We start from the raw sequence: 57,218 nt of genomic DNA, 5'->3' as shown, positions 1-57,218 counted from the left end.
GCGAAGTGGAACCACCTGATCCCATCCCGAACTCAGTAGTGAAACGCTTTAGCGCCGATGGTAGTGTGGGGTCTCCCCATGTGAGAGTAGGTCATCGCCAAGCTTTTATACCGAACCCCTGATTGCGCTGCAGTCAGGGGTTTTTTTATGGTTATTGTTTTTACGATTGGCTAAACAGGCGGTGTTTTGCTCATTTTACCTGTTTGCTAACGCGCGCATTTTGCTTGGTAGATAAATAATGCCGGCAATGCCGGCATTGGTTTTTATTGATTACATTAGTTCGTTAGTTGATTTGGTTTTCTTTTCTTCATACCACAGGTCATGGTGTTGCTTGGCCCATGATTCATCCACATAGCCTGTCGTCATCCCTTCAAGAGCTCCTTCTGTGCCTGCCGTACCGATATAAATATGGCCGAATGACGCAGCAATTAGGATCAGTGAGCTAACGGCATGAATAATATTGCTCCACTGCATAACCTCGCGTGTTTGTCCAAACAGAGGGAAGTCGAGTATGAGGCCTGAAATACTTATAGTGACTCCGCCAAACGTTAACAACCAAAACCATACTTTTTCACCGCCGTTTAGAAAGCCTGCACTTGGGTGGGCATTACCGAATATTCCTCCTCCTTTAATAAACCAACGCAGATCGATGGCGTTGAAAAAGTTATGTTTCAGCCAACGAACTATCATGATTAGTAAAGCTAGCATGAAAAGTGGGCCTAAATAGTTATGCAGTATTTTGCATAAGGCAATATAGTTACCCCAAATGGAGTCTCCTAGGAGCCCTTTTAAGAAAAATTTACCATAGAGTAAGCTAAGGCCTGTTAATGCTAACGTCATAAAGAGGATAGCTACCGTCCAGTGATTTGCCCTATCAAGTTGGCTCCAGCGTTTTATTTTTTTATTTGTCCTGGGGTGATCTAGCTTCTTTTGCCCCACGATTAAATAAAAGATGAGTAATGTGCACAGGACACCTAAGAGCGCATAAGCGCCATAAGGTGATACCCATTTGTTACGTAGATGTCTCCAGTATTCCCCTTCAACATTGATAAGCACCCCTGCTTCAATTCCTTTAACTTGTGACGTTCCTTCGTTGCCGTCTTTAATTACTCGCCAATACTCGGCTCCAGAAAAACCGCTTACTTTAGCTTCAGAGGCTTTATCGGCAGCAAGAGCAACGTTGCTTGACGTTAGATATACCAAGCAAATAATAATGAGGTGACTCAGTGAAAGTCTCTTCATAACAATAACCTTGATTGAGCCACATGATGTGGCTTTATTGGGTTAAGCCTTTGGCTGCGTCGCATCGTATGCGAGTTCTTCTTCCATTGCCCAAGCGCCATCGTTATGGCCGCGATACACAACTCGTTCTCTAAAAATATCGGAAACGTCGTTTGCATCACCCGCTAATAGAGCTTTGGTAGAGCATAGTTCGGCACACATAGGTAACTTGCCTTCAGCAATCCTGTTTGCTCCATATTTGGCGTATTCTTCTGGGCTGTTATCTTCCTCTGGCCCTCCGGCGCAGAATGTACACTTATCCATTTTTCCACGCTCGCCAAACGCTGAGCTGCTGGGAAACTGTGGTGCGCCAAAAGGGCACGCGAAAAGGCAATAACCGCAACCAATGCAGATGTCTTTATTGTGTAAAACAATTCCATCATCGGTTTTATAAAAGCAGTCAGTAGGGCAAACAGCCATGCACGGAGCATCAGAGCAATGCATGCACGCGACAGAAATGGAGGTTTCGCCGGGTTCGCCATCATTAAGGGTCACGACGCGCCGACGGTTAACGCCCCATTCCACTTCGTTTTCGTTTTTGCACGCTGTTACACATCCGTTACATTCGATGCAGCGCTTGGAGTCACACAGGAACTTCATATTAGCCATGGTTAGATCTCCTTAGGCCGTTGCTTTTTCGATGCGACAGAGAGAAACTTTCGTTTCTTGCATCACGGTGACGGGGTCGTATCCATACGTCATGGCCGTATTAGCTGCTTCACCCGTAACATACGGTGCAGAGCCCTCAGGATACTTGCTGGTTAAGTCTTTCCCTTGGAATTGTCCCCCAAAGTGGAAAGGCAAGAAGGCTACGCCTTTATCAACACGCGGTGTAATGAGCGCTTTGATTTTTATACGCCCCCCTTCTGGCCCTATGAGCCATACATCGTCTCCATTTTTAAAGCCGAGTGTGTTGGCATCAGAAGGGTTTACCTCAACAAACATTTCTTGTTGAAGCTCTGCTAACCAAGGGTTAGAACGCGTTTCTTCACCGCCCCCTTCGTATTCCACTAAGCGTCCCGACGTTAAAATAATGGGAAAGTCAGTACTGACATCTTTAGCCTGTATTGACTTATAAAGTGTCGGCAATCGATAAATCGATTCGGCGTCATCAAATGTTGGATATTTTGAAACCAAATCCCGGCGGTTTGAGTACAGTGGCTCTCTGTGCAGTGGGACTTGGTCGGGGAAGGTCCATACTATAGCGCGAGCTTTCGCATTTCCGAATGGGGCACAACCATGTTTGATCGCTACCCGTTGGATACCTCCTGACATGTCTGTCTTCCAGTTTTTCCCGTCAGCTGCCAACTGTTCTTCCTGAGTGAGGTCACTCCACCAGCCCAGTTTTTTTAGCAGCTCTGCAGAGAACTCAGGGTATCCATCTTTAATTTCAGAACCTTTTGTAAAGGAGCCTTCAGCTAAAATGTTAGTCCCTTCGTGCTCTACACCGTAGCGAGCGCGGAAAGGTAAGCCGCCTTCTGCAACACTTTTACTGGTATCGTAGAGGATAGGGGTACCAGGGTGTCTCATCTCTGGTGTACCCCAGCAAGGCCACGGCATTCCGTAATACTCACCGTCGGCAGGGCCACCTTCTCCTTTTAGACTGGTTTCATTGAAAGTGTGCCAATTTTGTTGGTGTTCTTTTATGCGTTCTGGGCTTTGGCCGGTATAGCCTACGGTCCACATTCCTCGGTTAAATTCACGCGTAATATCCTCAATCAAAGGTTCTTCATTGCTGATGGAGATATTTTTGAATAGTTGCTTATCGAAACCCAGTTTCACTGCAAATTTATGCATGATGATGTGGTCAGGCTTAGACTCAAAGAGAGGTTCAATCACTTTATCTCGCCATTGTATGGAGCGATTCGATGCGGTTACTGAGCCGTAGGTTTCAAATTGTGTTGTTGCTGGGAGTAGGTAAACCCCATCCTTTTTATCATGCATGACGGCGGCATGAGTTGGATAAGGGTCGACGATGACCATCAGCTCCAGCTTTTCCATGGCGGTTTTCATTTCGACGCCACGAGTTTGCGAGTTGACAGCGTGTCCCCAATAAACCATCGCGCGAAGATTGTCATTCTGATCGATATTCTTCTTGTCCTCGAGCACACCATCAATCCAGCGGGAAACGGGAATCCCGGAATTGTTCATTGGCTTTAGCGTTCGATAAACGCTTTGATCAAAGCGACTTTTTACCCACTCAAAGTCAAGGTCCCAGACTTTTGACCAGTGCTTCCAGGCGCCGTCTGTTAGCCCATAGTAGCCAGGCAAGGTATGGGATAAAACGCCTAGGTCTGTTGCTCCTTGGACATTGTCATGGCCACGGAAGATGTTGGTGCCGCCGCCAGCTTTACCCATGTTTCCAAGTGCGAGCATTAAAATACAGTAAGCACGTGTGTTGTTATTGCCTGTGGTGTGTTGTGTTCCACCCATACACCAGATGACGGTTCCCGGTCGATTGTCGGCCAGAGATTTTGCGGCTTGGCGCATTTGTTCTTCTGGTACACCGGTTACGCTTTCAACTTCAGCCGGTGTCCAATTAGCGACCTCCGTGCGTATTTTGTCCATGCCGTATACGCGTTGGGCTATGAACTGTTTATCTTCCCAGCCGTTTTCAAAAATGTGCCACAGAAGGCCCCAAATAAAGGCGACATCACTACCGGGGCGTATGCGTATGTATTCATTTGCATGAGCGGCGGTGCGAGTAAAACGCGGGTCTACGCAGATGATATGCGCTTTGTTGCGTTCTTTAGCACGAAAGATATGTTGCAAAGAAACCGGATGGGCTTCAGCGGGGTTAGCTCCAATGAGGATAATCGATTTGCAATTATGAATATCATTAAAGGAGTTTGTCATGGCGCCATAGCCCCATGTATTAGCAACACCAGCAACGGTCGTTGAGTGACATATCCGTGCTTGGTGGTCGACATTGTTAGTGCCCCACAGCGCTGCAAACTTACGGAAAAGGTAGGCTTGTTCGTTGTTAAATTTTGCAGAACCTAACCAATAGACTGAGTCAGGTCCTGACTCTTCGCGTATGGCCTGCATTTTATCGCCAATTTCGTCAATGGCTTGTTCCCAAGTGACTTTTTGCCATTTGCCATCAACCAGCTTCATTGGGTATTTTAAACGCCGTTCGCCATGACCGTGCTCTCTCAGCGCCGCACCTTTTGCGCAATGCCCTCCAAGGTTAAAAGGGTGGTCGAAGGCAGGTTCTTGTCCTGTCCAAACGCCGTTTTGGACTTCTGCATAAACACCACAACCGACCGAACAGTGCGAGCATATCGTACGTTTTACATCCACAGGTGAGCTATGGACCGCAGATTTTGAAGCTTCCGCTTGCTGAATCATGCCAGGCGCTAAAAAGCTAGCGGCTGCTACACCGCCTGTGGCTAAACTTGTGTTGCGTAAAAAATGGCGGCGGGATAAACCTAAGCCGGATTGGGCTGTCGATGTGTCTTGGTCGCGTTTGGTTAGGCGCATAATGGTGGCTCCTGCTTGTTAATTACGAAGCGTCTTGAGAAAGCGGCGAACATGTTCGGTTTCTTGATAGCCCTTGGGTGATAACGGTTCTTTCGCTTCGTCTGTTTCATCTGTCTGATTCGCAGAAGTGTTATCAATTATTAGGGCTGTGCTAGCCGCAGTTGATGCCAGTCCAGCCGCTTTTAAAAAGCGACGACGCCCCGCATCCGGTTTTTCTTGGCTACTCATGCGAGTTCCCTCCGGTCATTTTTATTGTCGGTATTGAGTTGTGCAGGCGATAGCTGCTGAAAGTATGTTTTTTCTTGTTGGAAAAAAGTGTGCGCTAGTAGGCCAACGGGAGCATAAAAATAGGCATTATTGGCTGTTTGTAAATCGGTAAAAAATGCAAAAGCCCAAGGAAACAAGTGGCGCTGTAAAAACCTATATTGATGGCTATAGCTGTGGTCTTGGGAAACCATTAAGCTGAGGACTTCACACAAAACGGCAATATGATCTTCCGGTTCATATACCTCTTTTTGCCGTTCATACCCTAAGTGTTTGAGGTCCTCGCGTAAGGTTACGAGAGGGCGCTCCATTAATGAGCCCGTTAGATACCAGCACCCAAAGGGCATAAGCTCTCCACGGCCTACGCCAATGAATAGGTCTTGATACTCTTGGGCAACCGCTTCGGTTTTACTATGCTGAGCTGTTAGGGCTAGTGCTGACCAAGCTTTGAGCATGTCTGGGTTATCATCGCCATCCGGTTGTAGAGCTTGCAACCATGCCAATGCGTCTTGCGTAGGCGCGCTCCTCAAAAGAGAAGCGAGAAGTGCATAGATATCGCCGCGCAATTGATCGTATTCGGTTGTGGTGTGAGTATGGATTGGAATCATGTTCACTCATCAGTCCTCATAGCTCTAATTGCTTTTCTGGGTGTAGTGTTAAATCGTTATATATGTCGCGAACGCGACAATCAGCACACATTTTGAGTCGGTTGATCGCACTACCCTGAAATTGCTTATGCTCACTGAGCGATTTGATCATTTTTTCTACTGTACGCTTAGGTGCAAAAGGCGTCGCGCAGCTGATGCACTGAAAAGCCTCTTCGGCTATTAGTTCTTGAGGCTGGTCGGTAGCGTGTAATCGCAGTTGCGGGGTTAGCGTAATCACTTTTTCCGGGCAACTGCGCTCACATAATCCACATTGGACGCAGTTTTGCTCGGTAAAGTACAAGGCGGGGCTATCTTTACCTGCTGTTAGCGCGGATGTAGGACAAACGGCAACACAGGAAAGGCACAAGGTGCACTCTTGCTCTTGAATTGTGACTTTTCCAAATGGAGCCCCATGAGGTAGCGGTATGACAGGGTTTAAACACTGTTGGGGCTCTGTTGTTGAGGCCGCATCAGCTAAGTGGGCGATCGCATTAAATAAAGTTTCACGTTTGTCAGTTGTGAATGACGGGGCCGGAGCCATAGATGGCAATGAAGGCTGTAACGGTAACCGGTTTTCAAGCAATGTGATGTCGTCAACTAATTGCAGCCGATTAGGGTGTATTGCTAGTCCTGTCATTATGCGATGGGCTAAGGATATCTGTTCTTCAACAAGATTTTGCATGCTGCTTGGAATAGCGTCGGTGTTCAGTAAATAGAGTGTATTCACTCCCATGGCATACGATGCTAGCCATACTTCCAAACTAACGGAGGCCAGTTCTTCGACTTCGATAGGGATGATATGCCCTTTGATGGATGAAGCGTGCTTTAGTGTTAACTCTCGACCTTTATCATGATCATGAAACAGCAGACAAAAGTCTTCACCCCCCTCGGCAGAGTAAAGTGTGATGAGTCTTTGAATATAATCGAGCAGCTGTCCCCTTGGGGGCTGGGTATAAGTAATGGCTCCTGTGGGGCAGGCGCTTGAGCAGCCGCCAGCGCCATGACACAAATGAGGGTCGATTGAGACAATGTTCTGAATTGATGTAATAGCATCTGCTGGGCATACGTCTAAACAGCGTGTACAGCCTGTTTGCCCCCGTGCGCTGTGTGCGCACATGTCGTTGTTGATTTGGAAATACTTAGGCTTTTCAAAGTCGCCAATGTATTGAGGGAGTTGTTCGTAGAGAGAGGCTAACGTTGTTGTATTATTTGCGTGAAAATAGCCAGGCGGCAGTAGGTTTGTTGTCAGAATAGGGGATGCATTCAGGTCTAAGATCAGGTCAAAGTGTGGAAGCCCCAATGCTAACTTAGCCAATGGAATGCGGCTAATAGATGTCTCTTCTTGTGCCGTTATGCTGACGTCAACGTCAAATTGGCCAAGATAGCCTGTGACCGACAGCAGCTTGTTATAGAAGACGGTGTCGTTTTTGGTGCTTGCTATCAGTGATTCTATCGCCTCTGATTCGTCAGCGGTGTCGATATCGATTTGAGCCGCTTCAGTAACCAATAGTGTAGTACTTTGCATAGAAGACAGTTGTAGTGCCGCAATCCGAATTGCTTTTTCGGATCCCATTATCAACAGGTGGCCTTGCGTGCTGTAAGCAATGGTACTCGCAAGTAGGTTATGAGGCGGCGATAGTCGCGTTATGACCTCCTGTTTTGCTCTTTCATTACTGAGGTTTGGCATGTTTATTATTGTTGTCATAAAGCCCTCGGTGGTCAGGCTAATGGCTTTTATCCACGTACCTCAGTGCTCGCTGTAGGCCGTGCGCTTGTCATTGTTGTATATCTGAACCGTTTTTAAATTACTCGATGCAATTGATGAACCACTGATTAGGTCGCTAGGGTCCAATATATGCGGTCATTATCTGAGTGAAATTCTGGTTTTTTCGCTGTGTTGTATCATTCTGTCTTGTCTTGGGTGGGTGTATGGGTCACTTGGTCGCTTTCTGTTGATGAAGCATGAGAAGAGTGAATAGGCTCGGTGCTTTCTTCATCATTGCTGTCGTCTTGCAAAGCCGCAGTGAAGTCATCTTTTTGTTGATGAATCCATTGTCTGATTTGTCCAGCGGCAGCTTCAGCTAATGGGGTGATATTGCTAAAGTCCTGATCGTAGTCATTTAGCCCATCTCTCACGTGAAACTCTGGGAGGTTAAATAGCTTCCTTAGTGCTTGTTGTCGTAAAGCTTCGCTGACACCTTCTGAGAAAAACTGTTGGAAGTTTGAATGCTCATCCAGAGAGTCGATGGCTGGCATGTCCTCATCACTTAAACTATCTGCGGATATTTCGGCCGCCTTGTCAGGAAGGGGTGGAGTAACCTCCGAACTATCTTGATTGTCTAATAGTTGTTCAGTCTCGTTTGATTGTTCGTTTTGCTCTCGGTTTGCCTCGGTTTTACGCAGAGACCATCTTTTAAGAAATGAAGTATCAGTTTCCACTGCTGCGTCCTTTTCCTGATTTCTTTTTTTTGCGCCCACTATCAATCAATTCGCCTTCACGGCTGAGATAGGCTTCGATCCAGCAACATATAGCTACCGGCATTTCTGCGGATAAAACGTGGTGCTCGCCATCCATGTAGGATGAAGCTTCATCTTGGCTGGCGCTGATGTGGACAGGGATAAGCTGGTTATCAACGTCTGATTCATGGCATAAAACGAATAGGCAGGGGGCTTGTGAGTTAAGGTTGAATCGATAAGCGGTACGTTGATCAAGGTGAAGTTCAATGGTCAGGATATGATAATCGTCAGCGGTTAAGGGGCGAGGGAGCAAGTCGGCAATGCTCCAACGTATTGTGTCCCAGCGGCCTGATTGAACATTCTCTTTGTTGAGTTGAATGGATACAGGCCAGCGCGTCCCTGATTTTGTTGTGGGGGGCTGTTGATCTTTATCATCAGCGCTCGGAGCAGTCGTAGTAGCTGAAGTCACATAGGTTCTCCTTCGGGTTGTTGCGTAATCGCTTGGATCGATAAGCACAGGTACTGGAGATCATTGCAAAGCGTAGGCCACATAATGACGGTGCTCTTAGGGGTAAAAGGGAGGCTGGTTGGTGTAAAAAGACACGGTTGAGGATGAAGGTGGGACATTTTGTCTATTAATAGGTGTCACGGTGATGCGCTGCTAATTGTGATCAACAGTAGACGGTAGGGTATATAAACACCGGAATGAAACTTGCTCTGATCAAACCAATTAATTGAGAAGGTAGGTGACATGGAGCAACCCTTTGAATCAGTCATACGCAGTTACGCGCAGGCGTCGTTAACAGAGCAGGCTACTGTCATCGACGAGTTAGGCGGTGAAAGGACGATTCAAATCGCCTGTGAACGACCTTTAACCATTTATTTAAATAAACGTGAAATAGTTACGTTGATGACGTTGGGGGCTGACCCTGAAGCGTTAGTGGTGGGTTATTTAAAAAACCAAGGATTTATTGAGCGGGTTGAGGATTTAACCGCTGTACAAGTGGATTGGGATGTTGAGTCTGCGGCGGTAGTCACTCGTAAAGAGCCTGCTCATTTGGCATCTATGCTGGAAAAACGGACCGTTACTAGTGGCTGTGGCCAAGGGACTATGTTTGGAGACTTAATGGAGAAAATCGCCGATGTAGAACTACATGTAACGCCAGTAAAGCAGAGCATGGTTTATAGTTTGCTTCGTGCATTAAGTCAGCACAACGAAACATACAAAAACGCCGGCGCTGTTCATGCCTGTGCTGTGAGCGATGGCGATTATATTGTGTCCTTTGTTGAGGATGTGGGTCGACATAATGCGGTGGATACGTTGGCGGGTCGGCTGTGGTTGCAAGGAATTAGCCCCAACGGAAAAATCTTTTATACCACAGGCCGGTTGACGTCAGAAATGGTGATCAAAGTGGCACAAATGGGAATATCGGTTTTATTGTCACGCTCGGGGGTGACTCAAATGGGACTGGCGTTGGCAAGGGAAATGGGAATCACTTTATTGGCTCGCGCGAAAGGCCGTCACTTTCTGATCTTTCATGGTCGGGACACCGTCGATCTTGATTGCCTGCAAGAGGGCAAGGGGGTTCAGGGTGAATGAGCACGCTCATCCGTTTATGAACGTACGCCAGCTTTCGGAATACTTAGACGTTAATGAGAAAAAAGTGTATTCCATGGCCGCCGAGGGAAAGATTCCCGCAACGAAAGTGACCGGTAAATGGCTGTTTCCACGTGCCTTGATTGATCGCTGGTTATTGGATAATGCGCACAGAGGCTTGATGGCCGATCGATTGTTACTATCAGGAAGTGATGACCCTTTACTGCAAGCCACGGCTAACCGCTTAACGCAACAATTAAAGACGCAGGCGATGATTGGCTATACCGTCACCGGAACTAAGCTAGGCTTGGATCTGCTAGCTCAAGGTAGTTCTGACGCGACAGCGATTCACTGGGGACGAGCAGAGGAAAGCCGCGTTAGGCATCCTGCATTATTGCAGCAATATAGCGAATCTAAGCACTGGGTGTTAGTGCACTTATTTGAGCGCCAACATGGGTTGATGGTGCGGCCGCAGGATGTTGAGCGCTTTACTGATCCAAGACAAGCGCTGACCCCTGAAACTCGGTGGGTCGTTCGGCAAGAGGGCGCAGGGTCGCAGCGCTTTTTAGGAGAATGGCTTGCCGGGCAAGGGTTTCCATTGGCGCAGTTAACGCGTCAAATGACGGCATTCTCGGAAAGGGAGGTAGCCCGTTTAATTGCGAAAGGGGAAGCCGATATTGGCCCAGGCACCTTGAGCGCCGCACAAGAAATGGGATTAGTTTTGCTCGCTCAGGGAGCTGAGGCCTTTGACCTAGTGGTCACTCGGCCTGTGTATTTTCGAAAAATTGTGCAGCATATCTTTGAGTTTTTGCAGAGCCGAGAAGGTATTCAACTAGCCAGTAGTTTAGGGGGATACAATACCAGTCAATGCGGTAAGTTAATCTGGAGTGCTGATTAAGTGTCTCCCTTACCGGTAGCTCTGCGGTTGACTCGTTCGGCTTGACCTAATCCTGTGAGTAGCAAGCTAATATGGTCGGTATTCGTCGCTTGGTCGCTGTAATGGCTGGGTAAGTACAGGCTAAAGGTCGTGCCGCATGTTTCATCGATTAGGCTGGGTGAGTGAACGCGTAAGTCCCCCCCATGCCGAGTAACAATCCCTTTGCTCACCGACAGGCCCAAACCTGTGCCGCTTTCTTTAGTGGTGAAGAAAGGTTCGAATATTCGCTCTTTGACTGAGTCGGGTATGCCGCAGCCTAAATCGGACACATGAATCACGACACCCAATGGTGATGGTTCAGCTGCACGGTTTGTTGAGGTGGCTGCAGGCTCTTCTACCCAGTCTTCGGTACCAATGAAAACACTCCCTGTGCCTTTGATGGCATGCGCTGCATTGATAATGAGATTGACTAAAACCTGCTGTATTTGCTGTGTGTTAATCTCGACGAGCGACTCTGCTGCATAGTCAGTTTCTACGGTTACATTTTGCTTATCAAGTGCATGGCGCACAAGTAATAGTGTGTCGTTGCACACCTGATTGATGTTGCAGATTTGCTGGCTGTCGGTTTGGCTATCAGGCCGGCTGTATTGCAGGAGGTTATTAATCAGTGACCGGATACGATAAACCTGCTCAATGATCATATCTAGCTCTGCATTAATAGGTTTTGCCTGCTCACCCAAATCATCCAATATAAGATCCACTGAGCCCAAGATAACGGCTGCAGGGTTGTTGATCTCATGGGCAATTCCGGCGGTGAGCTCTCCAAGTACGGCCAGCTTCTCCTGATCGAGTAGTTGCTTACGGGTTGTTTTTAATAAGCGTATTCGATCTTTTAGAGCTTCCGTTCGACGTCTCAGTGACGTAGTGCGCTGGTCAACCTTTTGCTCTAATTCGTCGTTGGCTTTTATTATTTCTTGTTCGCGTTGGGCGAGTAAATCCAGCATTTTATCGAACTCATGAGCTAACTCAGTTAGCTCGTCCTGCCCCTCTAAGTGTCCAATTCTTTGCTGCATATTGCCTTGTTTTACAGCGTTAACGGCTTTGTTGAGTCGAGACAACGGCGCTAATATCTGTTTACCTTTATGCAAAACAAGCAGCCCCGAACCGAGCATGATAAGCCCGATGACAGTGACGGATTCTAAAAGAGTTTTGTAATAAATATGCGTAAACGGAGATTCACTAAATCCGGTGTAGATCATACCAATACGTTGGCCACTGAGGTCTATCAAAGGTTGATAGGCAGATATGTACCAATCATTTACAACAAAAGCGCGATCAATCCAGCGATTGCCTTTGATTAAAACGTGATTTTTAACCGCAGAAGATACGCGAGTGCCAATAGCGCGGTCGGCTTCCGTAATAGTGCTTGTTTGATGTGGGGCATCACGTTGGTCGGGCAATAGCTGAGGGACATTGGTACTAATGCGCGTATCATCTAAAAAGAGTGTTACCGTACCAATACCCTCGTCAGGCAGGCTGCCTGGGCCGTATACAAGGTCGCGAATCATGTCTACAACTTGGGTGTTCCGGTTAAACAGCGTGCCGCCATCTAATACGCCTACTAGTTCGTCAAAGTCATTAATGACAGGATATAGCGAGCGCATAATGATGGCGCGGCTTTCGATAGAGCGCTGGGTAGGAGCTGCATAAGGGGTATCTATTAACGGGATACGAGATCGCTTGGCTAAGCCGGTTTGTATAAGGTCTAGTTCGTTAGCGGAGAGGACTTCCAATCCAGATAAAGAATCACCTTTGAGCAAGGATTCGGTATGAGCCAGCAAGCTTGGTTCTAGGCTGTTTAATAATTGAGATGCAGGTATAAACCGTAAAAAGTCGAGTTGCCTGCTTTGCCTAACATCATTTAGTTGGCCTCGGATACCGCGCTGGTAGTTGCGTAGTAAGTTGGTTCTGAAGTCGTAGCCATTAGCCAGTTGGGCTAGGACATTCATTTGTTCTCGTTGCAGTATATCTAACGTACCTTGGGCGACAGATAGGTCTGCGCTTACCTTCATATATAGCTGCTTGTCGGTATAGCTGCTTGTCCAGTAGGCCGCCATAATTGAAAAACCTAGGGCGGTTAACAATAGCGGTATAACAATGAGTAATAACAGCTTATAACGCAAGGATTGGCGCAGTTGCTTATTAGCGTGCGCCAAAAAGTGAAGGCCTTTCATAGGCCGTCTATTGTGGGTTGTTATCTCACTATGCTTGGACATGGCTGAGGTCCGATTGCCATGCGTTTAGTTTTCTATCCAGTGTTTTACGAGAGACCCCAAGTGTGCGCGCCGCTGAAGATTTATTACCTTGGTGTTGTTCTAAAGTGCGAAGGATATGTTGTTTCTCTAGCGCTTCAAGTGACCAACCATCATAGTGGCTTTGCCCAGGAGTCGGTTGTGTTTCACTGTGTTTGAAATACTCAGCGGGTAATTTACCCAGCAATATACAGCGCTCTATTAGGTTTTTAAGCTCTCGAATATTGCCTTGCCACGGGTAGTTTTGCATAGCAACGAGGTCGTCATGGGTAAAAGGAATTTCAGGTAACCCTAAATCACGTGAGAGCCGATAAGAAAAGTGATGAACAAGGTCTGGTATGTCTTCTTTTCGATCGCGTAGAGGAGGGAGGGTGATGCTGAGGACGTTTAGTCGATAATAAAGGTCTTCACGAAAGCGGTTGTCATCAACCTCCTGTTTAAGTTGCCGGTTAGTTGCAGCAACAATACGTACATCCACTGCTTGCTCTTGCTCGCTGCCTACAGGGCGTACGGCTTTTTGCTCTAATGCGCGTAATAACTTGGCTTGCATCAGCACGGGCATTTCGCCTACTTCATCTAAAAAAAGTGTGCCGCCTGCTGCAAAATTGAATAGTCCTTCCCGCGCTTTATTGGCACCAGTAAATGCTCCTTTGGTGTGGCCAAATAGTTCGGCCTCTAATAACTCTGGGGATATTGCGCCGCAATTAACGGGTACGAAAGGGCCACCACGTTGGCTGTATTGATGAAGCAGCCGTGCGACGAGTTCTTTACCCGTACCGGATTCGCCTTCAATGAGCACCGCTGAAGGGGTAGGGGCAACTCGTTCAACGACTTCAAATACATGCTGAATGGCTGCGCTAGCTCCGATCATTTCAGTTAATGGAAACTGCTCGGTAACTTCCCGTTGTAGCACAAAGTTTTTGCGAGCCATTTCTCGTCGTTGTAAGCAGCGTTCAACGGCGTTCATCATTTGCTCAAGCCTAAATGGCTTCAAAATAAAATCACTGGCCCCTATTCGTAATGCTTTAATGGCGGTCTCTAGGTCGGCGTAGGCCGTCATAAAAATAATATCGCTACGTCGCTCACTGGGCTCTAGTGCCTCATGCCACTCCATACCTGATCGGCCCGGTAAGGTGATATCCACAATGAGCAAATCGAAATGGCAGCGTTTACGTAATTGTTCCGCTTCTTCTACGCTGGTGGCCGTCTCAACAAGCGCAAAGCGTTTAGATAGGGCTTTATGGAGGAAATTACACATGCCCGGTTCATCATCGACAATGAGTACCGATACGGCGGGTTTAATACTGTTTTGGTCAGCAGGCGCTAAATCCATCAGCATGCTCCGTTGTTGGGTCTACTAGCAAACAAGAGAGTTCAACTGCGTAAAAAACCGCTTGTTAGCTCGTGAGGACCGTTTTTATTGTTATTTTTAGTGGGCTGCAAGCGTTTAAAGTACCGCAATAATAATGGGACAAATTGTCCAGCCCGCCAACAGGGTAGGTCATTTTGTCTGGATTCGGTAGCCTAATATAGTCGTAGTGGTACATTTTTGTGCAATAAACCGTTGGCATCTAATTTGCTCTCGTCCTTAGTAGGTCAGAATAAGAATGCTGATATTTCAGCGCAATAATAAGGAAGATACTGATGCGCCTACTGTTAATTACCGTCTTAATGCTTTTAGGGACACTAAGTCATGCTAGTGACACTATTATCCGTTTGGCTACGACCACCAGTACTTACAACTCTGGGTTATTGGATGCCATTTTGCCGACATTTGAGAAAGCGCATGATGTGCAAGTTCAAGTAATAGCGGTTGGTACAGGTAAGGCGCTTAAAATGGGAGAAGCGGGCGATGTCGACTTAGTAATGACGCATGCCCCGGGGGCGGAAAAAGCGTTTGTAGATGCTGGCTTTGGTGTTGAACCAACAGGCTTGATGTATAACGACTTTGTCCTGATTGGGCCCTCAGCAGACCCAGCCGGTATTACAGCAGAAAGTGATGTGGCAAAAGCTATGGCAAGTATAGCCAATACAGATAGCCTGTTCATTTCCCGCGGAGATGATTCCGGTACGCATAAAAAAGAACGTGCGTTATGGCGTGATGCGCAAGTGCTACCTGACTTTAGTCATTATAAAGAAGTCGGCCAAGGGATGGGGAAAGTGCTGCAAATGGCTGATGAATTAAATGCCTATACGCTAACGGACAGAGGCACTTGGCTGGCTTATGAAAGCCGTTTACGTCTTGTGGTGCTGGTAGAAGGGGATAAGCGTTTATTTAATCCGTATCAGGTCATCCTAGTTAACCCTGTTCGCCATCAAGGGCTGAATACAGCAGGTGCTAGAGCGCTTCGTGATTGGTTAATATCCGCGCAGGGGCAACAACTAATAGGCGATTTCACTGTTAACGGTAAAGGATTATTTACGGCCTCAGCTAATCAATAATGGAGTCATTAACCACTACCTGCCTTCAGGCGCTAACGCTGTTGATCAGTGGTGATCGCGATTTGTGGGTCATCATTGGCGTGTCTTGCCGGGTATCATTAGCGGCGATTGGTCTATCCGTTATTCCAGCGGTGCTGTTGGGTTTGTATTTGGCCATGGTGCCTTTTCCTGGGCGTTGGGTTGTCGTTGCCGTGTTAAATGCGCTGATGGCAGTCCCTACTGTTGTTGTAGGGCTAACATTATATTTGTTGCTTTCGCGTAGCGGTCCATTGGGGGAGTGGCAATTGTTGTTTACACAACCCGCTATGGTTATTGGGCAAATGTTATTAGCGTTCCCTGTCATTGTGTGTATGTCGCATGCTGCTTTTCAAGCATTAGATAAACGCGCTTGGGAAACATCTCGCATGTTAGGTGCTTCTTTTGGTAAAGCTATCTTGACCTTGATGAATGAGGCGCGCTTTGCATTGACTGCCGCGGTGGTTGTTGCGTTTGGGCGTATTATTGCCGAAGTAGGTTGCTCGATGATGATTGGCGGAAACATCATGAATTTTACACGTAACATACCGACAGCTATAGCACTAGAGACGAGTAAAGGAGCGTTTGCTCAAGGCGTGGCTTTAGGCTTAGTGCTGTTGATATTGGCTTTAGTTCTTAATGTCGCGTTGGCTTTATTGCGCGGCCGTGGCCAACTGCAGGTAAGCTGATATGAATATAACCCTGACAAAGCTGACAAAGAAATATAACGGTAAAGAGTTGTTTTCTATCCCGTTGCTGTCGCTTCATCAGAACGACGTTATCCATTTGGGAGGCGAAAACGGCAGTGGTAAAACGACACTTATGAAATTGATTGCAGCGCTAGATAGCCCATCAAGTGGCTGTATTGTCGTTGATAATAAGGAGCGTCGCCGCTGGCGCTTTCACTCAGGGGAAAAGGGTGTCATTTATATGCACCAAACACCGTACTTATTTTCTGGCAGTGTAGAAGAGAACTTGCGGTACGGCTTACTTAACCGCTTTAACGATAAGTCACTCATTGAATATAAAGTCGATTACGCTTTACAGGTGGCTAAATTAAGCGCCTTTGCGACGCAGGAAGCACGCACCTTATCAGGAGGCGAAAAGCAACGGCTCGCGTTGGCTCGTGCAGCTATTTTAGAACCCAGTTGGCTGCTCTTAGATGAGCCAACAGCGAATATGGATCATCATTCAATCGATGTGGTTGCGTTTATGGTTGATGCGCTGATTCAGCAAAAATGCGGTATCATGATCAGTAGCCATCAAAAAACACACCTTACACATATTTGCCGTCGCCGTCTTCAGTTAAAAGCGGGCCGCTTGTTGGAGGTGTTAGATAACGCGGAGTTTGCAAAGCATGCGTCATGAGCAGGTAACCGGAGTCGTTTTAGCAGGCGGTATGGCTCGTCGAATGGGGGGCACGGATAAAGGTTGGGTCGAGCTAGAAGGCAAGCCGCTTATCCAGCATGCAATAGCGGTGGTGGAGCCCGAAGTGGCGCATGTGTTAGTGAATGCAAATAGGAGTTTAGAAGCGTATCGATCGTTAGGCTTCCCGGTTATCACTGATATTCAAGGTGATTATCAAGGGCCGCTAATGGGTATGGCGACAGGGCTTAAACATGCAACGACCCCTTGGGTGGCTTTTGTTCCTTGTGATAGTCCGCGTTTACCGGCGAATACCGTCTCGCGTTTAGTCACGGCTCAAGCGCACAGCGGGCAGCCGATAATAGTCGCCAGTGATGGGAAGCGTATCCAACCGGTAGTGACGCTAATCAGACGGGACCTGTGTGATCATCTCTTATCGGCACTCGCATCAGGAGAGCGAAAAATAGATCGGTGGTTTGCTGAAGTCGGGTTTGCTGAAGCTGACTTTAGTGATTGTGTTGATGCGTTTGTAAATGTTAACCGGCAAGATGACCTCAATGCATTAATCGCCATGCCGCGTTTGCTAGGCATTTCTGCGTGGAGTGGTACCGGTAAAACAACGTTATTAAAAAAGCTGATCCCAGCACTCAACGAACAAGGGGTTAAGCTTGCGGTAATTAAGCATGCGCATCATAAATTTGATGTCGATCACCCTGGTAAAGACAGCTATGAGCTGCGCAAGGCGGGGGCTCATCAGATGCTGATTGCCTCAGATCAGCGTTGGGCGCTCATGGTTGATAAAGTCGAGCCTCAAGAGCCTCAGTTATGTGACCTCATCAGTAAGTTAGATTTGGCGCAGTTAGATTTAGTATTAGTCGAGGGCTTTAAGCGAGAGTCCATACCTAAGCTGGAGTTACATCGTCCCTCTTTAGGTAAGCCTCTAATCTATCCTGAAGATGAAAATATTATTGCCATAGCTACCGATTCCCCTGATCACATAATCACCGACCTACCAGTGCTTGATATGGCTGATATTGAGGCAGTGTTAGCGTTTGTGCTCAACTATATGGACTGGCAGTGTGACTAAGCAGGCTGAAGCCACTTCAGTGGTGAGTTGTTTTGATGCGGCCGCTAACCCTGGTGGTATGTTGAGTGTATCTGAAAGTGTGCAATTTCTTCTCGATGCCGTACTGACGCCTAAGCAGCGGGCACTAACCATTATCGAGTCTTTGACTGAAACAATACCGCTAACGATGGCCTTGAAGCGGGTGCTAGCTGAAGATATTGCTTCTTCTATTAATGTGCCGCCAACCACTAATTCAGCGATGGATGGGTATGCATTAGGTTACAGCGAGTCACTGGACTTACCACTGCGTGTTATTGGCGAGGCCTATGCGGGTCATGGCTACGAAGGCGTAGTTCATCCCGGCGAAGTCGTAAAGATCATGACGGGAGCGCCGCTGCCTACAGGGTGCGATACCGTTATCATTAAAGAAGCGGCACAGGTTAAGAATAACCTGCAAAATGCTCAGGAACCTTTTTTGTACTTCCAAGGCGCTATGGATAAAGGCCAGCACGTACGTCAAGCCGGGGAAGATTTGCAGCAAGGGCAGTTAGCGTTAGCGCATGGTACTTTGCTGCGCCCTCAGGAAATGGGGCTGCTGGCATCCATCGGACACGACAAAGTGATGGTTTATAGTCGGTTACGAGTTGCCATTTTTTCGACCGGCGATGAGGTGCACCCTCAAGGTAAACCGCTACCCAGTCAGGGGATTTACGATACCAATCGTTTTTCACTTCGAGGTCTATTAGAACAGCTCGGTTGTGAGGTGGTTGATTTAGGCATCATCGCTGACGATAAACAGTCTCTTTCGCTAGCGTTAGCCGAGGGAGCCGCTCAGGCTGATTGCATTATCTCGTCGGGAGGCGTCTCTATGGGAGATGCGGATTATATTCGCGAGGTACTGGCGAGCGCAGGGCATGTGGACTTTTGGCGCATAGCAATGCGACCTGGCCGTCCCTTTGCTTTTGGGCATGTTAATGACCGGCCTTTTTTTGGTTTGCCCGGTAACCCTGTCGCTGTCATGGTGACTTTCTTACAATTTGTGCAACCTGCTTTGCGCAAAATGATGGGACAAGAACGTTGGCAGCCAATACGTTTGACCGCTGTCGCCGAGGAACCGTTGCGCTCTCGTAAAGGTCGAACGGATTATAGCCGTGGTATTTACCGTATTAACGAGCAAGGAGTGCTGGTGGTAAAAGTAACAGGGTCGCAGGGATCTGGAATCTTAACTTCCATGGTGGCGGCTAACTGCTTAATTGAAATCACCGATGATGATGAACGCATCGAAGCGGGCCAGTCGGTAACGATTCAGCCCTTTAGCGACTTGCTCTGAGGAAAAAACATGTCAGTTGTTACACCTGTCTCAGATCCATTCGGCCGACAGATAACCTATGTAAGGATGTCGGTGACAGACCGCTGCGACTTTCGCTGTGTGTACTGTATGGATGAGGAAATGACGTTTTTGCCTCGGCAGCAGGTTTTATCGCTTGAAGAAATACAGATGATCGCTCAAGCCTTTACTGAGTTAGGTGTGACTAAAATTCGTTTAACGGGCGGGGAGCCTCTAGTGCGAAAAGAGGTGACGCGCCTATTTGATGGAATAGGGCAGTTGCCTGGCTTAACTGATTTTTGCTTAACGACTAACGGCTCTCAATTACCTAAGTATGCACAAGCGTTAAAGGCCAGCGGCGTCAATCGCATTAACATCAGTATGGATAGTCTGCGCAGTGATCGATTCCACGAATTGACCCGCACTGGCCGCTTAGTTCAGGTCATCGAGGGGATTGATGCGGCTATAGCCGTGGGTTTTGAGCGCATTAAAATTAATGCTGTTATTTTAAAAGGTCGTAACGATGATGAGATCCTCGGTCTTGTCGACTTTGTTCGAGAACGAGGCATCGATATTAGCTTTATCGAAGAAATGCCATTAGGCGTTATTTCAGAACACAAACGTGAAGAAACGTATTGCTCCAGCGATGATGTACGCGAAATAATTCACAGTCGTTACCCGCTTTATCCGAATGTGCACAGTACAGGCGGGCCTTCTAAGTATTGGTCGATGAGTGATAGCGATAGCCGTATTGGGTTTATATCGCCGCATAGCCACAATTTCTGTGGTGATTGTAACCGTGTACGTGTCACTGTTGAGGGTAAATTGCTGCTGTGCCTCGGTAATGAAAATGCGGTTGACTTAAAAGCGGTAGTGCGTCGTTACCCGGGTGATATTGAGCGGCTCAAAGATACGATAGTCGCAGCCATCGCCCATAAACCGGAAAAACACCATTTCACAACCGACGGTGATGTACAAATTGTCCGCTTCATGAATACAACAGGCGGCTGATTCGTTATGATATTTAGCTATTCATAGCTAGATGGTCTGCATAGACGCATGGTTAATATCGCATCAGTTTCGTTTTTCTTTGATCAAGTTGAAGATCGGATTCGCCTTATCGGTAACCTCGATAATCAGGGGCCGCGTGTCGATTTTTGGTTAACACGGCGTTTGGTTATGCGTTTACTTGAAATGTCATTAGAGCTTGTGCAAAAAACATCGCAACAGGTCAATCAAGTACCGGTTGAGCACCAAGGCGCGATGGCTCAGTTTGAGCATGATCAAGCGCAACAGGCGCCTAATATTCAGTCGGCGGATAGCCAAAATCACGATGAACATCCGGCATCAATTTTGCGACGTCTGGATATTAGCTACCAAGATGGACGTTACCGGCTGAGTTTTTTTAGCCATGGTACTGACGAGCTGCAAGCCGTGAGTATTTTAAGTTATCAAGAGTTGCATCAAACACTGCATTGGCTGCACCGCGGTAGCTTAAAGCTTGATTGGGGGGCTAGCGCGTCGTTGTTTGATGGCCTTGAAAATTCGCCACAGAGATTACAATAAATATGGCGTTTGATCCTAATGCGCCTCGCAAGCCTTTTGTCGCCCGTGGTTCCCGAGTTGAGCGGTGCTCATCCTGTTTAATGGCAGCGGCCCGCTGTTTGTGTGATGTACGTCCAAACATTAAAGGCAAAGCAGTTTTCTGGCTGCTTACTCATCATAATGAAATCTACAAGCCAACCAACACCGGACGCTTGATTGTTGATACCTTGCAAGGGTGCCGAGTGTTTAAGTGGGGGCGCGTTGAGCCTGAGCCTGCTTTTCTTGAGGCGCTAAATGATCCGCGTTATCGTCCTTGCATTGTTTTTCCGTCGGATGAGGACTATCAGCAACGTATGGTAAGGGCTGATTATCTTCAACAAGATGATCGTATACCTGCTTTTATTATTTTGGATGGCACATGGCGTCAAGCACGACGGATGTTTCGTTTGAGCCGTTACCTCGATAACATACCTGCTATAGAGCCGAGCCATACCGCCGAGTCACGCTATCAATTGCGCCAATCGTCTGAGCCCCATCATTTATGCACAGCTGAAATAGCGGCCCTAATGCTGCGCGAAGTCAACGATACAACCAGTGCCGATGTATTAGATAGTTACTTTGATTTGTTTAATTTGGAATACCATGCATCTCGCGTGAAAAGAGAACAAACATCACAAATAACAGCTGTTAGGGAACGCTTAGCGTCTTTAGTGCAGCCGTTACGCTAGTTAGCCTCTAGCAAAAATGTGACGGGGCCGTCGTTGAGTAAAGATACCTTCATATCCGCACCAAATTTACCGGTTTGCACACAGGGGTGTTGCTGCGAGGCCTGCTCTACAAAATAATCATACATTGCTTTACCGTGCTCGGGAGAGGCGCCGTTAGAAAAGCCCGGGCGTAGACCTTTTTGGGTGTCGGCAACCAAAGTGAATTGAGAGACAATCAATAAGCCACCTCCTACCTGTTGTAGATTAAGGTTCATCTTGTCGTCGCTATCAGAAAAGACACGGTAGTTGATTACTTTTTTTAGCAGTTTATCGGCAATAGCTGACGTATCATCACGCTCAATACCGAGTAATAACAGTAAGCCGTGATCAATTTCTCCTATTCGCTGGCCGTCGACATCGACGCTCGCGCAGCTAACACGTTGTATTAAACCCTTCATAAAAAGGACACTCTTTCTCAATTAGGCTAAGGACTCGGCAAATTGGTCTGTAGCACAGACTAGGTTATTAATTATGCCTTTTTCGTAGGCCGAATGACCTGCTTCCCGCACGATATGAAGTTCTGCTTGTGGTAGCTGGCGGTGAAGTTCGTAGGCTTGTTGAACGGGGCAGACCATATCATATCGGCCATGCACCAGAATGGTCGGTATGTGAGCAATGCATGCCGCATTATCTAGGATCTGGTTTTCTTCAATAAAGCTACTGTTTACAAAGTAGTGGGCTTCAATACGCGCCATGGATAAAGCAATGTGCGGATCAGAAAAGTGCTCCACAGTGTCGGCATTGGGTACTAGGGTCGAGCAGCGACCTTCCCAAATAGACCATGCTTTTGCGGCCGACATACGCTCGAGCTCATTGTCAGAAGTTAAACGTTGGTAATAGGCATGTAATAAGTTGTTATGCTCTGTAACAGGTATCTTGTGGATAAAGTCTTGCCAGTAATCAGGAAAGATAACACTGGCGCCGTGCTGGTAAAGCCAATGAATGTCTTGCTGTCGGCTAAGGAATATTCCGCGCAAAATAAGTCCGTTAACCCTGTCTGGAAATGCTTGTGCGTACAGTAGGCTCAGCGTAGAGCCCCACGAGCCACCAAAAAGCATCCACTGTTCTATGTTTAAGTGGCTGCGGATTTTTTCTATATCCGTGATAAGGTGTGCCGTTGTGTTGTGCTCCAACGAGGCGTGAGGTTGCGAGCGCCCACATCCGCGCTGATCAAATAGAATGATGCGGTATTTCTCTGGATTAAAAAAGCTGCGCTGTGCGTTGCTTGTGCCCCCACCAGGACCTCCGTGGACAAATAAAACCGGTAAGCCCTCAGCGTTGCCGCTTTCTTCGATATAAATTGAATGGCCGTCACCGACATCCAACATCTGTTCTTTGTACGGGTGAATATCCGGGTAGAGAATGCGCATTATGCGTTACCTATGTATATTGCCTGTTATTCCAGTATAAGGTGCATTTCATAGATAGAAACGCTAGAGACAAAAAAAGGTGGCCTAAGCCACCTTTAATATTACAACAGTCGTATTAGACGCTATTACTTAGCGCTGCGACCTTTACGTTTACGCTCGTTTTCAGTTAGGTACTTTTTACGAAGGCGGATGTGGTTAGGTGTAACTTCAACCAGCTCGTCGTCTTCAATAAAGTCTAACGCTTGTTCCAGTGTAAAACGGATAGCTGGCGTAAGCTGAATGTTCTCATCGGTACCAGATGCACGTACGTTGGTTAACTGCTTACCTTTGATAGGGTTAACAGCTAGATCGTTGTTACGGCTATGGATACCAAGGATCATACCCTCGTAAACATCTACGTTAGGAACGACGCACAAACGTCCGCGCTCTTGTAGGTTCCATAATGAGTAACCCAGTGCTTTACCTGTCACCATAGAAACAAGAACACCGTTGCTACGATAGATGACTTCACCTTCTTTAACCGGACCATAATGGTCAAAGATAGAAGTCATGATACCCGTACCTGATGTCATGGTTAGGAATTGGCTACGGAAGCCAATCAAACCGCGTGATGGGATCATGAACGTTAAGCGGATACGGCCAGAGCTGTCCACTTCCATATTTGTCATGTCACCTTTACGCTTGCCCATCTCTTCGATGATGCTGCCTTGGTGCTGGTCTTCAACATCGATCATTACGATCTCGTATGGCTCTTGTGTTTGGCCATCGACTTCACGTTGAATAACTTCTGGACGAGAAACACCTAGCTCAAAACCTTCGCGACGCATGGTTTCGATTAAAACAGAAAGATGTAGCTCACCACGGCCTGATACGCGGAACTTATCCGGTGTATCGCCTTCGGCTACACGCAAAGCAACGTTGTGGATCAATTCGCGGTCTAAGCGGTCTTTGATGTTACGACTGGTAACGAACTTACCGTCTTGGCCAGCAAACGGAGAATCGTTTACTTGGAACGTCATCGATACCGTTGGCTCGTCAACCGATAGGGCTGGTAATGCTTCTACTTTTTCTGGGTCACAGATAGTGTCAGAAATGTTGAGCTCGTCAATACCCGTAATACAAACGATATCGCCAGCCTGAGCCGAGGTAACATCAACGCGATCAAGGCCTAAGTACCCCATGATCTTTTGAAGCTTACCGCTGCGCACAGAACCGTCAGCGCTGATTACTTTAACTTGTTGGTTAATTTTAGCAGTACCACGCTTGATACGGCCGACACCGATAACACCCACGTAGCTGTTATAGTCTAATGCAGAAATTTGCATTTGCAGCGGACCATCAACGTCTACTTCTGGGGGATTAACGTGCTCAACGATAGCTTCAAACAGAGGAGTCATGTCTTCAGCAAGGTTGTCGTGCTCTAAACCTGCAATACCATTTAACGCAGACGCATAAATGATAGGGAAGTCGAGCTGCTCATCTGTTGCGCCTAATGAGTCGAATAGGTCGAATACTAAGTCGACGGCACGGTCAGGGTTTGCGCCTGGACGGTCAACCTTGTTAACAACAACGATCGGGCGAAGGCCCTGATCGAATGCTTTTTGCGTTACAAAGCGCGTTTGCGGCATAGGGCCGTCAACAGCATCAACTAATAGACATACGCAGTCTACCATCGACAATACGCGCTCTACTTCGCCACCAAAATCGGCATGCCCTGGAGTATCCACGATATTGATGTGATAGTCATTCCATTCGATGGCTGTGTTTTTTGCCAAAATGGTAATGCCGCGTTCTTTCTCCTGGTCATTGGAGTCCATGATGCGTTCAGTGCCTTCATCACGACGGCCCAGGGTGCCCGATTGCTGCAAAAGTTTGTCAACCAAAGTCGTTTTACCATGGTCAACGTGAGCAATGATGGCGATGTTTCTCAGCTTATCAATCACGTGGATGTACCCAGATTATATTTAAAAATAAAGCGCGCATTATACACGTAAATTGCGAGTGGGATGCTGAATAATTGACCAATTAAAAAGGTTTTTTAAGGAAGCACTTTTTTTTAGGTTAGAGTAAGATGCTGATGACCCTTTATAAGGCGTTAAAAAGCCATTATGCATCTTTTTGGTGCTTTAATATGTGTTTTGTTTGTTTTTGGTGCGTTTGATGGTCAAAAGGGTGCGCTTAATGCCTGTTTTAAAGGGGGTTGAGTGTGGCATGAAGTTTGCTGCCTAAAAGCAACCGGCAAAAAAGCCGATTTTTAGGACCTGTTTTTACGTAAACGCGTCTGGCAAATTCTAAATTGGAGAGAGCCACATGTCAGAGAAGACTCTGAAGTTAATCGAAGAAAATGATGTTAAGTGGATCGATATGCGATTCACAGATACCCAAGGTAAAGAACAGCACGTTACTATTCCTGTTACGCAGATGGGTGACGACTTCTTTGAAGAAGGTAAAATGTTCGATGGTTCTTCTATCTCTGGATGGAAAGGTATCAACGAATCTGACATGATTTTGCAGCCAGACGACGCTGCTTCAGTACTTGATCCCTTCGCTGAAGAGTCAACGGTTATCGTGCGTTGTAACATTGTTGAGCCAATGACTGGACAAGGTTACGAGCGTGACCCTCGCTCTGTTGCAAACCGTGCTGAAGAATACTTAAAGTCTACAGGTATCGCCGATACTGCTTTCTTTGGTCCAGAACCAGAATTCTTCGTTTTTGATGAAGTGCATTTCCACTCAGATATGAGCGGTTGCGGCTATAAAGTGTCTTCTGAAGAAGCAGCATGGTCTTCTAACAGCAAGTTCGAAGGCGGTAACACGGGTCACCGTCCACGTGTTAAAGGCGGTTACTTCCCAGTACCACCTGTTGATTCTTTGCATGACTTGCGTGCAAATATGTGTAACGCAATGACAGCAATGGGCTTAGACGTTGAAGTTCATCACCATGAAGTTGCAACAGCTGGTCAGTGTGAGATCGGTGCTGGTGCAAACACATTGGTTAAGAAAGCTGACGAAGTTCAGGTTCTTAAATACTGCGTACATAATGTTGCTCACGCTTACGGCAAAACAGCGACGTTCATGCCTAAGCCTATCGTAGGTGATAACGGTTCTGGTATGCACGTTCACCAGTCATTGACTAAAGATGGCAAAAACATCTTTGCTGGTGATGTGTATGCGGGTATGAGTGAAACAGCGTTGTTCTACATTGGTGGTATCATCAAGCACGCTAAAGCACTGAATGCGATCACTAACCCGGGTACAAACTCTTACAAGCGTTTGGTTCCAGGTTTTGAAGCACCTGTTATGTTGGCTTATTCTGCTCGTAACCGTTCTGCTTCTATCCGTATTCCTTACGTTACTAGCGATAAAGCTCGTCGTATCGAAACGCGTTTCCCTGACCCAATTGCTAACCCATACCTGTGCTTCGCTGCCTTGATGATGGCGGGTCTTGACGGTATTCAGAACAAAATCCACCCTGGCGATGCTGCTGATAAAGACTTGTATGATCTACCAGCTGAAGAAGCGGCTAAGATCCCTCAGGTTTGTAGTTCTTTAGAAGAAGCGTTGGCTGCATTGGATGCAGACCGCGAGTTCTTGACTAAAGGCGGTGTATTCACTGATGACATGATCGATGCTTATATCGAACTGAAAACAGAAGAAGCACTAAAAGTAAGCACAGTAACTCACCCAGTTGAGTACGACTTGTACTACTCTGTATAAAACAGTGCGCTAGATAGAAAAGCCTCCTTATTGGGGGCTTTTTTTTGTCCGCTAATCAGTGATTTAGTTTACGTAGTTGCAGAATTGGTGGTTGCACCAAAATGGCGCAAGGTTGCGGTGCATGCTAGTCTGTTAATGGGTAGATAAGTCACAGTCGGCGGGCTGTTCAGGTAATTCAGTGCGAAATTTATGAATTGGCTTTCTTCTTGCATTTTAAATTAAAAAATTTAGGCGGTTACGAGGATGTTCAGGAAGCAAACCCATAAGCAAATTTTGGAGAACTTATCGACCAGTGTCATTCTGTTGGATGAGAGTCTGCAAATAGAGTACATGAACCCTGCCGCCGAGATGTTGCTAGAAGCAACGGCTAAGCGTTTGAGCACATGCAATGTAGAAGAGTGGCTGACGCAAGATCCGGACGAAATTAATGTATTAAAGTCCACCGTTACTTCAGGCCACGCTTATACACGCCGAGAGGCCAAGTTAATTGCCATGAATGGCAATGAAATTACGGTCGATTACAGTGTTAACCCCATGCTGGTTCGAGACGTAACTTTTTTGCTCATAGAAATTCAGGCGAGGGATCGTCTATTACGTATTGAGCGCGAAGAAGAATTGCTTACACGTCACGCAACTACGCGAAACCTCGTGCGAGGCATGGCGCATGAAATTAAAAACCCATTGGGTGGTATTCGAGGCGCAGCGCAGTTATTGGAACGAGAGCTGGATGATGTTGGTCTGCACGAGTACACACAAATTATCATTGAAGAGGCTGATAGGTTAAGAAACCTAGTCGACCGCCTTTTGGGGCCACATAAGTTACCGAAGCTTGAGCCGGTAAATATTCATGCTGTTTTAGAGCGCGTTTGTACTTTGGTTGATGTGGAGTGCGAAGGTCAGATCCATTTTGTTAAAGATTATGATCCGAGTATTCCTGAGTTTATCGGCGACACCGAGCAGCTGATCCAAGCTAACCTAAATATCATCCGTAATGCGATGCAAGCATTGCAAGAGAGCCATACACCAGATGCCTGTATAACGTTAAAAACAAGGGCTAAACGGCAGGTGACCTTAGGGTCCGAACGACATCGTTTGGTTTGTTGTTTAGACATTATTGATAACGGTCCAGGTATACCGGCTGAAATGTTGAATAATGTTTTTTATCCTATGATTAGCGGTCGGGCTGAAGGCTCAGGGCTGGGCTTGTCAATTGCTCAGTCTATAGTCAATCAACACCATGGTTTGATTGAGTGTTCCAGTGAGCCTGGGCGCACCCGCTTTTCGTTGTATATCCCATTGGAGTTAAGAAATGAAGATGTCCGGTAATGTATGGATTGTAGATGATGACCGATCAATTCGCTGGGTTTTAGAGCGTGCTCTTGATCAGGTGGGTCTTGAGATCCGGACGTTTGAAAGTGCCGATGAGGTGTTGAAGCAGCTGAAACACGGTGCACCCGATGCGGTGATTAGTGATATTCGCATGCCGGGTATGGATGGTTTGGAAATGCTGAATATCATTCGAGAAACGCATGCTGATATGCCAATCATTATTATGACGGCGCATTCGGATCTCGATAGTGCTGTTGCCTCGTATCAAGGGGGCGCTTTCGAATACTTGCCAAAGCCATTCGATATTGATGAGGCGGTTGCGTTAGTCAAACGCGCTGTTGAGCATGCTGTCGAACAGCGTAGCGAAATTGTCACCGATGCTGAGGTCGATACGGCTGAAATTATTGGTGAGGCGCCTGCCATGCAGGAAGTGTTTCGTGCGATAGGGCGCTTATCTCACTCAAATATTACTGTGCTGATTAATGGTGAATCGGGTACGGGTAAAGAGTTGGTTGCTCATGCATTGCATAAGCATAGCCCGCGCTCTTCGCAGTCATTTATTCCGCTAAACATGGCGGCTATTCCTAAAGATCTTATAGAGTCAGAGCTTTTTGGACATGAGAAGGGAGCGTTTACCGGCGCTGCATCTGCACGTAGAGGGCGCTTTGAGCAAGCCGATGGCGGCACACTGTTTCTAGATGAAATAGGTGACATGCCTGCTGAAACACAAACACGTTTGCTGCGAGTGCTAGCCGACGGTGAGTTCTATCGAGTGGGTGGTCATACTCCGGTTAAGGTGGATGTTCGTATTATTGCCGCTACGCACCAGAACCTAGAAGGCTTAGTGCAACAGGGGCGCTTCCGAGAAGATTTATTCCATCGCCTCAATGTCATTCGTATTCATATACCCACGTTGTCTGAGCGTCGAGAAGATATAGCACGATTAGCGCGTCATTTTTTACAGCGCTCGGCCGAAGAGCTCAATGTAGAGCCTAAAGTGCTGAAAGTAGAAACCGAAGAGTTTATGTGTGATCTTGCATGGCCTGGTAATGTTCGTCAGCTCGAGAATACATGCCGTTGGCTGACTGTGATGGCGTCAGGACGTGAGGTGTTAGTATCCGATATGCCTCCTGAATTGGTTGAGCAGCAGGGTAAGGCAGAGGTCACGACTTCAAATTGGGAACATGCGCTTCGTAATTGGGCAGACCAGCAATTAGCGGCAGGCCACAAAAGTATCTTGGATTCGGCGGTCCCTTCTTTTGAAAAAATCATGATTGAAACGGCGTTAACGCACACGGCTGGCCGACGACGGGATGCAGCGGAGCTGCTGGGTTGGGGGCGTAATACCCTGACGCGTAAAATTAAAGAACTCAATATGGCAATAGAAAGTGCTGAGGACGATTAAGCGTCCAACAGCACTTATCCTTCTTCTACTATTATCAGGGTATAATACGCTCGCTTTTAATAGATGGGCTTATATATGCTGAATGTAGTTTTATACGAACCAGAAATACCACCAAACACAGGTAATATTATTCGCCTGTGCGCAAATACCGGCTTTCAACTACACTTGATTAAACCGCTTGGGTTTGCGCTAGATGATAAAAAGCTACGGCGAGCAGGGCTTGATTATCACGAGTTTGCTGCCTTGAAAGTACATGACTCATTAGAGGATTGTTTGGCCGCCCTTGGGCAGCCTAAAGTCTGGGCAATGACAACAAAAGGCACGTGTTTCCATAGTGATGCGCCCTTTGCTGAAGGGGATGTCATTTTGTTGGGCCCTGAAACTCGAGGTTTGCCGGTTGAAGTCCGCGAAAGTTTACCTAAAGAGCAATTAATTAAGTTGCCGATGGGAGCGGATAGTCGTAGTTTAAATCTATCGAATGCATGCGCGATCGTGGTTTATGAAGCATGGCGACAGTTAGGTTATAAAGGCTGTTCAGGCTGAGTGCAGCGATAGCATGTACCTTAGCGCTTAAATCGCTTAACATATTGCCATAAATGGATCTTTTCAAAGGACACGCTGATGATCAAAAAAGCTTTCTTGCTTGGAGCAATGACTCTGTCGTTACAGGGATGCTTCTATGCTAAAACAACTCAAGCCCCTATTGCACAATCATATCCCCTTACTGAACAGAAGAAGATGCAAGCCATGCATCACTGGCAAGTACTGGCTGACTATGAAGCAAAAGGCATAATACATCAGCTAAAAGACCAGCCAGTCTATGTCGTACCTGGTAACACTGACACGGTTTTTGATAAAACGTTCCGTGAAATGCTGACAAGTGAGTTGGTGCAGGACGGCGCAACAGTGATGCTAACGCCAACAACAGCGGCTGAAATCACCTATGATGTGAGCTTGGTGGAGCATAAAGACCAAGGCCATATTCGCCAACCTGAAGGTACTTATACCGCGCTTGCAGCAGGTATAGGGGTGCTTTCTTTGGCGGCTGACTGGACGGAACCAGGTTTAGTAGCGTTGCCTTTCGCATTGGTTGCAGACGCCTTGGCCGGTAATTTAGTAGATGAAAGTGATACGGAAATAGCCATTACGACGCGCGTATCAGAAGGTGGTCGTTTATTGCATTCATCTACCAATATCTATTACATCAACTCCGGTGATAAGGCTCAGTATGCAGCACCGGCTAAAACGACGCGTACCATTCGTGTGACAGATCGTTAAGGAGTAGGTTGATGAAGATGGTTAATTGGAAAGGCATATCGGCGCTGTTAGTTGTTGGCGTCTTACTCACGGGTTGCGCGTCAAACAAAGCCGCCCGAGTATCAGATCAGAAAGTCGACTTGGTTGAAGAAGTTGGCGATGCTACGCAGATCTTGGTGAAGAATGCGGTTGTACCCATTAACAAGCAAAAAGCAATTTTATCAACAAGCTTCGCTAATATTGATAACCTGCAAGAGTCATCGACTTTTGGTCGCTTAATCGGTGATACGGTTGCTGGCGATTTGGTAGGCGGTGGCTTTAACGTCATTGAAATTCGCTTGCGCAATAGCTTGTATATGGAGCCACGAGTAGGTGAGTTCATGTTGTCACGTGAGCTTCGTCATGTCAGTGCTGAGCATGACGCTCAAGCGGTGTTGGTTGGTACGTATGCTGTAGGTGGTGAGTACGTCTATGTTAATGCTCGTTTGGTTAGTGTTAACGATAGCCGTGTATTGTCATCTTATGACTTCCGCTTGCCGCTAAATCGAGATATTCGCAAAATGTTATCGTCTAATCGGTAGTGCTTGCCTCGATAATTTAAGAAACCGGCGTTTAAGCCGGTTTTTTTATAGCCTTTTTTAGAAGACACGCTAGACTTCAGCGACAGCTTCTAAGGTATTGATGTGTGATGTTACGAATAGTATTTATTGGTCTCATGGCGTTTTCGCAAGTGTTGTTTGCAACCACGCGAACGCCTGAATTTATTAATGTGAAAGCCGATCCTGCTGTCGATGATTTGTGCCATAAAGTAGGCAAAAAGCTGTCGAGTGTATCAACGAAAGAGTGCTTAGCAATTGGCTTTGCAACCCCGCGGTTTTATTCGGTAGATGGTTTGCCTATTGTCGAGAAGCATTTCCCCGCCGCTCATGAGGGGGCGCCTAAAATCTTGTTTATCGGGGGTATTCACGGTGATGAATACTCTAGCGTCAGTGTTACTTTTAAATGGCTATCTACTTTATTAAAACACCACAGCGGTGCATTTGATTGGCACTTCTTGCCGTTGGCTAACCCCGATGGATTGCTGCAAAAACGTTCGTCGCGAGTTAATGCGAATGAGGTTGACTTGAATCGCAATTTTGAACCGGCTGACGGTTTTCCTGAGCCGCTTAAACATTGGCAAGAGCGGGCAAAAAAACGTGCACGTTATTACCCCGGCAAAGCACCTCTGAGCGAGCCTGAAACACAAATGATTCGTCAACTTATAGATGAATATGAACCTACGGTTATTATCTCAGTGCATGCCCCGCATGGGATAGTGGACTTTGATGGCGATAGTTTAAAGCCGCCGAGTAAATTAGGACCGCTCTATCTGCGTCAGCTAGGTACTTATCCTGGCTCATTAGGAAATTATGCTTGGTTTGTGAAACGTATACCCGTCATGACAATAGAGTTACCTCACGCGGGCATAATGCCGACTAATGCCGATATTAGCCGAATGTGGACTGATCTAGTACGTTGGGTTCGTAAAAAGACTGACTCTGAAAAGCATTATGCCGATAGCTCTATGTCTTCTGATGATAAAGCGGCCGAATAAGGCGTATACGTTAGGTGAGTAAAGAGTATTGCTGAAGTTTACCTGAAAGGATAAATCGATAGCACAGACGATAGGTCTGTACTATCGGGGCGCCTTTAGGTTCATTGTCCCAAGGGCGCATCTACTAAAACTTAATGTGTTTCAGTTGGTTGGTTTTGCTCGGCGGCTGCGCGCTGCATTTTTTGTGCATAAAGAGCATCAAAATTAACAGGCGCTAGCATCAATGGAGGGAAGCTGGCTTTTGTGACCAGATTGTCGACGGCTTCTCGCGCATATGGGAAAAGTACGTTAGGACAAAAAGCACCTAAAGCGTGAGCTTTCTCTTGATCAGACATACCACCTACTAAGAAAATCCCACCTTGATGAACTTCGACCAAAAATGCAGTGTCGCCATCGTTTTTAGCCGTTACCGTGAGCGTTAGAACGACTTCAAAATGTTCTTCACTCAGTTGGTTGGTCGCCGTGTTCATTTCTAGATTAACTTCTGGCTTCCACTGCTTGGTGAATACCTGAGGGCTGTTAGGCGTTTCTAGAGAGCTGTCTTTTAAGTAAAGGCGTTGTACAGCAAATTGTGGGCCTTTTGGCTGTTGAGCAGCTTGTTCGTTCTCAGACATGTCAGATCCTTATTGGTTTTTATGCAAAAGTGTATCAAGTTTGCCCTGTTGTTCCAGTGCGAAAAGGTCATCGCAGCCACCCACATGGGTATCCCCAATAAAAATTTGGGGTACAGTGCGACGACCTGAACGTTCCATCATTTCTTGGCGCTGGGTAGGGTTGTTATCAACATTGATTTCGGTGAAGTCGACGTTTTTATGGCCGAGCAGCATTTTGGCGCGAGTACAAAACGGACACCAATCAGAGCTATAGATAGTAACAGACATTATTTGCCCTTCTTAATGATAGGTAAGTTCTGTCCTTTCCATTCGGTGATACCACCTTGTAGACGACTGACGTTCTCAAAACCGGCCTCTTTTAGCTGTTTGCTAGCACTGCCTGCGGTTTGGCCGATGTTGCAAACAACAATAATTGGTTTGGTTTTGTATTTGTTTAATTCTTCTATCCGGCGGGCTAGGTCGGCAAGCGGGATATGCTTTGCCCCCGTGATGTGTCCGGTGTCCCACTCTTTCTTGGTTCTGATATCAACAACCACAGCGTCTTCTTTGTTAATCATCTGTGTGGCAATAGCAGGAGAAACGGCATGCCCACCTTTTTGCCCTTCCGTCCAAAGCAGTAGAGCCAATGTGGCTACCCACGCTGCGATGAGCACTAGGTTGTTGGTGGCAAATTCGATAAATTGTTCCATTGTGCATCCTAAACGGTCTTGAGCCAGAAGTGGCAGCGATGATTGAGCGCGAAATTATACAATGCTCAGTTGACGGTTATAAGGGGTAATTGACAGGGTTAGCCAATTGGTTGGATTCACAGTAAAATGAAATCTTTAAACTTTCTGAAGGCCTGTATCCCAATGAGCGATATCCGTACCCCGAAAGCTTTACTTATCCTAGATGGCTTTGGTGTTGAATCTACCCCGTCATCCGCTGTAGAAGTGGCTAATACTCCTACGTGGGATGCGTTATTAGCAAACAACCCTAATTCCCGTATTGCTACGTCAGGCTTGGCGGTTGGTTTGCCTGATGGACAGATGGGTAACTCGGAGGTCGGTCACACGAATATTGGTGCAGGGCGTATTGTTTACCAAAACTTTACCCGTATCTCTAAAGCCATTGATGATGGCGAGTTTGTTCAGAACGCCGTGTTAACTGCCGCGATGGATAAAGCTATTAACGCGGGTAAAGCGGTACATGTTATAGGTTTGTTGTCCGCTGGTGGGGTTCATAGCCACGAAGATCATATTTTTGCGCTTATTAAAATGGCGTCAGAGCGTGGTGCTAAAAACATTTATCTTCATGCGGTTACTGATGGCCGTGATACACCGCCGCGTTCGGCGAATAGCTCATTAGCTAAAGCCGATGCGCTGTTTGAGTCACTAGGAAAAGGTGCAGTAGCGACAGTGGTGGGTCGTTATTTTGCTATGGATCGTGACAATCGCTGGGATCGAGTACAGCAAGCTTATGATGCCATGACGCTCGCTAAATCAGAGTACACAGCCTCGAGTGGTGTGGCAGCCTTAGAAGCCGCTTATGAACGCGATGAAAACGATGAGTTTGTTAGTGCAACTGTGATTACTGCCGATGGCCAAGCCGTTGGTACGGTTGCTGATGGTGACGTTATTATCTGCGCTAACTTTCGTCCGGACCGTTCACGAGAAATTACCCGGGCATTTGTTGAAACCGATAGCTTTGATGGCTTCGAGCGCGAGGCTCAGCCAGCGTTAGCGGACTATGTCATGATGACGGAATATTCAGCATCAATGCCTGCGTCGTGCGCTTATCCACCCTTCGCCATTAAAAATGATATTGGTGAATATTTATCCAGCTTAGGTAAAACACAGTTACGTATTTCAGAAACCGAAAAGTATGCACACGTTACGTTTTTCTTTAATGGAGGACAGGAAGCGGTGTATGAGGGTGAAGATCGTATTTTAATTCCTTCACCTTCTGTGGCAACTTACGATTTACAGCCGCAAATGAGCGCGCCAGAAATGACTGATAAATTAGTTGAGGCCATCAAAAGCGGCAAGTATGACTTAATTGTTTGTAACTACCCTAACGGCGATATGGTAGGCCATACGGGTGTGTTTGATGCCGCTGTTAAAGCAGTGGAGGCGGTTGATCAAAGTATTACGCGTGTACTTGAGGCGATGGCAGAAGTGGGTGGTGAAACACTGGTGACGGCTGACCATGGTAATGTGGAAATGATGCGTGATCCGGAATCCGGTCAGGCGCACACGGCTCATACGAGCTTTCCGGTTGCATTGATTTATGACGGCCCACGCAAAGCATCTGTTACACTCAAAGATGGTGCTTTGTGTGATTTAGCGCCCACTTTATTAGCGTTGATGGGTGTTGAGCAGCCAGCGGAGATGACAGGCAAAAATCTTGTTGAGATTAACTAAATACAATAGGCCGCATCAGCGGCCTTTTTTACCACTGAGTTTTATGAATTCCCGTTTTATTATTGCACTGCTCACACTGTTGCTTTTTCCGTGTTGGGTACATGCCGCTGATGATAAGAGAGCGACAGAAAAGCAGTTGTCTGCGCTCAAGTCAGAGATTAAAGGGGTTGAGCAGCGTCTCAAGAAGGATCGACAGCGTCAAAGTCGTGCGGCAAAGGAGCTTGCCGAGACAGAGCAAAAAATTAGTGGCATTGGTAAACGTATCCATGAGCTGGATCAGCAGCTGGGCGGTTTGAATACTGACTTAGAAAGTTATCAAAAAAAGCGCCAAGCATTAGAAGAGTCTCTTGAGAAGGGGCGAGCCTCCATAGAACAGCTGATTCGTCAGCAGTATCGTCTGGGCCATCAACCGCGCTTGTTCATGTTGTTGAACCAGCGAGACCCAGAGCAATTATCGCGCATGATGCGCTACTATGACCGCTTTACTCAGGCTCAAGCGGATGAAATCACGGAATACCAGGCCTTGCTACGTGACTTACAATCCACCCACCAGGCTATTGATTCAACGCAGCAGTCGATTGTGGCAAACCGCGAATCGTTAAAAGCAGAGCTGGCCGAGCAACAAGCGTTGAAAGCTGAGCGGGCACAGCAAGTGAGTGCTTTGCAAAAAAGTGTAAAACAAGGTCAATCAAAGCTTAGCCAGCTGCAACAGGATCAAAAGCGATTGGCTAAGTTGTTAGCTGATATCGAAAAGTCGTTGTCGTTAGCAAACCTGACGCAAAATAACCAAGCGTTTAAAACATTGCGTGGAAAGTTAAGCTGGCCGCTCTCGGGTAAGATAGTCAGAAGCTTTGGTAGTAGTTATGATAATCTGACTTATGATGGCTTACTGATATCAGGTAGCGCGGGCCAGTCGGTGAAAGCTGTTCACCATGGACGGGTCGTATTTTCAGAGTGGCTGAGGGGCTACGGGTTGTTGGTCATTCTCGATCATGGAGATGGCTACATGAGCCTCTATGGGCATAACGATGCTCTGTTGAAAACGACAGGCGATTGGGTTTCTCAGGGCGAGGCGATTTCGACGGTTGGGCAAAGTGGCGGTTATAGTGAACCTGGGCTCTATTTTGCGATCCGATACAAAGGAAAAGCCATTAACCCTCGATCATGGCTCGCTTCTAAATAGTACTAGGCCGTTCGTAACTGGATAATGTGTTTATTGCTTAGGGTCTAAGCAGATAGCTACTAAGGAAATTTACTTTATGCGCTTCACAGGTGTTGCTGGTCGATCTTTGATTAATCGATCTCTATTGAATACTACAGTGTTATCTTCTGCGTTGGCCTTAGGGTTAATTGCTTCACCTGTGATCCATGCACAAGAAGCAGCTAGCCAAGCTGAAGAAGCGAAAACGTTACCGCTTGAAGAGCTGCGACGCTTCAGCGAGGTGTTTGATCGTATTAAGCAAGCTTACGTTGAGCCAGTTGATGATGCCAAAGTACTTGAAGATGCCATTCGTGGAATGATATCAGGGCTTGATCCGCATTCGGGCTACCTAGAACCAGATGCGTTTGAAGAGCTGCAAGAGCACACCTCGGGTGAGTTTGGTGGTGTCGGTGTCGAAATTTCACAAGAAGACGGGTTTATTCGCGTCATCACCCCAATTGACGATACGCCTGCTAAAAAAGCAGGGGTTAAAGCCGGTGATTTAATTACACGTATTGATGGTGAGTCCCTGCAAAATATCAGTATTGACGAAACGATCAGCCGTATGCGTGGCGAAGCAGGCACGAAGATCGTACTGACCATTATCCGTGAAGGTGAGCAAAAGCCACTTGAGATAACGGTCGTACGTGACATCATCAAAGTGACTAGCGTTAAGTCTCGTTTGTTGGGCGATGGTTATGGTTATGTCCGTATTACGCAGTTCCAGAGCAATAGCGGTGCTGATTTGAAAAAAGCACTCAAGAAGCTTCAAAAAGAGCAGCCACTAACGGGCCTTGTGCTTGATTTACGCAATAACCCGGGTGGTGTTCTGCAGGCTGCTGTTGAAGTGGTTGATGCATTTGTTGATGAGGGCATGATTGTCTACACCGAAGGGCGCGTTGCGAGTGCCGATACCAAGTTTACAGCGACGAAAGCCATGGCAGTGCCTGATGTCCCCATTGTAGTGCTGATTAACAGCGGATCAGCCTCGGCTTCTGAAATTGTGGCCGGTGCATTACAAGATCAAAAACGTGCGGTCATTATGGGAACTACCAGCTTTGGTAAGGGCTCGGTGCAAACAGTGTTGCCGCTATCGGATAACCGTGCGTTGAAACTCACAACAGCTCGCTATTTTACGCCAAGTGGGCGTTCTATACAGGCGCAAGGAATCGTTCCTGACGTAGTAGTGGAAGAGGCAGAACTAAAAGCGTTAGGTGTCAGCCGTTTCCCTAAAGAAAGTGATTTGACCGGGCACCTAGAGAATGGTCAAGGCGAGGTAGTTGATGAAGAGCTTGCCGCGGCTAGCAAAGGCTTGGCAGAGCGCGATTATCAATTATATGAAGCACTTAACTTATTAAAGGCGCTGAGTATTGTCCGCTAAACACAGTGCTCAGGTCGCGCTGTATTGTCGAGGCCCTTGTCGTGTTCGGCGCTAGGCTTCGTCAGGCTTTAGTGGTTTGTATTCGCCGCAGCGCGTTGTCGTTGGCATCGATAATATGCTTATCGGGAGTGACCTTCCATGTAGGGTGGGCGGTTGCACAAGCGCAGTCAGACACGGTTCGCCAACCGCGCGTTGTTATTATCATTGATGATATTGGTAACAGCTATGAGCAAGGTCTAGCGGCCGTTAACTTGCCAGGGCCTGTAACCTACGCCGTTTTACCTTTTTCCGCTCATGGAAAAGAATTAGCGACCATTGCGCATCAGCGAGGTAAGGAGCTAATGCTGCATGCGCCTATGTCAAATACACACCATTTTCGGCTAGGCCCTGGGGCGTTAACGGATGCATTAGGGGAGCAGGAGTTCAAGCGCGTGCTTAACCGAAGTTTGGACGATATTCCTTTTGCGATTGGTTTAAATAATCATATGGGCAGCCTGTTAACGCAAAAAGAGGAGCCAATGCGATGGGTTATGCAGGTGGCTAAAAAAAGAAACCTCTTTTTTGTTGATAGCCGCACCACCGCTAAAAGTATAGCGTGGGAAGTGGCTAGAGCGACGGGCGTACCTACGTTTAAGCGAGATATTTTCTTAGATCACCAGCAAACGCGTGAGTTTTTACAATCACAGTTTTTTAAAGCTATCCGCATCGCACGCCACTATGGGCAAGCCATTATGATCGGTCATCCTTACCCCATTACAACTGAGTTTTTAGCGGAGGCGATTCCTGTTTTGGATGAAGCAGGGGTGCAGCTGGTTTCTGTGTCGGCCTTATTGATGATGCAGCATGAGCAACGTCGTTTCGCTCAAACACAACATAGTGAGTGTGATAGTACAGAAGGCTATCATTGCCAAGGAAATGAATAAAACAAGCAAGCCGTGTGATAGCTTGCTTGTTTTGGTGCTATTCTGCGTTGCGGAATAAGCCTACAGAAAGCCTTGGCCATTGGTCTTGCCAGTTTTCGGTAGGGCGGCGCTGAAACTCGCTGCGTACAAATTGTCGAATACGGCCTTCTACAACTGCAATCATTAAGTTCGCGGTGATGCCCACCGTGGTTTCTGTTCGCAAACCTTCTTTAGGTTCGGCTTCGCGAAGCACCTGTTTTATTTGCGTTTCTAAACGCTCAAAAAACTGATTAACACGCCCACGCAGCCTGTCCGTTTCACCGGCTAGGGCGTCGGCCGTCAAAATACGAGCCATCCCCGGGTTGCGCTCAACAAAGGCAAGTACTAGAGTCAGTATTTGCTCGCATTGGCGTATTGCTGGACTGTCTGAGCTTGTAATCATATTAACGCGTGTGAATACGGTCTCTTCTATAAAACCGATGAGCCCCTCAAACATGCGTGCTTTACTTGGAAAATGTCGATACAAAGCGGCTTCAGACACGCCAACTTCTTTAGCCAAGGCCGCGGTTGTAATGCGTTGTCCCGGGTTAACTTCTAGCATTTGGGCTAGTGCTTGAAGAATTTGCTCACGTCGTGACAGTTTGGTCGTTTCGTTCATGCTCACTCAATATCTTATAGAGAATGGTTGGTGATCAGCGTGCCTACGCCTTCATCAGTGAAGATCTCTAGCATGCACGAGTGCTCTACGCGGCCATCAATGATGTGTGCGCTGTTTACGCCTGATTTAACAGCATCCAGAGCGCAGCCAATTTTAGGGAGCATGCCGCCATAAATAGTTCCGTCTTCAATTAGCGAGTCGACTTGTTCCGTAGACAGCCCTGTTAAAATTTTACCCTCTTTGTCCATCAGACCCGCAATGTTAGTGAGTAAAATTAGTTTCTCCGCCTTGAGTACTTCGGCCACTTTACCGGCGACTAAGTCCGCATTGATGTTGTATGAGGCGCCGTCAGGCCCGACACCGATAGGTGCAATCACGGGGATGAAATCAGAGTCAGCTAACATGTCCAGCACGTCAGTATTAACCGAGTCCACTTCACCTACATGGCCAATATCAATAATCTCTGGGGCGGACATTTCAGGGGTCTTGTGTTTAACTCGTAATTTGCGCGCCATTAATAATTGGCCATCTTTACCGGTAAGGCCAATCGCTTTGCCGCCGTTCGTGTTGATGAGCCCAACAATTTCTTTATTGACCATGCCGCCCAATACCATTTCGACTACATCCATGGTTTTAGAGTCGGTTACACGCATACCGTTAATAAAGTGTGATTCGATCTTGAGCTTGTCGAGTAAATCGCCAATTTGTGGGCCGCCACCGTGAACCACTACTGGGTTCAAGCCAATGAGCTTCATCATGACAATGTCACGTGCAAAGCTATTTTTAAGTTTGTCATCGGTCATGGCGTTACCGCCGTATTTAATGACGATAGTTTTGCCCACGAAGCGTTGGATGTACGGAACGGCTACGCTGAGTACTTCAGCGGTTGCCATGGCTTGAGCTCTGTTAAGTGGCATAGTGATTCTCTCTTTTGGCATTCACGCACAAGGAATGTTTATTGTTGAGTCTATGGCGTGTAATTGTATCTGAAATTGGTTTTTTATACGGGTTAACGCTGTTTCGTTATCGGCTTCAAATCTAAGTACGAGCGTCGGTGTGGTATTTGAGGCTCGACATAAGCCCCATCCATCAGCATAGTCTACTCGTAAACCATCGATCAGTGTTTTGCTGCCCTCAGGAAAGGCGTGCTGCTGAAGCTCTTTGATAATAGCGAATTTTGAGGCTTCGGAAACCTCGACGGACAACTCTGGTGTGCTGATGTCTTGTGGATAACGCGCAAACAGAGATGCTAAAGGTTCTGGTTGGGAGGCTAAAATTTCTAGTAAACGGGCGGCAGCATAGAGCCCATCATCAAAACCGAACCAGCGCTCTTTGAAAAAAATGTGCCCTGACATCTCACCAGCAAGCAATGCCCCAGTAGCCTTCATTTTTCGTTTGAGCATTGAATGACCTGTTTTCCACATTGTGGGAACGCCGCCTGCTTGGGTGATGACGTGGGCTAACTGACGAGAGCATTTCACATCAAAGAGGATTTTTGCACCAGGGTTTCGGGTGAGGACATCCTCGGCAAACAGCATGGTGAGCCTGTCAGCGTCAATAATGCTGCCATCTGCAGTAATCACTCCAACACGATCACCATCGCCATCGAAGGCGAGCCCTACATCGGCTTGTTGGGTTTTAACGGCAGTGATGCACTCAGCTAAATTGTCGGCTTTACTAGGGTCGGGGTGATGATTTGGAAAGTTACCGTCTACATCGCAATACAGAGGGATAACTTCGCAACCAAGCTGTTCAAGCAGGTATGGGGCTGTTTCTCCAAGGATCCCGTTGCCGCAATCTATGACTACTTTGAGTGGCCGAGGTAAGCTGATATCGTCCAAGATTCGTTTGCGGTATTGAGCGCGAAAATCGTGAGAATGTAAGGAACCTAACCGTTTGCTGGAGTCGCTATCGTAGTTTTTATCCAGCATGCGGTACTTAAGTGCTTGTATGTCTTGTTCAGCCAGCGTGTTGCCCGCCATCATCATTTTAAACCCGTTATACGCTTTGGGGTTATGGCTGCCGGTAATCATGATGCCGGTTTTTGTGTCGGTGTGATGGGCCGCAAAGTAAAGCACCGGTGTTGCAATATAGCCTATGTCGGTAACATCAAGGCCACCCTCGAGTAGGCCTTGAATGAGTTGTTTTTTTAAGGCGGGGCTAGATAGGCGGCCATCAGCTCCTACAGCGGTATTGCGAATAGCTTGAGCTCTCGCTTGGGCAGCAAAGGCGCGTCCTAAGTGATACGCAACGGCTTCAGTTAAACTTTCTCCTACAATGCCGCGAATATCATAAGCACGAAATAGAGTGTCATCTATATTGTCTAAATTGCAGCTCACTTTGCCATCCTTTTGCTCGGGCTTTCGTTAAATGTGACTATTTGCGGTTAATAGGAGCTGTTAAGAGAGGCCAGAAGAGCCAAATCCACCGTCGCCTCGCTCTGAGTCGCTGAATTCGGTGACCACTTCAAATTCAGCTTGCACGACCGGTACTAAAACGAGCTGCGCTATCCGTTCTCCAGGCGCCATCGAAAAGGTCGTTTGACCGCGGTTCCAGCAAGAAACAAAAAGTTGGCCTTGGTAGTCGGAATCGATAAGGCCGACAAGATTGCCTAATACGATGCCATGTTTGTGGCCTAGCCCAGAGCGGGGCAAAATCATGGCGCACAGTGAGGGGTCGGCAATGTGAATAGATAAGCCTGTTGGAATAAGCTCCGTTTGTCCGGGTGCTAATGTTAATGTTTCGTCTAAGCAGGCTCGTAAATCCATGCCAGCAGAGCCCGGGGTCGCATAAGTGGGTAACGGAAACGTATCGCCTATACGAGGATCTAAAATTTTAACTTGAAGAGTGTTCATCGGTTGGCCTTATAAAGTTGGGCAATATGGTCAATTAATGAGGTTGCAAGCTGACGCTTACGCATCATTGGGAGTTCTGTAACCTGATCGGCAGTGACTAGAGTGACGGCATTGTCATCACTGTTAAAGCCGATGTCTGTTCGGGAAACATCATTCGCAATAATTAAATCTAGCTTCTTTCTAACCAATTTGTCTTGAGCATAACTGACTATGTCTCGCGTTTCAGCAGCAAAGCCAACGGTGAATGGAGCGTTAACTTTGGAAGCGATGGTCGCTACGATGTCGGGGTTCTTGATCAGGTGAAGCTCCATGATCTCTTCTTTCCCTTTTTTGATCTTGTGCTCTGCAACAGCGGATGGTCGATAATCAGCGACAGCCGCGCAAGCGATAAAAATATCACATTGGGCGGCGTCGGATTCGGCGGCTTGAAGCATATCCTGAGCGCTGTTGATATCTATGCGTGTTACATGGTCGGGAGTCGCTAAGTTGACGGGCCCGCTGATTAACGTAACGTGAGCACCTGCACTAACGGCGGCTTGCGCAAGCGAAAAGCCCATTTTCCCTGAGCTATGATTCGATATATATCGCACAGGGTCCAACGGTTCTCGGGTTGGCCCTGCCGTTATTGTTAGCCGCAGGCCGGCTAGCGATCCTGTTTCAAAACTAGCGGCTGTTCGCGCGGCAATATCGAGAGGTTCCAGCATGCGCCCTGGCCCTGTATCACCGCACGCTTGATCGCCAATGCCTGGCCCCCATAGTTTAATGCCTTGTGCGGATAGTGTCTCAGCGTTGCGTTGCGTTTGTGCTGATCGCCACATGGCTTGATTCATAGCAGGGGCAAGGCAAATAGGGGCGTCGGTTGCTAAGCACAGCGTAGTTAACAGGTCGTTTCCCATGCCAGAAGCTAAGCGAGCCATAAAGTCTGCACTGGCGGGAGCTATAACCATAATATCAGCCCAACGTGCTAACTCTATATGCCCCATGCCGGCTTCCGCTTCCGGGTCGAGTAGTTGTGTGTGAACCGGATTTCCAGACAGGGCCTGTAATGTTAGGGGAGTAATAAATTCGGTAGCCGCGGGAGTCATTACAACGCGTACATCCGCGCCAGCAGCTTTTAAGTGGCGTGTTAGTTCGGCGCTTTTGTAAGCGGCAATCCCACCTGTAATACCTAGAATGACCTGTTTGTTAGTAAGTCTATGCATACCTTGAACCACTCGAATCTGCTGCAATGCTAAAGGCGTGTACGATACCATCTCACGATTTTGTTGCGTAGGTGTTAAGGCGATAAAGTCGTACTTTATATGAGTAGTCGTTCTGATCAGCTAATAGTCAGCTTGTGCTCGTAGAATAAGTTTTGTGTTGCTTAGCATGAAGCTAAAGAGCGAAATAAAGGGATGTTGATATGGCAATTACAGATTGGCCGGAGCTAGAAAGGCCGAGAGAAAAGCTCTTGCATCATGGCGCGGCGGTTTTGTCCGATGCAGAGTTGTTGGCCATTTTTTTGCGAACAGGTATTAAGGGCACTAGTGCTGTTGATTTATCGAGAGATTTACTCCAGCGCTTTGGCGGGCTTAGAGAGTTGCTTGAGAGCAGCCAGGAGGCTTTTTGTCAGGGGCCTGGTTTAGGAAATGCGAAGTATGCTCAATTACAAGCTGTTTTAGAAATGAGCCGCCGTCACCTGTTGGCATCGCTAGAGCGTGGAGATGTGATGGAGAGCCCCTCTGCGGTTCGGATGTTTCTGTCGGCGAAGATGCGCCATTATCGTCAAGAGGTTTTTGCGTGTCTGTTTATGGATAATAAGCATCGAATCATTCGGTTTGAGCCTATGTTCTTTGGCACCATAGATGCGGCTTCTGTGTATCCCCGAGAGGTCGTGCGTAAAGCCTTGGAAGTGAATGCAGCGGCCGTTATTTTGACGCATAACCATCCATCGGGCATTGCCGAGCCTTCGGCGGCTGATCGACATATAACAGAGCGTTTGGTCAATGCGCTGCAGTTGGTGGATGTGCGCGTGTTGGATCACATGGTGATTGGTGATCCTGAGGTTGTTTCATTTGCTGAACGGGGGTTGATATAGTGATTGTGGGCGCTGTTTAGCAATGTTTTGATTTATTCGTAAAAAGCGGTAGCTTGGGTTGTTGATTTTCTGTACAATGCGCGCCTTCTATTCACTTCCGGTATGGGATTCTTGTCCGGTTTTTGGACGCTCCGCCTGAGGCTATTGCGTAAGTGGCATATCAGCTACTCGTAGCCAATAGACATCTGAATAGAGTTAATCGACTAATAAGGTATTAATTATGTCTAAAGTTTGCATGGTTACTGGTAAGCGTCCAGTAACAGGGAACAATGTTTCCCACTCACAACGTAAAACACGTCGTCGTTTTCTACCAAACCTGCATTGGCACCGTTTTTGGGTAGAATCTGAAAACAAATTTGTTCGTCTACGCGTTTCTTCTAAAGGTATGCGTATCATCGATAAAAAGGGTATTGACTCAGTTTTGACTGAAGTTCGTGCTCGTGGCGAAAAAGTATAAGGAGCTAGACCATGGCTGCAAAAGGTAACCGTGAAAAGATCCGTCTGGTTTCATCCGCCGGTACAGGTCACTTCTACACGACTGATAAAAACAAACGTAACATGCCAGAAAAATTTGAGATCAAAAAGTTTGATCCAGTTGTTCGTAAGCACGTTATGTATAAAGAAGCTAAGATCAAATAAGATTTAGTGCTTCCAGAAAACCCGGCTTTGGCCGGGTTTTTTTATGTCTAAAAGAAACAAGTGGAGCTTGTTCTGCGTACATAAGAGAGATGTGATTGGTTAAAGCGCTTGTTAACTGCGTGTGTACATTGTTATTAATAGCGCATGATTCAAAATGAATTGGGATTTACGTTTTGCCAGAACTACCAGAAGTAGAAACAACGCGGCGCGGTGTTGCTCCGCATGTGATTAATCAGACGCTCACCTCTATTGTTGTGCGTCAGCCTAAGATGCGTTGGCCGGTTCCTGTCGATGTTTTGCAGTCGCTTATAGGTCTTGCGGTTAATAACGTGAGCCGGCGAGGCAAGTATCTTTTTTTAGAGACAGAGCGCGGAGCTATTGTTATTCATTTGGGAATGTCTGGTAGTTTGCGAGTACTCACTCATTATGTAGAGCCTGGTAAGCATGATCACATCGATATCGGTTTGGCTTCGGGGGCGTGCTTGCGCTTAACGGATCCTCGCCGATTTGGTTCAGTTTTGTGGCAGCCAGTGGGAGAGGAACTATCGTTGATCTCTTCGCTGGGTCCAGAGCCGCTGACAGACGCGTTTAATGCTGATTATCTGATCAATCGTAGCCAAGGGCGCAGTGTGGCGATTAAGCAGTTGGTGATGAACAGTCATGTGGTTGTCGGTGTCGGTAATATTTACGCAAATGAGGCGTTGTTTATGGCGGGTATTGATCCAAGGAAGCCGGCCGGTAAAGTATCTAAGCCTAAGCTGACTCGTTTGGTTGCGGCAATCAAGAAAATATTGTCCGCCGCAATTGAGCAAGGAGGGACGACTCTGAGGGATTTTGTTGATAGCGACGGTAAGCCTGGATACTTTGCTCAATCGTTATCAGTGTATGGTAGAGCCGGTGAGCCTTGCTTAGTTTGTGGCAAAGAACTAACGGAAGTTCGCATGGGGCAGCGCAGTACGGTGTTTTGCTCTCGTTGCCAGCGTTGATGTATCCAAAAAATGCATCTTGGCTGCTTGGGTTGATACAGGTAGATATCTTGATTATGGCGTAAAAGGAGACTGTTAGAGTGTTTGTAGACTACTTTTCATTATTCACGCCAACAGTTGAAGCGGATATAGGGTTGCGTGATCGTTTGCGAGCAAAGATGGGGCTTGAGCCTTCTTTGGAGCGCCGAGAAACTTTTAAGTTAGGTGAAATTCACTACGAGCATTATCCTTCTTTTGCTGAGTCTAAATCACCGCTGGTGGTTTTTTTGCCTGGCATAGGGACATATTCTGAATACTACGCGCCGCTGCTGGATAAGCTGAGTAGGCGAGGATTTGACGTTGTTAGTATGGATTATCCCGGTCACGGGTATTCAGGCGGTGTTAGGGGGTTGTACACCCTTGACGATATTGCTGACGGCGTTAGTGAAGTAATCGAGTATCTGGCGGGTTCAAAGACTCGCCCTGTTTATCTATTTGGGTATTCTATCGGCTCGTTATTAGCGATGGCCGTTGCCGAGAAGGATGCGCGAATATCTGGCGTTATTTGCCAAACGTTATTGATGCCGGAAGTAGCTCCCGACCTCATGCATAGTCTGGGTTGGCAATGGATTGGTATGAGTAGCCCGTTTTTCCCACTGGCTCGAGTGCCGTTAAAGTCGATATTGGATTATGATGCCCTTATTGCTTCTCATCCTGCCGCCGATGAAATGGGGGCTGATCCGCTTGTTGTTTTCGATTACCCGCTTAAAACTTTGAACTCGATATTTAGTTGGCGTTCCGCTAGATCAGATAGTAAGCGGCAGCTTGCAGGATTGCTAATACAGGGCGAAAAGGATGAGGTGTTGTCACTTGAATATGCACACAGGGTGATCGAGCAACAATCTCATGCTTTTACATTAGCGGTTGTGTCAGGTGGGCATATGCAACCATGGGAAAATCCCGATGGGCTAGTCAATCTTGTCTCTGAGTGGATCGCTCAACAATAAGTCTCAATGGTTGTCACATAAAAGTCAGTATTTTGTCATCGGTCTGTCATCTAGTTGACCCACCATACCTAAAATTGCATGGGCTAACTGGGGGTTAAAGATGCTTACCATCCAGAAAATAACAGACTTTGACACACTGACATTTAACTGGCTTCAGACGCGCCGTTTAACGTATTCACATTTGGCGCTGATTAGTCGGGCTATTTCCCGGTTAGGTGATGGCCTCTTATATGTCGTTATTGGGGTAGCTTTTGCTGTGTTCGATGCCGAGCATGGTCAGGCATTTTTGGTGGCGGGGCTGTTGGCTTTTTTAGTGGAGCTCCCGGTTTACTGGTTGCTAAAAAACACCATCAAACGTCCAAGGCCCAGCTCACTTAAGGGGTTTGAGGCGGTTATTGTTCCGTCGGATACCTTTAGCTTCCCCTCCGGGCATTCAGCCGCCGCCTTTTTGTTTGCTACGCTTTTAGCCGTTTTTTATCCAGCTCTTGCAGGCGTTGGTTATGTGTTGGCTGGGATGATAGGTTTTTCTCGTGTAATGCTGGGTGTCCACTATCCAACGGATATCGCCGCTGGCGCTGCGTTAGGTATCTGTTGCGCTGAGTTGGCTATGCTTATTGGATTTGCTTTATGAGGCGAGTGTAGTCATGAAGGTGCTATATGGGGTGCAAGCGACAGGTAATGGTCATATAACACGCGCACGGGTCATGGCACCCGCGCTCAAGCAGGCCGGCGTTGATGTTGATTACTTATTCAGTGGTCGCCCTGCTGACGAACTGTTTGATATGGAGTTGTTCGGCGACTACCAAACGCGTCGCGGTTTAACCTTTTATATGGGAGAGGGCGCAAAAGTTAAGTCGTGGGATACCCTCACAAGGAATAGTTTAAGCACGCTGATCCGTGATATTAAGTCGCTGGATGTCCAGAGTTATGATCTTATTCTCTCTGACTTTGAGCCGGTGACCGCTTGGGCGGCGAAACTGCGCGGTAAAAAGTCTATTGGTATCGCACATCAGTATGCTTTTATGCACAAGTTGCCCGATGGCTGGCGCTCGTTGATGTTGCGTTTAGGCGTTCAGATATTTGCTCCTGTTACGATACCCGTAGGGGTGCATTGGGATCATTTTAACCGAACAATTGTTCCGCCTCTAATTAGCCCGCCCCAATATTCAAGGACAGTTGATGAAGGGCTGGTTCTGGTTTATCTCCCATTTGAAACAGATGAAACATTGATCGATTGGTTTGCTTCGTTTACTGATTATCGCTTTCACGTATATAGTAAGCGTTCTTTTGCGCATTCAATCAATAATGTTCACTTTAAACCTCTTAGTCGTGCAGGGTTTGAGCAAGATTTAGCGGCTTGTTCTGGGGTGTTTTCAAATTGTGGCTTTGGCTTAGCTAGCGAAACAATGCAGTATGGTAAAAAGTTTTTAACTAAGCCTATGCAAGGTCAGTCGGAACAGCGCTCAAATGCCATTCTTTTAGATCGGCTTCAATTGGCTACAGTAATGGATGATTTCCAACCTCGTGATTTTCAGCATTGGCTGGAACAGCCGCAACCTGAACCTCAACTATTTCAAGATGTAGCGGGCGGGTTGGCTAAATGGATAGCGGGCGATTGCTCTGAGCCAGCCTCTGATGTTGTGCGATCTATTTGGGGCTTGTCGACAGGCGTCCCTGCATGAGCTTTAAGACACTTCTTTGATACAGTTCTCTGATCGTTGCCGCTTCAAACCTATTTGCTTTGGTGTGCTGTCGCGAGTAGGCGCATACTATTGCTATCGTTAAATAGTCATCATTTTTAGATGATAAGTTGTAAAGCGTTTTGTATTAAAGAAGAGTAGGTAGCTCAGTGTATAACGAGGTGGGAAGTGGTGAGAACTTCGCAAATCCGTATGCAAAGTTCTCTTTTTGGCTTCCTTTTTCCTTGCGGTGCTAATTATTGCTAATTAGTTGATTCCATTCGGACAATCCTTGTGTCCATTCCGCTTGTCGAGGCCTTCCTTACATTCGTTCCATGAACAGGAGATCCACGGTTGTTATTATGTCTGAGTGAGAATTTTTGGATATAGGAAAAAGTCCTATTTTTCATACCGAATTCTTGAGTGATCATTCAATCGCTTGTTGTTCGGCAAATATAGACATAAAAAAGCGGACAACGTACACTTAATTTATCTTGTCGGGGTGCCTTATGTTGAGGCTGAGATGATACCCGCTGAACCTGATCCAGTTTGCACTGGCGTAGGAATCGAGATGAAATCATTTGCAATCCCAAATGTGCTGACCATCGCAGGCTCTGATAGCGGAGGTGGTGCAGGCATACAAGCTGACTTAAAAGCTTTCTCTGCGCTCGGTGTTTACGGAGCGTCAGTCATCACAGCGGTCACGGCGCAAAATACGCACACCGTTTCAGCAATTCACCCTATTCCTAATGATGTAATCGCCGCTCAAATCGATGCTGTGCTAACGGATATTGCTATTCATGCGATCAAGGTAGGTATGTTGGGCTCCGTTGATATCATAGAGACAGTGGCACAGGCGCTGAGCCGTTATCCTACTATTCCCCTAGTCGTTGACCCTGTCATGATATCTAAAAGTGGGAGCGCGCTATTACCTATGAATGCGGTAGCGGCGCTCAAACAGCAGATCTTACCTCGCGCTTATCTTATTACGCCTAATTTACCCGAAGCTGCGGCTTTAGTTGGCCTTGATGAGCCCACCACTATTGATGGGATGTATGCGCTATTGCCGAAACTGCATGAGTTAGGGGCCAAGCATGTATTGCTAAAAGGTGGTCACTTGGAGGGAGATAATGATGCGGTTGATCTTCTCTCGGATGGCAAGCATGTACAGGCTTATCGCGCCAAACGGATTAATACACAAAATACACACGGTACAGGTTGTACGCTCTCATCAGCAATTACTGCGCTGCTTGCTAAGCACTTAAGTTTAGACGCGGCTGTCTCACAGGCCAAAGTATATTTATCGGAATCTATAGCTGCTGCAGATCAGTTAGATGTAGGTAGTGGACATGGGCCTTTACACCATTTTGCGACGCTCTGGAATTCGATTTCTGACGTCAGAGAATATTAATAAACAGAATAATGACAGGATAGTTATGACAAATAATCGCCAGTTGAGCCAAAGTGCACAGGTTGATAATGCCTCTGTGCAGCCATTTCCTAAATCGCGCAAGGTGTATATCGAAGGTAGCCGTTCCGATATTCGAGTGCCCATGCGTGAGATTTCTTTAGATATAACACCCACAGCCTTTGGTGGTGAACCGAACGAGCCCCTGTATGTTTATGATACCTCTGGGCCGTACACTGACCCAGAGGCAGAAATTGATATCCGCAAGGGCTTAGCGCCCTTGCGAGAAAGCTGGATAGATGAGCGACAAGATACTGTTCTGCTTGATGGCTTGACGTCTGTTTATGGTCAAACCCGTGCAGCAGATTTACGTTTGGATGAATTAAGGTTTGAGCTGACTCGAAAGCCTCGCCGAGCTAAAGAAGGGTGCAACGTTACGCAATTGCATTATGCGCGTAAAGGTATCATAACGCCGGAAATGGAATTCATTGCCATCCGTGAAAACATGAAGTTGGCTAAGAATAAAGTGGAGGGGCAAAGCGTTGCTCAACAGCATCCAGGCTTTAGTTTTGGTGCTAATTTGCCTGATGAAATTACGCCTGAATTTGTCCGCAAAGAGGTTGCCGAAGGCCGGGCGATTATTCCGTTAAATATCAACCACCCAGAATGTGAACCAATGATTATTGGTCGTAACTTCTTAGTGAAGATTAACGGTAATATTGGTAACTCCGCATTATCGTCATCTATTGAACAAGAAGTAGAAAAGATGACGTGGGGAACCCGTTGGGGTGCGGATACCATCATGGACTTATCCACAGGTAAAAATATCCATGAAACGAGGGAGTGGATATTACGTAATGCGCCTGTCCCTATAGGGACTGTACCTATCTACCAAGCGCTAGAGAAAGTGAATGGCGTTGCTGAAGATCTAAATTGGGAAGTGTTTCGCGACACGTTAATTGAGCAAGCCGAACAAGGTGTGGACTACTTTACTATCCACGCGGGTGTTTTGTTGCGTTACGTGCCTATGACGGCAAAGCGAATGACCGGGATTGTCTCGCGTGGTGGATCAATCATGGCTAAGTGGTGCTTAGCTCACCATGAAGAAAATTTCTTATACACGCACTTCGAAGATATCTGCGAAATATGTAAAGCTTACGATGTGTCCTTTTCATTAGGTGATGGTCTGCGTCCTGGGTCTGTGTATGATGCAAATGATGAAGCGCAATTTGCTGAGCTAGAGACGTTGGGTGAGCTGACCAAAATAGCTTGGAAGCACGATGTCCAAGTCATGATCGAAGGTCCTGGGCATGTGCCGATGCATATGATCAAAGAAAATATGGACAAGCAGCTAACCGAATGCCACGAAGCTCCTTTTTACACGTTAGGGCCTCTAACGACTGATATTGCTCCGGGATATGACCATATTACATCGGGGATAGGAGCAGCAATGATCGGTTGGTATGGCTGCGCTATGTTGTGTTACGTTACGCCTAAAGAGCACTTGGGGCTTCCTAATAAAGATGATGTTAAAACGGGCATTATCACTTATAAAATCGCGGCTCATGCAGCGGATTTAGCAAAAGGGCACCCTGGAGCGCAGATACGTGATAATGCGATGTCGAAAGCACGCTTCGAATTCCGCTGGGAAGATCAATTTAATATCGGTCTTGACCCTGATACTGCCAAAGCCTACCACGATGAGACTTTGCCTAAAGAATCTGCGAAGGTTGCACATTTCTGCTCGATGTGTGGACCAAAATTTTGTTCTATGAAAATATCACAAGAGGTTCGCGAGTTGGATGCGTCGCAGGTAGCGGCTATTAACGCGAAAGCAGAGCAGGGGATGCAAGAAAAGTCGGCGGAATTTAAAAGTACGGGTGCAGAGCTTTACCATAAGGTGTAGTGAATAGTTGGTGCTCGACAGCGACAAGGGTTACTCCTTGTCGCGACCCTTTAAATGAATGTCAGTAATTCGCTGGCTGCATAAGTCATGAATTGTCGTTAATTGATCGTTACACAGATTACAATTACCGCACATAAATAAGTGCATTCGTAAACTCATCTTCTCTAAAAGTGTTAATTGTGTGTCTAATTGCTTAGACATAAGATAAGTCGCTTGGACGCATGACTTCATACGCTTTCTCCTGTTTTAAGAAACCAGCCGCGCTCCAAACAGCTTCTTAGTTTTAAACGAGCCCTGTGCAAAATTGTCCAGCAGTTTTGCTCAGAAATGCCCAAACTATCGCAAATCTCTTCTGTTTCCATTTCCATTAGCTCGCGCAAAGCGAAAACTCTAGCGGTGCTACTGGGTAAATGTAGTAGGCAAAAATCAAAAACTTCCCAAAAATGTGTACGTAAATGCAGCTCCTCGGGGTTATGCCACTGTTGTGGAGTATCGTCGGCATTCCAGTGAGCTTTTTTATTAAAAAAGGAGTCAATATCGACATCGTTTTCATCAGAAACAAAGCGCTCTTGTTCGCGTTTTTTATGGCGAATATAGTCAATTAGCTTATATTTCAAAATGCTATAAACCCATGTTTCAAAAGCGGCTTTGCCTTCGTATTTTTCAATGCTCTCGATGGCCGCGATAATCGAGTCTTGAACGAGATCTTCTGCGTAATTCCGATCAGGGATTTGAAGCATCGTAAAGGTTACAAGCTTGGGGCGTAGTTCCGCCAGTTGTTGAGTGTAATCGCTAATCGAGGCCATGCATCTCTACTTTAAATGATTGTCTGAGCATTTTTGGGTCAGTATGAGTAATACGAACTATTATAGTCTAAGACAATATTAAAGATATTAGTTCGCACGCCGTTACAACAGACGTTATTCAGTTTTGGTTCACATTCAATTGACAGGGATTTTTATGCCATCAGTCACCCTTACTGGGAGCGAAGTTACCTTTGCCGCCACGGATCAACTTATTTCCACCACCGATATTCAAGGGCGTATCACTTATGCTAATGATGAGTTTGTAAAGATCAGTGGATACTCACACGATGAGCTGCTCGGAAGTCCTCACCGTATTGTGCGTCATCCCTTCATGCCTAAAGCAGCGTTCGAAAACATGTGGGCGATGCTTAAGCAGAACAAATCGTGGCGGGGCTTGGTTGTTAATAAATGTAAAAATGGTAATTACTATTGGGTTGATGCTTACGTTACTCCTGTGTATCAAAATGGAGAAAAAGTAGGCTATCAATCAGTTAGAGCGTTGCCGTCTGCTGCTCAAAAGCAAGACGCTATAAAAATGTATAACGCCCTCAATAATGGAAACAACCCTATTAAGCAATCAGTCATAAGCTCGACTCTATTCACAACTGGACTGTTTGTGTTGCTCTCTTTAGTTTTGCTAGGAGCTTTGTTTGTAAAAGGAGAATGGTTGTTGGGATTGCTGTTGGCCTTTCTTCAGGGGGGCGGTCTTGCAGGGCTATATCTTGGATATATAAAGCCTTTGAATGTGTTGGCTAACAAAGCAAAAGGCATATCGTCTAACGAAGTGATGCAGAAACTTTTTACCGGCAGGTTAGATAATATCGGGGCGGTTGAGTACGGTTTGCAGATGCAGATGGCAAGTACCAAAACCGTGCTAGGAAGATTGGGGGATTTTTGCGGAGAAATTGATCGGGTGGTAACTGCATCTGAGTCAATATCAATTGATTCGAAGCAAGGCGCTAATCGACAAAGTGAGGAGACAGATATGGTAGCAGTCTCTGTCGAGGAGCTAGCCGCTTCGGCTTTAGAAATATCCCAGAGCATGACGGCTACATCAGATGCTGTTCAGCAGGCTAACAATGAAGCTCTGGACGGGCGTAAACATCTAGAAGATATAATAGAAGCGATAAGCAGCATTTCCCAGCAAATGGAGCTGGCCGAGAAAGAAGCTCAAAACTTAAAGCAGCATACCGTAGAGATTGAGCATGTTATTGGGGTGATAACCGAAATTGCAGAGCAAACAAACTTGCTTGCGCTCAATGCGGCTATAGAGGCAGCGCGAGCGGGTGAGTATGGTCGGGGGTTTGCTGTAGTGGCTGATGAAGTAAGGACGTTGGCTACCCGAACAAAAGACTCCACTTCGGAAGTACGTACGACGGTAGAAAACATAGTTTCTTCTGTCGGGATGGTAGTAAGTAAGCTAGATCAAACTAAAGGTGTGGTTGAAAAAAGTCGTAGCGTGTCAGGATCTGTAGGGCAAGTGTTTAGTTCCGTCACTAAAAGTATGGACGGTATATCAGGTCAAACCGTCAGCGTGGCCAGTGCAGCTGGCCAGCAAACTTCGGTTATTGAGGAAATACAAAAGAACGTAGAGTCGTTGCGCCAGCTCTCCCTGCATAATGCTGATTTGGGTGCTAAAAGCGAGTCGGCATCAAAAGAATTGCGAGCAGTAGAGAATCAGCTCTTATCTATGGTGAAGGCATTTAAAACTGAAGCTAACGATTGACGGTGGGTGATGGCAGTATTAATGAGCTCCTAGTATATAATAGCCTCAAGTTACTAGGAGCTTATGTATGAAATATCGAATCATTACTGTTACGCCCTTTCAACAAAATTGCACGTTATGGTGGTGTGAGTCTACCAAAAAAGCGGCAGTGGTTGACCCCGGTGGAGATATCGAAAAGATACTGCTGGCAATAGAAGAAGAGGGAGTGGTCCTAGAAAAAATTCTGCTGACCCATGGGCATATAGATCATGTAGGTGGAACAGGCGCATTAAAAGAGCAGCTAGGTCTGCCTATTGAAGGGCCGCACTACGATGACCTTTATTGGATTGAAGGGCTAAAGAAACAAAGTTCAATGTTCGGTTTTCCTGCAGTTCAAAGCTTTACGCCAGATCGGTGGCTAACAGATGGTGAAGTGGTTCAAGTGGGGGAAGAGCAATTATCGGTTTTACATTGTCCTGGCCACACGCCAGGGCATGTTGTGTTTTATCATCAGGCCTCTCAAGTAGCCCAGGTTGGCGATGTGATCTTTAATGGTTCAATCGGGCGCACAGACTTCCCTGGCGGGGATCATCCTACGCTTATCTCTTCAATAAAAGATAAGCTTTTTAGTTTAAGTGACGAAGTGGTTTTTATACCTGGGCATGGGCCAGTATCGACTTTGGGGTATGAGAAGAAAAATAACCCTTTTGTGTCGGATCACCGCGGCTAGCAGCTTGTGGAATTGCGGTGCAGAGGTTCTATGTGGGTCAGGTCTCTCTATTAATTTAAAAAAAATGAATAAAATTACGACTTGGCTGTTGACTCTAAATGGGGTGTCTGTAGAATGCGCACTCCTTGCTTAGGACGGCAGCGAAAGCGGCTTTGAACAGAGTAAGGCGGTGTTATTTAAGTGGTTGAATAAATTGATCTTTTAGGTGGTTTTGTTCATTAAATAACGACGAGTTGTTAGCGTGTTTTGCTCAGCTTTGTTTTTGAAAATACTCGAAAATAAAATGCAAAATAAACGTTGACAACGACACGGGGTTCGGTAAAATACGCGCCTCACTGAACGAGACAGCGCAACGCGAAAGCGGGCAGCGAGTCGGATGCAAATCAAACGTTCAGCGCTCTTTAACAAATTGGTCAGATAATTCGTGTGGGCGCTTGCTGGGATGAAGCTACAAAAGCTTTATCAGGTAAGCAACCAAGTGAATTCATGTAAACATACGTTTTATGAAGTAATGAAGTTAGCGAACCTGAGTCAGATTTAGATTGTTGAAGCTTCGGCAAAGACGATCGAAAAATTAAACTGAAGAGTTTGATCATGGCTCAGATTGAACGCTGGCGGCAGGCCTAACACATGCAAGTCGAGCGGTAACAGATCTAGCTTGCTAGATGCTGACGAGCGGCGGACGGGTGAGTAACGCGTAGGAATCTACCGAGTAGTGGGGGATAGCCCAGAGAAATTTGGATTAATACCGCATACGCCCTACGGGGGAAAGGAGGGGATCTTCGGACCTTTCGCTATTTGATGAGCCTGCGTAAGATTAGCTAGTTGGTAGGGTAAAGGCCTACCAAGGCGACGATCTTTAGCTGTTCTGAGAGGATGATCAGCCACACTGGGACTGAGACACGGCCCAGACTCCTACGGGAGGCAGCAGTGGGGAATATTGGACAATGGGGGCAACCCTGATCCAGCCATGCCGCGTGTGTGAAGAAGGCCTTCGGGTTGTAAAGCACTTTCAGATGTGAGGAAAGGTTAGTAGCTAATAACTGCTATCTGTGACGTTAACATCAGAAGAAGGACCGGCTAACTCCGTGCCAGCAGCCGCGGTAATACGGAGGGTCCGAGCGTTAATCGGAATTACTGGGCGTAAAGCGCGCGTAGGCGGCTAAGTCAGTCAGATGTGAAAGCCCCGGGCTCAACCTGGGAATTGCACCTGATACTGCTTGGCTAGAGTACAGAAGAGGGTGGTGGAATTTCCTGTGTAGCGGTGAAATGCGTAGATATAGGAAGGAACATCAGTGGCGAAGGCGGCCACCTGGACTGATACTGACGCTGAGGTGCGAAAGCGTGGGGAGCAAACAGGATTAGATACCCTGGTAGTCCACGCCGTAAACGATGTCAACTAGCCGTTGGGGAACTTGATTCTTTAGTGGCGCAGCTAACGCGATAAGTTGACCGCCTGGGGAGTACGGTCGCAAGATTAAAACTCAAATGAATTGACGGGGGCCCGCACAAGCGGTGGAGCATGTGGTTTAATTCGAAGCAACGCGAAGAACCTTACCTACTCTTGACATCCAGAGAATTCGCTAGAGATAGCTTAGTGCCTTCGGGAGCTCTGAGACAGGTGCTGCATGGCTGTCGTCAGCTCGTGTTGTGAAATGTTGGGTTAAGTCCCGTAACGAGCGCAACCCTTGTCCTTATTTGCCAGCACATAATGGTGGGAACTCTAAGGAGACTGCCGGTGACAAACCGGAGGAAGGTGGGGACGACGTCAAGTCATCATGGCCCTTACGAGTAGGGCTACACACGTGCTACAATGGTCGGTACAGAGGGCTGCAAACCTGCGAGGGTGAGCCAATCTCACAAAACCGATCGTAGTCCGGATTGGAGTCTGCAACTCGACTCCATGAAGTCGGAATCGCTAGTAATCGTGGATCAGAATGCCACGGTGAATACGTTCCCGGGCCTTGTACACACCGCCCGTCACACCATGGGAGTGGATTGCACCAGAAGTAGATAGTCTAACCTTCGGGGGGACGTTTACCACGGTGTGGTTCATGACTGGGGTGAAGTCGTAACAAGGTAGCCGTAGGGGAACCTGCGGCTGGATCACCTCCTTAAACGATTAGCCGAATCCTGGCATAGCGTTCACACGAATTATCTGACCGA

55 protein-coding genes, 2 rRNA genes and 1 riboswitch are annotated in these 57,218 nt (G+C 46.9%); of the genes, 34 read left to right on the top strand and 23 right to left on the bottom strand.

Features of this window, described 5'->3' with window-relative positions; all coding sequences use genetic code 11:
• Window positions 1-103: ribosomal RNA gene (rrf, locus tag BS617_RS17330) — 5S ribosomal RNA — on the top strand; the annotation flags it as partial.
• A 167-nt stretch (window positions 104-270) separates the two neighbouring features.
• Here the strand turns inward: rrf and BS617_RS17325 are convergent.
• The 8 genes from BS617_RS17325 to BS617_RS17290 form a co-directional block, all read right to left on the bottom strand.
• The gene (locus tag BS617_RS17325; protein ID WP_075174259.1) at window positions 271-1,242 is read right to left on the bottom strand and encodes a formate dehydrogenase subunit gamma; all 972 of its coding nucleotides are present in this window, start codon (window positions 1,240-1,242) and stop codon (window positions 271-273) included.
• 42 nt (window positions 1,243-1,284) lie between these two features.
• Window positions 1,285-1,890, bottom strand: a complete 606-nt coding sequence (fdh3B, locus tag BS617_RS17320) for a formate dehydrogenase FDH3 subunit beta (RefSeq protein WP_075174258.1) — start codon at window positions 1,888-1,890, stop codon at window positions 1,285-1,287.
• A gap of 12 nt (window positions 1,891-1,902) precedes the next feature.
• Window positions 1,903-4,764 (bottom strand): formate dehydrogenase subunit alpha, encoded by a 2,862-nt coding sequence (locus tag BS617_RS17315; RefSeq protein ID WP_075174257.1) that lies wholly within the window; start codon window positions 4,762-4,764, stop codon window positions 1,903-1,905.
• A gap of 18 nt (window positions 4,765-4,782) precedes the next feature.
• Window positions 4,783-4,992 (bottom strand): twin-arginine translocation signal domain-containing protein, encoded by a 210-nt coding sequence (locus BS617_RS17310; RefSeq protein ID WP_075174256.1) that lies wholly within the window; start codon window positions 4,990-4,992, stop codon window positions 4,783-4,785.
• Complete coding sequence (locus tag BS617_RS17305) at window positions 4,989-5,636, bottom strand: TorD/DmsD family molecular chaperone (protein ID WP_075174255.1); 648 nt, start codon at window positions 5,634-5,636, stop codon at window positions 4,989-4,991. Before BS617_RS17305 ends, BS617_RS17310 begins: the two co-directional genes overlap by 4 nt.
• 16 nt (window positions 5,637-5,652) lie before the next feature.
• On the bottom strand, window positions 5,653-7,380 hold the full coding sequence (locus BS617_RS17300; protein ID WP_083610191.1) for a 4Fe-4S binding protein: 1,728 nt from the start codon (window positions 7,378-7,380) through the stop codon (window positions 5,653-5,655).
• A gap of 197 nt (window positions 7,381-7,577) precedes the next feature.
• Entirely contained in the window at window positions 7,578-8,114 is a 537-nt protein-coding gene (locus BS617_RS17295; protein ID WP_075174254.1) for a DUF3306 domain-containing protein, read from the bottom strand.
• Window positions 8,104-8,601: a DUF3305 domain-containing protein gene (locus BS617_RS17290; RefSeq protein ID WP_075174253.1), complete on the bottom strand. Its 498-nt coding sequence runs from the start codon at window positions 8,599-8,601 to the stop codon at window positions 8,104-8,106. The genes BS617_RS17295 and BS617_RS17290 overlap by 11 nt, the downstream gene beginning before the upstream one ends.
• A 282-nt stretch (window positions 8,602-8,883) precedes the next feature.
• Here BS617_RS17290 and fdhD point away from each other — a divergent pair, with 282 nt between their 5' ends.
• Both fdhD and BS617_RS17280 read left to right on the top strand, forming a co-directional pair.
• On the top strand, window positions 8,884-9,732 hold the full coding sequence (gene fdhD / locus BS617_RS17285) for a formate dehydrogenase accessory sulfurtransferase FdhD (protein WP_075174252.1): 849 nt from the start codon (window positions 8,884-8,886) through the stop codon (window positions 9,730-9,732).
• Entirely contained in the window at window positions 9,725-10,627 is a 903-nt protein-coding gene (locus tag BS617_RS17280; protein ID WP_212667482.1) for a substrate-binding domain-containing protein, read from the top strand. The genes fdhD and BS617_RS17280 overlap by 8 nt, the downstream gene beginning before the upstream one ends.
• Here BS617_RS17280 and BS617_RS17275 read toward each other — a convergent pair.
• A complete protein-coding gene (locus tag BS617_RS17275) occupies window positions 10,624-12,882 on the bottom strand; it encodes a sensor histidine kinase (protein WP_083610188.1) in 2,259 nt (752 codons plus the stop codon). The two genes, BS617_RS17280 and BS617_RS17275, sit on opposite strands and share 4 nt — an antisense overlap.
• Window positions 12,869-14,251 (bottom strand): sigma-54-dependent transcriptional regulator, encoded by a 1,383-nt coding sequence (locus BS617_RS17270; protein WP_075174250.1) that lies wholly within the window; start codon window positions 14,249-14,251, stop codon window positions 12,869-12,871. Before BS617_RS17270 ends, BS617_RS17275 begins: the two co-directional genes overlap by 14 nt.
• A gap of 311 nt (window positions 14,252-14,562) precedes the next feature.
• Between BS617_RS17270 and BS617_RS17265 the strand changes: the two genes are divergently transcribed.
• Genes BS617_RS17265 through BS617_RS17230 form a run of 8 tightly spaced genes read left to right on the top strand, consistent with a single transcriptional unit; the run spans window position 14,563 to window position 21,406 of the window.
• Window positions 14,563-15,360, top strand: coding sequence for an ABC transporter substrate-binding protein (locus BS617_RS17265; protein ID WP_075174249.1), 798 nt, complete (start codon window positions 14,563-14,565; stop codon window positions 15,358-15,360).
• Window positions 15,360-16,064 (top strand): ABC transporter permease, encoded by a 705-nt coding sequence (locus BS617_RS17260; protein WP_075174248.1) that lies wholly within the window; start codon window positions 15,360-15,362, stop codon window positions 16,062-16,064. Before BS617_RS17265 ends, BS617_RS17260 begins: the two co-directional genes overlap by 1 nt.
• Window position 16,065: 1 nt before the next feature.
• Window positions 16,066-16,743, top strand: coding sequence for an ABC transporter ATP-binding protein (locus BS617_RS17255; RefSeq protein ID WP_075174247.1), 678 nt, complete (start codon window positions 16,066-16,068; stop codon window positions 16,741-16,743).
• A complete protein-coding gene (gene mobA, locus BS617_RS18445) occupies window positions 16,733-17,827 on the top strand; it encodes a molybdenum cofactor guanylyltransferase MobA (RefSeq protein WP_075174246.1) in 1,095 nt (364 codons plus the stop codon). The genes BS617_RS17255 and mobA overlap by 11 nt, the downstream gene beginning before the upstream one ends.
• The gene (locus tag BS617_RS18335) at window positions 17,820-19,136 is read left to right on the top strand and encodes a bifunctional molybdopterin-guanine dinucleotide biosynthesis adaptor protein MobB/molybdopterin molybdotransferase MoeA (protein ID WP_249263641.1); all 1,317 of its coding nucleotides are present in this window, start codon (window positions 17,820-17,822) and stop codon (window positions 19,134-19,136) included. Before mobA ends, BS617_RS18335 begins: the two co-directional genes overlap by 8 nt.
• Before the next feature lie 9 nt (window positions 19,137-19,145).
• Window positions 19,146-20,144, top strand: coding sequence for a GTP 3',8-cyclase MoaA (moaA, locus tag BS617_RS17240; RefSeq protein ID WP_075174245.1), 999 nt, complete (start codon window positions 19,146-19,148; stop codon window positions 20,142-20,144).
• A 48-nt stretch (window positions 20,145-20,192) separates the two neighbouring features.
• Window positions 20,193-20,699: a hypothetical protein gene (locus tag BS617_RS17235; protein WP_075174244.1), complete on the top strand. Its 507-nt coding sequence runs from the start codon at window positions 20,193-20,195 to the stop codon at window positions 20,697-20,699.
• Window positions 20,700-20,701: 2 nt separating this feature from the next.
• A complete protein-coding gene (locus BS617_RS17230; RefSeq protein WP_075174243.1) occupies window positions 20,702-21,406 on the top strand; it encodes a tRNA-uridine aminocarboxypropyltransferase in 705 nt (234 codons plus the stop codon).
• On the opposite strand, the gene dtd is transcribed toward BS617_RS17230, so the two are convergent.
• From dtd to typA, 3 genes are all read right to left on the bottom strand, one after another.
• Entirely contained in the window at window positions 21,403-21,843 is a 441-nt protein-coding gene (gene dtd / locus BS617_RS17225) for a D-aminoacyl-tRNA deacylase (RefSeq protein WP_075174242.1), read from the bottom strand. The genes BS617_RS17230 and dtd overlap by 4 nt on opposite strands.
• 21 nt (window positions 21,844-21,864) lie before the next feature.
• Entirely contained in the window at window positions 21,865-22,815 is a 951-nt protein-coding gene (gene pip / locus BS617_RS17220) for a prolyl aminopeptidase (RefSeq protein WP_075174241.1), read from the bottom strand.
• Window positions 22,816-22,940: 125 nt separating this feature from the next.
• Window positions 22,941-24,758, bottom strand: coding sequence for a translational GTPase TypA (gene typA / locus BS617_RS17215; protein WP_075174240.1), 1,818 nt, complete (start codon window positions 24,756-24,758; stop codon window positions 22,941-22,943).
• Window positions 24,759-25,125: 367 nt separating this feature from the next.
• Between typA and glnA the strand changes: the two genes are divergently transcribed.
• The 7 genes from glnA to BS617_RS17180 all read left to right on the top strand — a co-directional run bounded on the left by glnA (window position 25,126) and on the right by BS617_RS17180 (window position 32,117).
• A complete protein-coding gene (glnA, locus tag BS617_RS17210) occupies window positions 25,126-26,532 on the top strand; it encodes a glutamate--ammonia ligase (protein ID WP_075174239.1) in 1,407 nt (468 codons plus the stop codon).
• 243 nt (window positions 26,533-26,775) lie between these two features.
• Window positions 26,776-27,858: a nitrogen regulation protein NR(II) gene (gene glnL / locus BS617_RS17205; protein WP_075174238.1), complete on the top strand. Its 1,083-nt coding sequence runs from the start codon at window positions 26,776-26,778 to the stop codon at window positions 27,856-27,858.
• Window positions 27,842-29,266, top strand: coding sequence for a nitrogen regulation protein NR(I) (gene glnG / locus BS617_RS17200; protein ID WP_075174237.1), 1,425 nt, complete (start codon window positions 27,842-27,844; stop codon window positions 29,264-29,266). Before glnL ends, glnG begins: the two co-directional genes overlap by 17 nt.
• A gap of 75 nt (window positions 29,267-29,341) precedes the next feature.
• Complete coding sequence (gene trmL / locus BS617_RS17195; protein ID WP_075174263.1) at window positions 29,342-29,809, top strand: tRNA (uridine(34)/cytosine(34)/5-carboxymethylaminomethyluridine(34)-2'-O)-methyltransferase TrmL; 468 nt, start codon at window positions 29,342-29,344, stop codon at window positions 29,807-29,809.
• A 78-nt stretch (window positions 29,810-29,887) separates the two neighbouring features.
• On the top strand, window positions 29,888-30,544 hold the full coding sequence (locus tag BS617_RS17190) for a hypothetical protein (RefSeq protein ID WP_075174236.1): 657 nt from the start codon (window positions 29,888-29,890) through the stop codon (window positions 30,542-30,544).
• A gap of 11 nt (window positions 30,545-30,555) precedes the next feature.
• Window positions 30,556-31,104: a FlgO family outer membrane protein gene (locus BS617_RS17185; protein ID WP_075174235.1), complete on the top strand. Its 549-nt coding sequence runs from the start codon at window positions 30,556-30,558 to the stop codon at window positions 31,102-31,104.
• A gap of 107 nt (window positions 31,105-31,211) precedes the next feature.
• Entirely contained in the window at window positions 31,212-32,117 is a 906-nt protein-coding gene (locus tag BS617_RS17180) for a M14 family zinc carboxypeptidase (protein WP_083610187.1), read from the top strand.
• A gap of 131 nt (window positions 32,118-32,248) precedes the next feature.
• On the opposite strand, the gene secB is transcribed toward BS617_RS17180, so the two are convergent.
• Genes secB through BS617_RS17165 form a run of 3 tightly spaced genes read right to left on the bottom strand, consistent with a single transcriptional unit; the run spans window position 32,249 to window position 33,420 of the window.
• Complete coding sequence (gene secB / locus BS617_RS17175; protein ID WP_075174234.1) at window positions 32,249-32,731, bottom strand: protein-export chaperone SecB; 483 nt, start codon at window positions 32,729-32,731, stop codon at window positions 32,249-32,251.
• 9 nt (window positions 32,732-32,740) lie between these two features.
• A complete protein-coding gene (gene grxC / locus BS617_RS17170) occupies window positions 32,741-33,001 on the bottom strand; it encodes a glutaredoxin 3 (RefSeq protein ID WP_139303241.1) in 261 nt (86 codons plus the stop codon).
• Window positions 32,998-33,420 carry a rhodanese-like domain-containing protein gene (locus BS617_RS17165; RefSeq protein WP_075174232.1) on the bottom strand — a complete coding sequence of 141 codons (423 nt, stop codon included), beginning with the start codon at window positions 33,418-33,420 and terminating at the stop codon, window positions 32,998-33,000. The genes grxC and BS617_RS17165 overlap by 4 nt, the downstream gene beginning before the upstream one ends.
• Window positions 33,421-33,582: 162 nt before the next feature.
• Here BS617_RS17165 and gpmI point away from each other — a divergent pair, with 162 nt between their 5' ends.
• The 4 genes from gpmI to BS617_RS17145 all read left to right on the top strand — a co-directional run bounded on the left by gpmI (window position 33,583) and on the right by BS617_RS17145 (window position 38,638).
• On the top strand, window positions 33,583-35,133 hold the full coding sequence (gene gpmI, locus BS617_RS17160) for a 2,3-bisphosphoglycerate-independent phosphoglycerate mutase (RefSeq protein WP_075174231.1): 1,551 nt from the start codon (window positions 33,583-33,585) through the stop codon (window positions 35,131-35,133).
• Window positions 35,134-35,176: 43 nt separating this feature from the next.
• On the top strand, window positions 35,177-36,316 hold the full coding sequence (locus tag BS617_RS17155; protein ID WP_075174230.1) for a murein hydrolase activator EnvC family protein: 1,140 nt from the start codon (window positions 35,177-35,179) through the stop codon (window positions 36,314-36,316).
• Between the two features lie 76 nt (window positions 36,317-36,392).
• On the top strand, window positions 36,393-37,715 hold the full coding sequence (locus BS617_RS17150; protein ID WP_075174229.1) for a S41 family peptidase: 1,323 nt from the start codon (window positions 36,393-36,395) through the stop codon (window positions 37,713-37,715).
• A 41-nt stretch (window positions 37,716-37,756) separates the two neighbouring features.
• Window positions 37,757-38,638 (top strand): divergent polysaccharide deacetylase family protein, encoded by an 882-nt coding sequence (locus BS617_RS17145; protein WP_170870378.1) that lies wholly within the window; start codon window positions 37,757-37,759, stop codon window positions 38,636-38,638.
• A gap of 37 nt (window positions 38,639-38,675) precedes the next feature.
• Here the strand turns inward: BS617_RS17145 and slmA are convergent, their stop codons facing one another.
• From slmA to coaBC, 5 genes are read right to left on the bottom strand one after another with little or no spacing between them, the layout of a single operon-like run.
• Window positions 38,676-39,275, bottom strand: a complete 600-nt coding sequence (gene slmA, locus BS617_RS17140; protein ID WP_075174228.1) for a nucleoid occlusion factor SlmA — start codon at window positions 39,273-39,275, stop codon at window positions 38,676-38,678.
• 14 nt (window positions 39,276-39,289) lie between these two features.
• Complete coding sequence (argB, locus tag BS617_RS17135; RefSeq protein ID WP_075174227.1) at window positions 39,290-40,192, bottom strand: acetylglutamate kinase; 903 nt, start codon at window positions 40,190-40,192, stop codon at window positions 39,290-39,292.
• A gap of 21 nt (window positions 40,193-40,213) precedes the next feature.
• On the bottom strand, window positions 40,214-41,614 hold the full coding sequence (locus tag BS617_RS17130; protein WP_075174226.1) for a phosphomannomutase/phosphoglucomutase: 1,401 nt from the start codon (window positions 41,612-41,614) through the stop codon (window positions 40,214-40,216).
• A gap of 60 nt (window positions 41,615-41,674) precedes the next feature.
• Complete coding sequence (dut, locus tag BS617_RS17125; RefSeq protein WP_075174225.1) at window positions 41,675-42,130, bottom strand: dUTP diphosphatase; 456 nt, start codon at window positions 42,128-42,130, stop codon at window positions 41,675-41,677.
• Window positions 42,127-43,332, bottom strand: a complete 1,206-nt coding sequence (gene coaBC, locus BS617_RS17120) for a bifunctional phosphopantothenoylcysteine decarboxylase/phosphopantothenate--cysteine ligase CoaBC (protein ID WP_075174260.1) — start codon at window positions 43,330-43,332, stop codon at window positions 42,127-42,129. Before coaBC ends, dut begins: the two co-directional genes overlap by 4 nt.
• Window positions 43,333-43,532: 200 nt before the next feature.
• Between coaBC and radC the strand changes: the two genes are divergently transcribed.
• The 9 genes from radC to thiC all read left to right on the top strand — a co-directional run bounded on the left by radC (window position 43,533) and on the right by thiC (window position 51,811).
• Window positions 43,533-44,207 (top strand): RadC family protein, encoded by a 675-nt coding sequence (gene radC, locus BS617_RS17115; protein ID WP_075174224.1) that lies wholly within the window; start codon window positions 43,533-43,535, stop codon window positions 44,205-44,207.
• A gap of 220 nt (window positions 44,208-44,427) precedes the next feature.
• Entirely contained in the window at window positions 44,428-44,664 is a 237-nt protein-coding gene (rpmB, locus tag BS617_RS17110) for a 50S ribosomal protein L28 (RefSeq protein WP_075174223.1), read from the top strand.
• A gap of 11 nt (window positions 44,665-44,675) precedes the next feature.
• The gene (gene rpmG, locus BS617_RS17105; protein ID WP_075174222.1) at window positions 44,676-44,846 is read left to right on the top strand and encodes a 50S ribosomal protein L33; all 171 of its coding nucleotides are present in this window, start codon (window positions 44,676-44,678) and stop codon (window positions 44,844-44,846) included.
• A gap of 173 nt (window positions 44,847-45,019) precedes the next feature.
• Window positions 45,020-45,832, top strand: a complete 813-nt coding sequence (gene mutM / locus BS617_RS17100) for a bifunctional DNA-formamidopyrimidine glycosylase/DNA-(apurinic or apyrimidinic site) lyase (RefSeq protein ID WP_075174221.1) — start codon at window positions 45,020-45,022, stop codon at window positions 45,830-45,832.
• 80 nt (window positions 45,833-45,912) lie between these two features.
• On the top strand, window positions 45,913-46,818 hold the full coding sequence (locus BS617_RS17095; RefSeq protein WP_075174220.1) for an alpha/beta hydrolase: 906 nt from the start codon (window positions 45,913-45,915) through the stop codon (window positions 46,816-46,818).
• A 100-nt stretch (window positions 46,819-46,918) separates the two neighbouring features.
• On the top strand, window positions 46,919-47,449 hold the full coding sequence (locus BS617_RS17090) for a phosphatase PAP2 family protein (protein ID WP_075174219.1): 531 nt from the start codon (window positions 46,919-46,921) through the stop codon (window positions 47,447-47,449).
• A gap of 13 nt (window positions 47,450-47,462) precedes the next feature.
• The gene (locus BS617_RS17085; RefSeq protein WP_075174218.1) at window positions 47,463-48,500 is read left to right on the top strand and encodes an MJ1255/VC2487 family glycosyltransferase; all 1,038 of its coding nucleotides are present in this window, start codon (window positions 47,463-47,465) and stop codon (window positions 48,498-48,500) included.
• A 485-nt stretch (window positions 48,501-48,985) separates the two neighbouring features.
• Window positions 48,986-49,080: riboswitch (TPP riboswitch) on the top strand.
• Window positions 49,069-49,908: a bifunctional hydroxymethylpyrimidine kinase/phosphomethylpyrimidine kinase gene (thiD, locus tag BS617_RS17080; protein WP_075174217.1), complete on the top strand. Its 840-nt coding sequence runs from the start codon at window positions 49,069-49,071 to the stop codon at window positions 49,906-49,908. Its footprint overlaps the riboswitch before it by 12 nt.
• Window positions 49,909-49,933: 25 nt before the next feature.
• Complete coding sequence (thiC, locus tag BS617_RS17075; protein WP_075174216.1) at window positions 49,934-51,811, top strand: phosphomethylpyrimidine synthase ThiC; 1,878 nt, start codon at window positions 49,934-49,936, stop codon at window positions 51,809-51,811.
• A 30-nt stretch (window positions 51,812-51,841) separates the two neighbouring features.
• Here thiC and BS617_RS17070 read toward each other — a convergent pair whose 3' ends face one another.
• Together BS617_RS17070 and BS617_RS17065 are read right to left on the bottom strand one after the other, a co-directional pair.
• Window positions 51,842-52,042 (bottom strand): anti-sigma factor family protein, encoded by a 201-nt coding sequence (locus BS617_RS17070; protein WP_075174215.1) that lies wholly within the window; start codon window positions 52,040-52,042, stop codon window positions 51,842-51,844.
• Window positions 52,039-52,617: a sigma-70 family RNA polymerase sigma factor gene (locus BS617_RS17065; RefSeq protein ID WP_075174214.1), complete on the bottom strand. Its 579-nt coding sequence runs from the start codon at window positions 52,615-52,617 to the stop codon at window positions 52,039-52,041. Before BS617_RS17065 ends, BS617_RS17070 begins: the two co-directional genes overlap by 4 nt.
• 154 nt (window positions 52,618-52,771) lie before the next feature.
• Between BS617_RS17065 and BS617_RS17060 the strand changes: the two genes are divergently transcribed.
• The 3 genes from BS617_RS17060 (at window position 52,772) to BS617_RS17050 (ending at window position 57,169) form a co-directional block, all read left to right on the top strand.
• Window positions 52,772-54,343, top strand: coding sequence for a methyl-accepting chemotaxis protein (locus tag BS617_RS17060; protein ID WP_075174213.1), 1,572 nt, complete (start codon window positions 52,772-52,774; stop codon window positions 54,341-54,343).
• Window positions 54,344-54,410: 67 nt separating this feature from the next.
• The gene (locus tag BS617_RS17055; RefSeq protein WP_075174212.1) at window positions 54,411-55,052 is read left to right on the top strand and encodes an MBL fold metallo-hydrolase; all 642 of its coding nucleotides are present in this window, start codon (window positions 54,411-54,413) and stop codon (window positions 55,050-55,052) included.
• Between the two features lie 576 nt (window positions 55,053-55,628).
• Window positions 55,629-57,169, top strand: a 16S ribosomal RNA gene (locus tag BS617_RS17050).
• Window positions 57,170-57,218 lie beyond the last annotated feature (49 nt).

Source organism: Neptunomonas phycophila, from assembly GCF_001922575.1.
GTDB classification, from domain to species: domain Bacteria; phylum Pseudomonadota; class Gammaproteobacteria; order Pseudomonadales; family Balneatricaceae; genus Neptunomonas; species Neptunomonas phycophila.
Note: the sequence above shows the minus strand (reverse complement) of the source record. Positions and strands in the feature narration are given on the sequence as shown.

Coding starts and splice junctions, on each gene's coding strand:
- BS617_RS17325 (WP_075174259.1), bottom strand. CDS start 1,242: ATGAAGAGACTTTCACTGAGTCACCTCATTATTATTTGCTTGGTATAT.
- fdh3B (WP_075174258.1), bottom strand. CDS start 1,890: ATGGCTAATATGAAGTTCCTGTGTGACTCCAAGCGCTGCATCGAATGT.
- BS617_RS17315 (WP_075174257.1), bottom strand. CDS start 4,764: ATGCGCCTAACCAAACGCGACCAAGACACATCGACAGCCCAATCCGGC.
- BS617_RS17310 (WP_075174256.1), bottom strand. CDS start 4,992: ATGAGTAGCCAAGAAAAACCGGATGCGGGGCGTCGTCGCTTTTTAAAA.
- BS617_RS17305 (WP_075174255.1), bottom strand. CDS start 5,636: ATGATTCCAATCCATACTCACACCACAACCGAATACGATCAATTGCGC.
- BS617_RS17300 (WP_083610191.1), bottom strand. CDS start 7,380: ATGACAACAATAATAAACATGCCAAACCTCAGTAATGAAAGAGCAAAA.
- fdhD (WP_075174252.1), top strand. CDS start 8,884: ATGGAGCAACCCTTTGAATCAGTCATACGCAGTTACGCGCAGGCGTCG.
- BS617_RS17275 (WP_083610188.1), bottom strand. CDS start 12,882: ATGTCCAAGCATAGTGAGATAACAACCCACAATAGACGGCCTATGAAA.
- BS617_RS17270 (WP_075174250.1), bottom strand. CDS start 14,251: ATGGATTTAGCGCCTGCTGACCAAAACAGTATTAAACCCGCCGTATCG.
- BS617_RS17265 (WP_075174249.1), top strand. CDS start 14,563: ATGCGCCTACTGTTAATTACCGTCTTAATGCTTTTAGGGACACTAAGT.
- BS617_RS17260 (WP_075174248.1), top strand. CDS start 15,360: ATGGAGTCATTAACCACTACCTGCCTTCAGGCGCTAACGCTGTTGATC.
- BS617_RS17255 (WP_075174247.1), top strand. CDS start 16,066: ATGAATATAACCCTGACAAAGCTGACAAAGAAATATAACGGTAAAGAG.
- mobA (WP_075174246.1), top strand. CDS start 16,733: ATGCGTCATGAGCAGGTAACCGGAGTCGTTTTAGCAGGCGGTATGGCT.
- moaA (WP_075174245.1), top strand. CDS start 19,146: ATGTCAGTTGTTACACCTGTCTCAGATCCATTCGGCCGACAGATAACC.
- BS617_RS17235 (WP_075174244.1), top strand. CDS start 20,193: ATGGTTAATATCGCATCAGTTTCGTTTTTCTTTGATCAAGTTGAAGAT.
- BS617_RS17230 (WP_075174243.1), top strand. CDS start 20,702: ATGGCGTTTGATCCTAATGCGCCTCGCAAGCCTTTTGTCGCCCGTGGT.
- dtd (WP_075174242.1), bottom strand. CDS start 21,843: ATGAAGGGTTTAATACAACGTGTTAGCTGCGCGAGCGTCGATGTCGAC.
- pip (WP_075174241.1), bottom strand. CDS start 22,815: ATGCGCATTCTCTACCCGGATATTCACCCGTACAAAGAACAGATGTTG.
- glnA (WP_075174239.1), top strand. CDS start 25,126: ATGTCAGAGAAGACTCTGAAGTTAATCGAAGAAAATGATGTTAAGTGG.
- glnL (WP_075174238.1), top strand. CDS start 26,776: ATGTTCAGGAAGCAAACCCATAAGCAAATTTTGGAGAACTTATCGACC.
- glnG (WP_075174237.1), top strand. CDS start 27,842: ATGAAGATGTCCGGTAATGTATGGATTGTAGATGATGACCGATCAATT.
- trmL (WP_075174263.1), top strand. CDS start 29,342: ATGCTGAATGTAGTTTTATACGAACCAGAAATACCACCAAACACAGGT.
- BS617_RS17190 (WP_075174236.1), top strand. CDS start 29,888: ATGATCAAAAAAGCTTTCTTGCTTGGAGCAATGACTCTGTCGTTACAG.
- BS617_RS17185 (WP_075174235.1), top strand. CDS start 30,556: ATGAAGATGGTTAATTGGAAAGGCATATCGGCGCTGTTAGTTGTTGGC.
- BS617_RS17180 (WP_083610187.1), top strand. CDS start 31,212: ATGTTACGAATAGTATTTATTGGTCTCATGGCGTTTTCGCAAGTGTTG.
- secB (WP_075174234.1), bottom strand. CDS start 32,731: ATGTCTGAGAACGAACAAGCTGCTCAACAGCCAAAAGGCCCACAATTT.
- BS617_RS17165 (WP_075174232.1), bottom strand. CDS start 33,420: ATGGAACAATTTATCGAATTTGCCACCAACAACCTAGTGCTCATCGCA.
- gpmI (WP_075174231.1), top strand. CDS start 33,583: ATGAGCGATATCCGTACCCCGAAAGCTTTACTTATCCTAGATGGCTTT.
- BS617_RS17155 (WP_075174230.1), top strand. CDS start 35,177: ATGAATTCCCGTTTTATTATTGCACTGCTCACACTGTTGCTTTTTCCG.
- BS617_RS17150 (WP_075174229.1), top strand. CDS start 36,393: ATGCGCTTCACAGGTGTTGCTGGTCGATCTTTGATTAATCGATCTCTA.
- slmA (WP_075174228.1), bottom strand. CDS start 39,275: ATGAACGAAACGACCAAACTGTCACGACGTGAGCAAATTCTTCAAGCA.
- argB (WP_075174227.1), bottom strand. CDS start 40,192: ATGCCACTTAACAGAGCTCAAGCCATGGCAACCGCTGAAGTACTCAGC.
- dut (WP_075174225.1), bottom strand. CDS start 42,130: ATGAACACTCTTCAAGTTAAAATTTTAGATCCTCGTATAGGCGATACG.
- coaBC (WP_075174260.1), bottom strand. CDS start 43,332: ATGCATAGACTTACTAACAAACAGGTCATTCTAGGTATTACAGGTGGG.
- radC (WP_075174224.1), top strand. CDS start 43,533: ATGGCAATTACAGATTGGCCGGAGCTAGAAAGGCCGAGAGAAAAGCTC.
- rpmB (WP_075174223.1), top strand. CDS start 44,428: ATGTCTAAAGTTTGCATGGTTACTGGTAAGCGTCCAGTAACAGGGAAC.
- rpmG (WP_075174222.1), top strand. CDS start 44,676: ATGGCTGCAAAAGGTAACCGTGAAAAGATCCGTCTGGTTTCATCCGCC.
- BS617_RS17090 (WP_075174219.1), top strand. CDS start 46,919: ATGCTTACCATCCAGAAAATAACAGACTTTGACACACTGACATTTAAC.
- BS617_RS17085 (WP_075174218.1), top strand. CDS start 47,463: ATGAAGGTGCTATATGGGGTGCAAGCGACAGGTAATGGTCATATAACA.
- thiD (WP_075174217.1), top strand. CDS start 49,069: ATGAAATCATTTGCAATCCCAAATGTGCTGACCATCGCAGGCTCTGAT.
- thiC (WP_075174216.1), top strand. CDS start 49,934: ATGACAAATAATCGCCAGTTGAGCCAAAGTGCACAGGTTGATAATGCC.
- BS617_RS17070 (WP_075174215.1), bottom strand. CDS start 52,042: ATGAAGTCATGCGTCCAAGCGACTTATCTTATGTCTAAGCAATTAGAC.
- BS617_RS17065 (WP_075174214.1), bottom strand. CDS start 52,617: ATGGCCTCGATTAGCGATTACACTCAACAACTGGCGGAACTACGCCCC.
- BS617_RS17060 (WP_075174213.1), top strand. CDS start 52,772: ATGCCATCAGTCACCCTTACTGGGAGCGAAGTTACCTTTGCCGCCACG.
- BS617_RS17055 (WP_075174212.1), top strand. CDS start 54,411: ATGAAATATCGAATCATTACTGTTACGCCCTTTCAACAAAATTGCACG.